Raw genomic sequence first — 56,240 nt, 5'->3', positions numbered from 1 at the left:
GCGGAATTGGTAGACGCACTAGTTTCAGGTACTAGCGAGTAACATCGTGGAGGTTCGAGTCCTCTTCTGGGCACCAAGTTTAAACAGACCTTTACTAGGTCATCCGATTGAAGCCACCGGTCTCCGGTGGCTTTTTTCATGGCCGCTCGAAACTGCATCAAACGGGCGACGCGATCGTCAGATCACGCCCCTTGATGCCGGCCATGCACGCACGATCGCACCCACCCGCCTTCGGCAGGACATCCGCCGCACGAGCGATGTCGCGCAGAAGTTGAAATTTCGACACGCTCAAAAGAGCGCGCCAAATTTGTGTATATAATCGTAGTCTTTGCTGAGAAGCAAAATTAGCCCAGATGGCGGAATTGGTAGACGCACTAGTTTCAGGTACTAGCGAGTAACATCGTGGAGGTTCGAGTCCTCTTCTGGGCACCAAGATTGAACAGACCCTTACCAGGTCTTCTATAAAAAGCCACCGGCCTCCGGTGGCTTTTTTCTTGGCCGCTTGAATCAGGCGCATCAAACGGGCAACGCGATCAGGTCGTGGCCTTCAGCGCCCACGATGCGTGCACGCGTGAACTCGCCGACCTTCATCGTCTTGCTGATCTTCTCGGGCGGCAGGAGGCGAACGGTGCCGTCGATCTCCGGTGCATCGGCGTACGTACGCCCTACCCCACCCTTGCGGCCCAGTGCCGGCGCTGAATCGACCAGCACCTGCATCGTCGAGCCGATGCGCTTTTGCAGCTTGGCGATCGACACGGCCTCGGCCACCTCCATGAAGCGGGCGCGGCGCGCTTCGCGCTCGGCCTCGGGCAGCATGCCCGGAATGTCATTGGCAGTGGCGCCCTCGACCGGGCTGTAGGCAAAGCAGCCCGCACGATCGATCTCGGCTTCGCGGATGAAGTCGAGCAGGTGTTCGAACTCCTGCTCCGTCTCGCCCGGAAAGCCGGCGATGAAGGTGCTGCGGATCACGAGTTCAGGACAGACCTCGCGCCAGCGCGCGATCCGCTCCAGGTTCTTCTCGCCGCTGGCCGGCCGCTTCATGCGCTTGAGCACATCGGGGTGGCTGTGCTGCAGCGGCACGTCGAGGTACGGCAGCACCAGGCCGCTCGCCATCAACGGAATGATTTCGTCGACGCTCGGATACGGGTACACGTAGTGCAGGCGCACCCAGGCGCCATACGGCTCGGCAATTTCGCCCAGCGTGCGCACGAGCTCGAGCATGCGGGTCTTGACCGGCTTGCCATCCCAGAAGCCGGTGCGGTACTTCACGTCGACGCCGTAGGCCGAGGTGTCCTGGCTGATCACCAGCAGCTCCTTCACGCCACCCTCGAACAGGGCCTTGGCTTCGCTGAGCACATCGCCCACCGGACGCGAGACCAGGTCGCCGCGCATCGAGGGAATGATGCAAAAGGTGCAACGGTGATTGCAGCCTTCGCTGATCTTCAGGTAGGCGTAGTGCCGCGGCGTCAGCTTGAGGCCCGCCACGCCAAAGGTGTTCGGCACGAGGTCGATGAACGGATCGTGCGGCTTCGGCAGGTTGGCGTGCACGGCATCCATCACCTCCTGCGTGGCATGCGGGCCAGTGACGGCCAGCACGCTGGGGTGCATCTGGCGCACGAGGTTGCCGCCTTGGTCGCCGGTCTTGGCGCCCAGGCAGCCGGTGACGATCACACGGCCATTCTCGGCGAGCGCTTCGCCGATGGTGTCCAGGCTTTCCTTCACGGCATCGTCGATGAAGCCGCAGGTGTTGACGATCACGAGGTCGGCGCCCTCGAAGGTCTTGGCGGTTTGATAGCCCTCGGCACTCAGCTGGGTCAGGATCAATTCGGAATCGGTCAATGCCTTGGGACAACCAAGGCTGACGAAGCCGACCTTGGGGGCGGTCGGCGTGACGGTACGTTCAGGGGAGGCAACTTCGCTCATAGGCCTCTATTGTCCCAGCTATCGGTGACAGCGGGGCATTCATCGGGCAGTCACCCCATTCGGGCGGGCCGCCGCGCGGCGCTCAGGGGCGCTTGATGCCAAAGGCGCCCAGCACCTGCTCGGTGTTTTTCTGCATCTGTTCCTGCATCTGCAGGAAAACGTTCTTCGATTGCTCGACGTAGTTGCCCATCAGCCCCTGGATCATCGGCGACTGCATGGTCATGAAGCGCGACCACATCTCGGGCGTCAGGCCCTCGGCCTTTTCGGCGAGCTGGGCCTGCATCTCGGTCATGGCCTGGATGTTCTTCTCGAGGTACGGGCCCATGTAGCCCTGCATGGCCTGGCCGTAGAAACGGATGATGTTGGCCAGCACCTGCTCGGTGAACATCGGCGCGCCGCCGGCCTCTTCTTCCAGGATGATCTGCAGCAGGATGCTGCGCGTGAGGTCGTCGCCGGTCTTGGCGTCGCGCACCACGAACTGCGCGTTCTTGATGACCAGCTGTTTGACCTCGGTCAGCGTGATGTACGTGGATGTCTCCGTGTCGTAGAGCCGTCGGTTGGGGTACTTCTTGATCACACGCTGGACCGGCTTCACCCCGGACTTCTTGCTCTGCACTACAGACTCCTTCACATGGACGCCCATGTCATCGGATGATTCTAGGGAGCGGTTTTGCTGCATCGCGACAAGGTTTACCCTGACCGTGATTCTTCTTCAGGCGTCCGGCGCCGTCGCGTACTCGGCACCGCACGCATGACACGCTGCAGTTTCGGGACGCTCCGGGGTCGACAACCTGAAACGCAGCGGGATCTTCTGCCCGTAGACCACCCAGCACCGGGGGCAATGCTCCTGCCCCGCCGTCGGAAGATAGGCACGTGCGCGCTGCTCGGCGCGCTCCTCGGTCACCGGCATGCCCTGTCGTTGTGCACGCGCCACTTCGCGTGCGGCCATGGTGTCGGCGCGGCCGGCGGCAAGGTCATTGATGCCGTAGACCGCGCGCGCGAATTCAAGAGGGGCTTGCTTGAGCAATGCGGCCACGCGGTGGTCGGCGTGCGCCCGATCAACTGGCGTTGATCGCGTATTCATCAGATCGCTTATCAAGGAAATTCGAGGAGGTTGGCAGACCACTCAAGGTAGCACAACCACATGGCGCCAGGGCCTTGCCTGCACCGCGCGAAGGGCTGCCCGCGAAAGGTTTTTTTGCTTGCGCCGATCGCTCATGGCGACCGGGCGAATCCAGAGACAAACACGTCGTCCAAACGACGAACGGGTTGCAGCGAAATCGCTGCAACCCGTGTTTGAATTTGGTAGGCGCGATTGGATTCGAACCAACGACCCCCACCATGTCAAGGTGGTGCTCTAACCAACTGAGCTACGCGCCTAAGAGAAGCATCGAGTATAGCAGGAGAAATGGCCCTTTTCAGCGCCGACGTGCAGATCGCACACCAGTCACTGCAGTCACCACACTCAACACCTGCGTCAAACGCGCGGCATCGGCGATTTCCACAGTGAACGTCATCCACGCCGTGCCCTTGATCGACTGCGTCTGCACGCCGATCACGTTCATCTTCTCGCGCGCAAAGACATCGGAGATATCGCGCAGCAAACCCTGACGATCGGCCGCTTCCACTGCCACGTCGACTGCGTAGACCGGTGCATCGGCGCCCTTCTTCGGCAGGCCCCATTCGACATCGATCACGCGTTCGCCGTCCTTCGCGGCCATCGTGCGGAAGTTGCTGCAATCCGCGCGATGCACGCTGACGCCATGGCCACGCGTGACGAAGCCGCGGATCGCATCCGGCGGCGCCGGCTTGCAGCACTTGGCGAGCTGCGTCATCAGTGACGACACGCCCACCACGAGCACACCGCCCTTGCCCGACTTCTCGCTGCCGCGCGCCTTCTTGATCTGCACGCCGTCGTCAGGATTCAGCGCCGGCTCGGGCGGACGCAGCAGCGTCTCGATGTTGCGCAGCGAAAACTCGTCCTTGCCGACCACCTCGAACAGATGGTCCGCCGACTTGAAGCCAAGCTGCGACGCCAGGTCTTCGAGCCGCATGGCCGTCTTGCCTTCGCGCTGCAGCAGCTTTTCGACGGCTTCACGTCCGCGTGCCACGGTCTCGTGCGTGATCTGCGCGTTGAACCAGGCACGCACCTTGGCGCGTGCGCGGTGGCTCGCCAGATAACCCAGCTCGGCATTCAGCCAGTCGCGCGACGGACCGCCTTCCTTGGCCGCCATGATCTCGACCGTCTGCCCGTTCGACAGCGGCGTGTTCAGCGGCACCATCGCGCCATCGACACGCGCACCGCGGCAGCGATGCCCCAGCGTCGTGTGCACCGTATAGGCGAAGTCGACCGGCGTCGCGCCCTGCGGCAACTCGACGATGGCGGCGTCGGGCGTGAGCACATAGATGCGGTCGTCGAACAGCCCCTGCCCCTGCAGCCCGCCCGACAGGTCGCGCTCCCAGGCCAGCAGCTGGCGCAGCACGGCGATCTTGGCGTCGTACTCGCCGCTGGCCCAGACACCGGCGTAGCCCTTGTGGCCCGCTTCCTTGTAGGCCCAGTGCGCGGCCACCCCATGTTCGGCGTGGTCGTGCATTTCCTCGGTGCGGATCTGGATCTCGATGGGCTTGCCCACCTTGCCGTCGACGATCTCGCGCACCACCGTGTGCAGCGACTGGTAACCGTTGGGCTTGGGCCGCGCGATGTAGTCGTCGAACTCCTCGTCGATGGGCTGGAAGTGCGAGTGCACCCAGGCCAGCGCGGCATAGCAGTCCTTCACGTCCGGCACCACCACGCGCAGCGCGAGGATGTCGAAGACCTGCTCGAAGTCGAGCGACTTGCCGCGCATCTTCTTGACGATGCTGTAGATGTTCTTCGGGCGTCCCTGCACCGTGGCCTTGACGCCTTCGGCCTGCAGTTCGTGCTCCAGCTGCGAGCGCAACTGCTCGACGTGGCCTTCGCGCTCGATGCGCTTCTCGTCGAGCAGCCGGGCGATCAGCTTGTAGGTCTCGGGCTCGAGAAAGCGGAACGAAAGGTCTTCGATCTCCCACTTCACCTGCCAGATGCCCAGCCGGTTCGCGAGCGGCGCAAACACCTGCAGCGACTCGCGCGCCACGCTCTCGGGCGCGGGCTGCTTGCTGGCCGCCGCGTGCCGCAGCGTCTGCAGGCGCGAGGCCAGCCGCAGCATGACCACGCGCAGGTCGCGCGAAAACGCCAGCAGCATCTTGCGCACGTTCTCGGTCTGTGCGCCGGCGCCTTCGGCGTGGTGCCCTTGAGAGGCGGTGCGCGCCTGCTCCTGCACGCGCACGAGCTTGGTGGTCTCGACCGCAAGCGCCGCGAAGTTATCGCCGAAGACCTTGGCGATCACTTCCTGCGGACGGTTCAGGTGCTGGCATGAGTACACGAGGTAGCTCGCGGCCTGCATCGCCTCGGAGCCGCCCATCTTCGCAACGATGGCGGCCACGGCATCGGCGTGCGCCAACGTGTTCTCGCCGGTGTCGAGCTTTTCGTCGGCAATCAGCGGTTCGGCGAACGCACGGGCGCGCGCCAGCATGTTCTCCATGACCGGCGAGCGGTCGGCCGTGGCGGCCGACAGCGGGTAATCGACCATGACGCCGTCGGACAGGGGTGCCGTCTGAAGGTTCGCAGACTCTCGCTTCACGATGCCCTCAATCGAACAGGAAATTCGTGACGACGGCGACCTGTGCGGGATCGACGAAAGTCGGCGCGTGCCCCACGCCCTCGAACTCGACGAGCGTGGCACGCGGCCCGCGCTGCGTCATCGCGGCCGCCGTTTCGGGCGACAGCAGGTCAGACGCCGCGCCGCGCGTGAGCAGCGTGCGCGCCTCGATGGCGTCGTACAGGCTCCACATCACCGCCCCGCCCTGCGCCGCGATCTCGGGCGTGATGGCGCGCAACGGCACGCCGATGGCCGGGTCGTAGTGCAGCACCCAGGCGCCCTCGCCCACCGGGCCGCCACTGGCGGTCTTGGCGGCACCGTCGGCGCTGCGCTCAGAAGCCGGCACCACCATGTGCTGCGACAACGCGCGCCACTGCTCGGGCGTGTGCGGCCCGAAGGTGGTCGACAGGGCCCACATCGCATCGGCCGCGGCCTGCACGCTCGAAAACTGGCCGCTCTTGCCCACATACGCGCCAATGCGCTGGATGGCGGCGGGCTCGACCGTGGGGCCGACATCGTTCGCGACGAAACGGCGAATGGGCCGTGGCAACGGCAGCTCCTTGTGGCCGGCCAGCACGAAGCCGATCAGCCCGCCCATGCTGGTGCCGACGTAGTCGAGCGTGTCGATGGGATGCTCGCCGTGCAGCTGCGCGATCAGCGCCACCATGTCGGCTGCATACACAGGCACTTGATAGAAAGCAGGGTCACGCAGCCAGTCGCTGCGCCCGCGCCCTACCACGTCGGGGCAGACCACGCGCACATCGCCGCCCGCGCGCGCCACGATGGCCTGCGCGAGCACGTCGAAATCGCGCCCCTGCCGGGTCAGCCCGTGCACGCAGATCACGACATGTGCGCTGTGCGCGTCGCCCCATTGCCAATAGGCCATGCGATGACCGCCCTGGGCGTCGTTGCAGGCCACGTCGTGAAGGGTCGGTTCTGTCATGGAAACGGAGGGGTTCGGGTGCGGATAATGGTCTCGTTGCATCCTAATTCATCCGGAGATTGATCTTCATGCTCAAAGGCAAAACCGCGCTTGTCACGGGGTCCACCAGTGGCATTGGCTTCGCCATCGCCAAGGCGCTGGCTCAACAGGGCGCACACATCGTGCTCAACGGCTTCGGCGACGCCGACACCCCCAAGGCCCAGATCGAGGCACTCGGCGTGCGTGCCGAGTACCACGGGGCCGACATGAGCAAGCCCGACCAGATCGAGGACATGATGAAGTTCGCGGCGTCGAAGTTCGGCCGCGTCGACATCCTCGTCAACAACGCCGGCATCCAGCACGTGGCCAAGGTCGAGGACTTCCCGACCGAACGTTGGGACGCGATCCTCGCGATCAACCTCACGAGCGCCTTCCACACGACGCGCCTGGCGATCCCCGCGATGCGCGAGGCCAACTGGGGCCGCATCATCAACGTGGCGTCGGCGCACGGGCTCGTGGCCTCGGCGCAGAAGTCGGCCTATGTCGCGGCCAAGCACGGCATCGTCGGCCTGACCAAGTCGGTGGCGCTCGAAACCGCCACCACCGGCGTCACCTGCAACGCGATCAGCCCGGGCTGGGTGCTCACGGCGCTGGTGCAAAAGCAGATCGACGACCGCGCGGCCCGCGAAGGCATCTCGGCCCTCCAGGCGCAGAACGAATTGCTGGGGGAAAAGCAGCCCTCGCTGCAGTTCACGACGGTCGAGCAACTGGGCGGGCTGGCCGTCTTCCTGAGCTCTCCCGCGGCCGATCAGGTGCGGGGCGTCGCCTGGGCCATGGATGGCGGCTGGACGGCTCAGTAAATAAACAGAGACAACGAAAAAACGCCGGCGGCACTCGCCCGCCAGCGCTGCGCTCTTTGCCTTCTTACTTGAGCTGCACCGAGCCGGAGACGTTCACGACCACGCTGGTCTTGCCCGCTTCCACCGGCACGGCCGAATCGGCGGCCGAGAACGACTTGGCCTGCATGGCCATCACGCGCGGACGGATCGGGCCGCTGTCGTTCGCGTTCACCGACACCTCGCGCAGCGTGTAGCCGCCGAAGCCGAAGCCCTTGGCCAATTCGCCGGCCTTTTGCTTGAAGTTGTCGATGGCGATGTTCTGCGCCTCGGTCTCGGTCTTGGCGCGCTGCTCGCGGCTCAGGCCGAAACCGACGTTGCCCACGCTGAGCGTGCTGATGCGCCCGGCCGTCTGGGTGATGCGCGCGAAGTCACGGCCTTCGAGCACGAGTTCGGTCGAACCCTGCCAGCCGTTGATCTTGCCGTCCTTGGTGTAGCGCGGCGAGAGGCTGAAGTTGCCGGTGCGCACGTCGAGCTGGCCCGGCTGTGCATTCTTCTTGGCCTCGGCCAGCGCGGCGTCCAGCGCGGTCTTGAGCTGGGTCTGCACGGTGCCCGCCTCGGCGGCGTCGCGCGTGGTGACGAGGGTCATGCTCAGCAGGTCTTGCTGAACTTCGACGGTGCCGGAAGCCGACAGCTGGAGCACGTTTTGTGGAGCAGGCATGACGGCATTCTGGGCCAAGGCGGCCCCGGCAAAGGTCAGCGCGGCGCAGGCCGCGATCAATTGAACAGTCTTCAAGACAGATTTCTCCCTGGTGGATGCGAGGAAAAGCCCTCGCCCGCGCCTTCTTCTTCAGTGGCGCAGGCTGCGCGGCGCGGTTTGCGGACTGGCGACGGGCTGCGGTACCGGCACGATGCGCTCGGCAGGCTGTGATTCTGCCGAATTCAGAAGTACACCCGTTCCCGCAGGCACCCACTGCCCCCGGACCTGCTGCCTCAACTCGAAGAGTTCGCCCGCCGTGAGACGGCGCCCCGCCAGCGCTTCGCCTCGGCGCTGCTCTTCCCGCTGGGCCGCCCGGTGCGCGGCCACGGCATCGCGCACTTCACTGCGGCGCCCTTCACTGACCCGCAAAAACCCTTCGGAAGCGACGGACGTCGCACCACAGGCGCATGCGAAAAAAAGCAGAGGCAAGGCAGAAAAAGAAGGTCTCATCGCGCAATCGTCATAAGGCAGCACGGACTGTGCCACCGCCGGGCAAAGCCCGGATGACCAGACGGCGAGCGGCCGCAAGTTGTGTAACTTAGTGTCAACCACTACGGAATTCGGCAGCAATGGGGTCCTAACGCCTTCAGAATCGGCGCTGTTACAAATTCAACGTTGTAGAAATGACTCAAGTTCCCGCTCGCACCGACAAGATCGTGATCGTCGACGACGACGCCCGCATCCGCGACCTGCTGCGCCGCTACCTGACGCAGGAAGGATTCGAAGTGATCGTGGCCGAGGACGGCAAGGCGCTCAACCGCATCCTGTTGCGCGACACGGTCGACCTGATCGTGCTCGACCTGATGATGCCCGGCGAAGACGGCCTCTCCGTGTGCCGCCGTCTGCGTGCCGCCAACGACCGCACGCCGATCATCATGCTCACCGCCAAGGGTGAGGACGTGGACCGCATCGTCGGTCTCGAAGTCGGCGCCGACGACTACCTCGGCAAGCCCTTCAACCCGCGCGAACTGCTGGCCCGCGTGCACGCCGTGCTGCGCCGCCGCCCGCCGCTCGAGGCGCCGGGCGCCCCTTCCACCGAGAACGAGACCGTCACCTTCGGCCCGTTCGCCTTCGACCTCGGCTCGCGCACCCTGAAGAAGGACGGCGAAGAACTCTCGCTGACCACCGGCGAGTTCGCGATGCTGAAGGCGCTGGTGCGCCACCCGCGCCAGCCGCTGTCGCGCGAAAAGCTGGCCCAGCTGGCACGCGGACGCGAATTCGAGCCCTTCGACCGCAGCCTGGACGTGCAGATCTCGCGCCTGCGCAAGCTGGTCGAGTCCGACGCCGCGGCGCCGCGCTACATCCAGACCGTCTGGGGCGTGGGCTACGTGTTCGTGCCGGACGGCACGGCCTGACGATCTGCTGAGAGGTGGCCATCGGCCTCCATTCCGCCCGACCTGACCCGGCCCAGGAGGACGGGGCACAGGTCACGATGCCGAGCCCGCTCGAAGCGAGCGCGCAGCGTGACCGCCGCCCCGGCCTCAAGCTGGGTTTCAGCCTTTTCTGGCGCACCTTCTTTCTGCTCGCACTGCTGCTGATCGGCTGCACGGTCGCCTGGCTGCAGACCTTCCGCTCGCTCGAATACGAGCCGCGCGCCATCCAGACCGGGCACCAGATCGCCTCGCTCGTGAACCTCACACGCGCGGCGCTGGTGTACTCGGACGCGATCACGCGGGTCTCGCTGATCAAGACGCTGGCCGACCAGGAAGGCGTACGCATCCTGCCGCGCGAGCCCAACGACCGCTTCCAGCCTTACACCAGCGGCGCGCTCGACGAGCGCGTCACCGAAGAGCTGATCGCTCAACTTGGCGAAGGCACCACCGTCGCCAGCCGCGTGAACGACGAGCCGGGCCTGTGGATCGGCTTCACCATCGAGAGCGACACCTACTGGCTGCTGCTCGACCCCACGCGCTTCAGCCGCGTGGGCGGGCGCACCTGGCTGGTCTGGCTCAGCACGGCGATGGCGCTGTCGCTCGCGGGCGCGGCGCTGATCACGCGGCTCATCAATCTGCCGCTCAAGCAGCTGTCGCGCGCCACCTTGCAGGTGCGCGAGGGCGAGTACGAGGCGCACCGGCTCGACGAGCGCGCCCGCACCAACGAAATCCGGGCGGTGAACATCGGCTTCAACCGCATGGCGGACCAGCTCGCCAAGATCGAGCAGGACCGCGCCATCATGCTGGCCGGCATCTCGCACGACCTGCGCACCCCACTGGCCCGGCTGCGGCTCGAGACCGAGATGAGCGTGGCCGACGAAGACGCGCGCGACCACATGGCCGCCGACATCGCGCAGCTCGACGCCATCATCGACAAGTTCCTCGACTACGCCCGCCCCGACCACGTCGACCAGCGCCCCGTGCTGCTGCGCGACGTGATCGACGCCTGCACCTACGCCGTGCAGGACTACGAAGAGATGAACATCCACGTCGACGTGCCCGCCGACCTGAAGGTGATGGGCGACGAGGTGGAGCTCACGCGCGTGATCTCCAACCTGGTCGAGAACGCCCGGCGCTACGGCAAGACGCCGTCGACGGGCGTGGCCGACGTCACGATCCAGGCGCAGGCCAACAACGACGCGGTGCTGATCAAGGTGCGCGACCACGGCGCGGGCGTCGAGCCCGCCCTGCTCGTGCAGCTGACCAAACCCTTCTTCCGCGGCGACGCGGCGCGCACCTCGGCGGCCGGCGCCGGCCTGGGGCTGTCGATCGTGGCGAAGAACATCGAGCGCATGGGCGGCACCTTCGCGCTCACCAGCACGCCGGGCCGGGGCCTCGCAGCCCACATCCGGATGCCGCGCGCGATGCCGGCAGGCAGCAGCAAGCCCGGCGAGGTGCCGGGCAAGAAGCAGGTCGCCTGAGGACGCGCGTCAGCGGTGCAGCAGCACCGCGGCGCGGGCTTCCATCGCCCGCCCCTCGCCCACCGGGCCGAGCTTCTCGGCCGTCTTGGCTTTCACATTGACCTGATCGAGCGCAATACCCAACGTGTCGGCAATGCGCTGGCACATGGCCGGGATGTGCGGCGCCAGCTTGGGCGCCTGGGCGATCACGGTGCTGTCGACGTTGCCGATCTCCCAGCCGGCGGCCCGCACGCGGCGCGCCGCCTCGGCCAGCAGCACGGCCGAATCGGCGCCACGGAACTGGGCGTCGGTGTCCGGGAAATGCCGGCCGATGTCACCCAGCCCAGCACCGCCGAGCAGCGCGTCGGTGATGGCGTGCAGCAGCACGTCGGCGTCCGAATGCCCGAGCAGGCCGGTGGTGTGCGGCACCTCGATGCCGCCCAGGATGAGCTTGCGCCCCGCCACCAGCTGGTGGACGTCCCAGCCTTCGCCGACGCGGATGTTGAACGGTGTCGTCGTCATGCCATGGCCTTCTTGCGGCCGAGCAGCACCGCCTCGGCCAGTGCGAAATCTTCGGGGAACGTGACCTTGAAGTTCTGCGCGCTGCCGGGCACCAGCAGCGGCGCCAGGCCGAGGGTCTCGATGGCGCTGGCCTCGTCGGTCACCACGTCGCCCACGCGCTCCAGCGCGTCGAGCAGCATGCCGATGCGGAACATCTGCGGCGTCTGCGCCAGCCACTTGTCGGCGCGCGGCAGGGTCTGGGTCGAACGGCTGTCGGTCGACGAGACCTTCAGCGTGTCGGCCAGCCGCTGTGCCAGCAGGCCGCCGACGGCGTCGTGCTCGCAGGCGGCGATCAGCGCCTCGATCTGGCTGGACGTGACCAGGCAACGCGCCGCGTCGTGCACCAGCACCCAGTCGTGCGGCCCGGCGCCCTTCTGGCGCAGCGCCGCCAGGCCGTTGCGCACCGAGGCGGCGCGCGTCAGGCCGCCCACGCGCAGCAGGTACTCGCCGGTCGTCGGGAAGCGCGGCAGCGCCGTCTGCACCTCGCGGTCGTCGGGCGACACCACCACGGCCACGCCCGCGAAACGCCCGGCCAGCGCGCGGAACGCGTCCACCGTGTGGGCCACCATCGACTGGCCCGCCAGGCGCCGGTACTGCTTGGGCTGCGCGCCGCCGGCGCGGTGGCCGGAACCGGCACAAGGGATCAGCACGTAGAAACGGGAAGAAGACATGGAGGGTGCGGCACGGGCCGATGGCCGACAAGCGGATAAGGGGCCGCCATTCTAGAATTGACATTCGCACACCCCTCGCCGTCCGGCGCGGGGTGTCGTGCATTTTTCGAACCGCTCCATGGACCTCCCCCTTCTCCCGGCGGGCAAGCGTTTCACGCTGCCGCGTCCCCCGTTGTCCGCCGACGCGCTGATGCTGGCCCAGCTCGGCATGCGCGAGAAGGCCGCGGGTCGCGCCACCGCGATGTTCACCGCCGACGCGAACGACGCCCAGCGGCTCATCGACGAAATCGCCTTCTTTGCGCCCGAGCTGCGCTGCGCCCTCTTCCCCGACTGGGAAACGCTGCCCTACGACAGCTTCTCGCCGCACCAGGACCTGATCAGCGAGCGCCTGGCCACGCTGTGGCGCATCAGCCAGAAAGAGGCCGACGTGGTGCTGGTGCCTGCCACCACCGCGCTGTACCGGCTGGCGCCGCCGGCCTTCCTGGCCGGCTACACCTTCCAGTTCAAGGCCAAGCAGAAGCTGCAGGAATCGAAGCTCAAGGCGCAGCTCACGCTGGCCGGCTACAGCCACGTCACGCAGGTGGTGAGCCCGGGCGAGTACGCGGTGCGCGGCGGCCTGATCGACCTGTTCCCGATGGGCTCGCCGGTGCCGTTCCGCGTCGACCTGTTCGACGACGAGATCGACTCCATCCGCACCTTCGACCCGGACACCCAGCGCAGCCTGTACCCCGTGCCCGAGGTGCGCCTGCTGCCGGGCCGCGAGTTCCCGATGGACGACGACGCCCGCGCGCGCTTTCGCAGCCGCTGGCGCGAATTGCTCGAGGGCGACCCGACCAAGAGCCGCATCTACAAGGACATGGGCAACGGCGTGGCCACCGCCGGCATCGAGTACTACCTGCCGCTGTTCTTCGACGAGACGGCCACGGTGTTCGACTACCTCGGCCCCGACGCCACCGTCGTGCTGCACGGCGACCTGGAACCCGCGTTTCAGCACTTCTGGCAGGACACGAACGAGCGCTACCGCCTGGTGCAGGGCGACCCCGAACGCCCCGCGCTGCCGCCCGACGCGCTGTTCCTCAATGCCGAGCAGTTCTACCAGCGCGCCAAGCCGCACGCGCAACTCGCCATCCGCGGCGACATCGCCACCGACGCGCCCTACGCCGAGTTCGACAAGCTGCCGCCCTTTGCCGTGGTGCGCGGCGCCGAAGACCCGCTGGTCGGCCTGAAGGCCCACATCGCCGCCACGCCGCACCGTGTGCTGCTCATCGCCGAGAGCGACGGCCGCCGCGAGAGCCTGCTCGACTTCCTGCGCGCCAGCGGCGTGAACCCGCCGGCCTTCGACTCGCTGGCCGAGTTCGAAGCCTCGGGCGACGAAAAGATCGGCATCGCCACCGCCGCGCTGGCCTCGGGCTTCGCATGGCGCGAACAGGCGATCGACTTCGTCACCGAGACCGAGCTGTTCGCCACCGCGCCCACCACGCGCCGGCGCAACAAGAAGCAGGAACAGGTCAGCGACGTCGAGGCGCTGATCAAGGACCTGTCCGAACTCAACGTGGGCGACCCGGTGGTGCACAGCGCGCACGGCATCGGCCGCTACCGCGGCCTGATCCACATGGACCTGGGCCAGGGCACGGGCGCCGACGGCAAGCCGCTGCTGCAGGAAATGCTGCACCTGGAGTACGCCGACAAGGCCACCCTCTACGTGCCCGTGAGCCAGCTGCACCAGATCAGCCGCTACACCGGCGTGAGCGCCGACGAGGCGCCGCTGCACAAGCTGGGCTCCGGCCAGTGGGAAAAGGCCAAACGCAAGGCCGCCGAGCAGGTGCGCGACTCGGCCGCCGAGCTGCTCAACATCTACGCCCGCCGCGCCGCGCGCGAGGGCCATGCCTTCCGCTACTCGCCGGCCGACTACGAGGTGTTCGCCAACGACTTCGGCTTCCAGGAAACCGCCGACCAGAAGGCCGCGATCCACGCCGTGGTGCAGGACATGATCTCGCCCCAGCCGATGGACCGCCTCGTGTGCGGCGACGTGGGCTTCGGCAAGACCGAGGTGGCGCTGCGCGCCGCCTTCATCGCCGTCACCGGCGGCAAGCAGGTGGCGTTTCTCGCGCCGACCACGCTGCTGGCCGAGCAGCACTACCAGACGCTGGTCGACCGCTTCGCCAAGTGGCCGGTGAAGGTGGCCGAGATGAGCCGCTTCCGCTCGGCCAAGGAAATCACCGCCGCCGCCAAGGGCCTGGCCGAGGGCCAGGTCGACATCGTGGTGGGCACGCACAAGCTGCTCTCGCAGTCGGTCAAGTTCAAGAACCTGGGCCTGCTCATCATCGACGAGGAGCACCGTTTCGGCGTGCGCCACAAGGAGGCGATGAAGGCGATGCGCGCCGAGGTCGACGTGCTCACGCTCACGGCCACGCCGATTCCGCGCACGCTGGGCATGGCGCTCGAAGGCCTGCGCGACCTCAGCGTGATCGCCACCGCGCCGCAACGCCGCCTGGCCATCAAGACCTTCGTGCGCAACGAGGGCACGGGCGTGATCCGCGAAGCCGTGCTGCGCGAGCTCAAGCGCGGCGGGCAGGTCTACTTCCTGCACAACGAGGTCGAGACCATCGAGAACCGGCGCCAGAAGCTCGAAGAAATCCTGCCCGAGGCCCGCATCGCCGTGGCCCACGGCCAGATGCCCGAGCGCGAGCTGGAACGCGTGATGCGCGACTTCGTGGCCCAGCGCTACAACATGCTGCTGTGCTCGACCATCATCGAGACCGGCATCGACGTGCCCACCGCCAACACCATCGTGATGAGCCGCGCCGACAAGTTCGGCCTGGCGCAGCTGCACCAGCTGCGTGGCCGCGTCGGTCGCTCGCACCACCAAGCCTATGCCTACCTCATGGTGCCCGACACCGAAGGCCTGACCAAGCAGGCCTCGCAGCGGCTCGAGGCGATCCAGCAGATGGAAGAACTGGGCTCGGGCTTCTACCTGGCGATGCACGACCTGGAAATTCGCGGCACCGGCGAGGTGCTCGGCGAGAACCAGAGCGGCAACATGATGGAGATCGGCTTCCAGCTCTACAACGAGATGCTCAGCGAAGCCGTGCGCTCGCTGAAGGCAGGGCAGGAACCCGACCTGCTGTCGCCGCTGTCGGTCACGACCGAGATCAACCTGCACGCGCCTGCCCTGCTGCCCGACGACTACTGCGGCGACGTGCACCTGCGGCTGTCGTTCTACAAGAAGCTCGCCACCGCGAAGAATCCCGACCAGATCGACACGCTGCTGGAAGAAATCGTCGACCGCTTCGGCAAGCTGCCGCCGCAGGCGCAGACGTTGATCGACACGCACCGCCTGCGCGTGCTCGCGCGGCCCTACGGCGTGGTCAAGGTCGACGCGGCGCCGGGCATCATCAACATCACCTTCCGCAAGGACGCGCCGGTGGACGGCATGGCCATCATCCAGCTGATCCAGAAGAACAAGCACATCAAGCTCGCCGGCAACGAGAAGCTGCGCATCGAGCGCGAACTCAAGGAGCCGAAGGACCGCGCCCAGATGGTGCGCGACGTGCTGCGCAGCCTCGGACAACCCCTCGTCAAGGAAACCGCCCCCGCATGAGCGCTACGACTGAAATCTCCCCCGGCCTTGTCCTCCAGCGCGTGAAGCCGCCGCTGAAACTCGCCGACTTCAAGCTGATCGCGTTCGACATGGACTCGACGCTGATCAACATCGAGTGCATCGACGAGATCGCCGATGCCGTCGGCAAGAAGGCCGAGGTGGCCGCGATCACCGAAGCCACGATGCGCGGCGAGATCAAGGACTTCAAGGAAAGCCTGCGCCGCCGCGTGGCGCTGCTGCAGGGCGTGCCCGTGGCCGCGCTGCAGCAGGTGTACGACGAGCGCCTGAAGCTCAGCCCGGGCGCCACCGAGCTGGTCGCAGCCTGCAAGAAGGCCGGCCTCAAGGTGCTGCTGGTGTCGGGCGGCTTCACCTTCTTCGCCAACCGCGTGAAGGACCGCCTGGGCATCGACTTCGCACGCTCCAACCTGCTCGACGAAGCCGACGGCCAGCTCACCGGCCAGGTCGTGACGCAAAGCTGGGGCGACATCTGCGACGGTGCCGAAAAGCGCCGCACGCTGCTCGAAGTGGCCTCGCTCATGGGCATCTCGCCGCAGGAGACCATCGCCGTGGGCGACGGCGCCAACGACCTGCCGATGATGGGCGAGGCCGGGCTGTCGGTGGCCTATCACGCCAAGCCGAAGGTGCGCGAGCAGGCCATGGTGGCGATCAACGAAGGCGGGCTCGACCGCGTGCTGGAAATCCTGAAATGACCGACGCCGCCCCGCTGTACCGCGCCGACGCGCTGCGCGACTACGCCAGCGCCCTGCTGCAGAAAGCGGGGCTCGCGGCCTCGATGGCCGACAGCGTCGCGCGCACTTTGGTCGAAGGCGACCTGCTGGGCCACGACACCCACGGCCTTGCGCTGCTGGCCGGCTATGTGAAAGAAATCGAATCGGGCGGCATGACGCGCGACGGCGCGCCCGAGGTGCTGTCCGACCGCCCCGCCGCCGTGCTGTGGGACGGCAAGCGCCTGCCCGGCCCCTGGCTCATGGACCAGGGCGTGGACCTGCTGGTGCCGCGTGCGCGCGAACTGGGCACCGCCTCGCTCGTGATCCGCCGCAGCCACCACATCGCCTGCCTCGCGGTCTACATGCTGCGCGCGCTGCAGGAAGACATGCTGATGCTCTTGGCCTGCTCCGACCCCAACACGGCCAGCGTCGCGCCCTTCGGTGGCACGCAGGCGGTGTTCACGCCGAATCCGCTGGCGATGGGCTTTCCGCTCTCGCAAGGCGGTGTGATGGTCGACATCTCGGCCTCGATCACCACCAACGGCATGAGCAACCGCAAGCGCGCGGCCGGCGAGACCTTCGCCGAGGAATGGCTCATCGACGCCTCCGGCAAGCCGTCGAACAACCCGCAGGTGCTGTTCGACCAACCGCCCGGCACGCTGCTGCCCGTGGGCGGCCTGAGCCACGGCCACAAGGGCTACGGCATGGCGCTGCTGGTCGAGACGCTCACGGCCGGCCTCGCGGGCCACGGCCGCGCCGACCCGCCCGAAGGCTGGGGCGCGACGGTGCACCTCACGCTGCACGACCTGCACGCCTTTGGCGGCAAGGACGCTTTCCTGCGCCAGATGGACCACGTGGCCGAGAAATGCCGCGACAACGCGCCCATCGACCCGGCCAGGCCTGTGCGGCTGCCGGGTGAAGGCGGGTTGAAGCGTCGGGAAGCGCAATCGGCGAACGGGGTGCGACTGCACCCGTCGATTGCGCGTTCGCTGCAGGAAGTGGAGCAGCGGCATGGCCTGCGGCTGGCGCAGGCGCTGATCTGACGGGGCTTATTCCTCGTCGTCGTTCTCGGTGTGCTCGGGCGCGCCCGCGGGCCGCGGTTGGCGCTTGCCGGGCTTGGCCAGGATCTCGATGTAGAACTGCTTGCCGCCCTCTTTCACCACACCGTCGATGAGGCCGGTGATCGCTGTGAGGTGGATGGTTTCGGCGGATTCCTGGGCGCTGCCGAACCGGCAGTCGAAGTCCCAGAAGTCGGCGCCTTCGGGCAGGTCGCGGCGGCGCTCGCGCTTGATGTACTTGCGAATCTCGTGCTTGACGGCTTCGAGGAGACGGTCGGGGTGCTTGCCCTCGACCTGAAGCTGGAAGGTTTTTCTCATGGGTGATGGTAACCCGCTGTGTAAAGTCGGCGGTTCAAATGGAAAGCAGGTGAAGACATGGCACGCGCAAACGACTGGGCAAGCAAGGTGATGGCATTGGTGAACGGCGGCAACGCCCCGGCGGCCATTGCGCAGATCAAGGTCGCGCCCTCGGTCAAGGACCTGAAGGCACTGCAGACCATCATGACGCTCTCCAAAATGAAAGGCCGCTATCCGAACGTGGATGCGGCCATTTCAGACAACCTGGACCTGCTGGCGGCGCCCCGCCTGCACCGGTCCCCCTGAACGTCGGCGTTACAGGGCCTGGCCGAGGCGCTTCACGCCCTCTTCGATCTTCTCGATGTCGGCCGTGGCGAAGCTCAGGCGCAGCGTCGCCACATCGGGCTTCTCGGCGAAGAACGGCGCGCCGGGCACGAAGGCCACCAGCTTCTCGATCGCACGCTTGGCCAACTCGTTGGCATCGGCCAGCTTGCCATTGGCGCCCGTCAGGCGCGCCCAGAAGAACAAACCGCCGTTGGGCTGCGTGAAGCTCACCGCATCGCCCAGTTCGCGCTTCAGCGCAGCGCCCATGGCCTGCGCACGCTGGCCGTAGACCTCGCGCACATGCGCCAGCGTGCCGGGCATGCGGCCGCTCTTGAGGTACTGCGCGGCCGTCGCTTGCGCGAAGGTGCTGGTGTGGGCGTCGCTGAACTGCTTGCACATCGTGGCCTTGGCCAGCAGCTCGGGCGGCGCGATCATCCAGCCGATGCGCAGGCCGGGGCTGAGCACCTTGCTCAGGCTGCCGCAATGCGCGAGCAGCTCGCGGCTGCCGGGCACGTCCTTGCTCAGCGACATGATCGACGGCGGCGGCGCTTCGCCGAAGTACAGGTCGCCGTAGGGGTCGTCCTCGACGATCAGCGTCTGGTACTTCACGGCCAGCTCGAGCACCTTCTTGCGGCGCTCCAGGCTCAGCATGGCGCCGCTGGGGTTGCCGAAGGTGGGGATCAGGTAGACGAACTTCGGCTTGTGCTCGGCGATGAGCTTCTCGAGTTCGTCGGTCTTCACGCCGTTGGCGTCGATGGGCGCGCTGATGAGCTGCGCGCCGTACAGGCGAAAGCACTGGATCGTGGCCAGGAAGGTCGGGCCTTCGACGATCACCTTGTCGCCGGGCGAGATCATGGTCTTGCCCAGCAGGTCCAGCGCCTGCTGGCTGCCGGTGGTGACGATGAGGCCGCTCGGGTCCACGTCGACGCCCTTCGTCTTCATGAAGGAACTGAGCTGGTTGCGCAGCGGCTCGTAGCCTTCGGTGGCGCCATATTGCAAGGCCGCGCCGGGCTCTTCGGCCAGCGCCTTCTGGCTCGCCTCCTTCAGGCCCTCGACGTCGAACATGGCGCTGTCGGGAAAGCCGCCCGCAAAACTGATGATGCCGGGCTTGCCCAGCAGCTTGAAGAGTTCGCGGATGGCGGAGGTTTCGACGTTGTCGAGGCGGGAGGCGAATTGCATGGTCAGTCTCACTTTCTGGGCGTCATTGTCGCGAAAGCCCGGGCAGGAAAGCTGCGTAGGGCCATGGCTTTTCGACGATATATTGCATCCATCGCCGCAAACGCCGGTGCTCGCCCTGCCTTCCACGGCATGCGCCCCGCGAGCCCCCACGCCGTGAACGGTGGCCACCACGACCCATGAAAAAATCCGACATCCCCCTCTTCTTCGCCACCCTGCAGGCCGCCAACCCCGAGCCGCGCACGGAGCTCGAATACACCACGCCCTTCGAGCTGCTGGCCGCGGTGCTGCTGTCGGCGCAGGCCACCGACGTGGGCGTGAACAAGGCGACGCGCCGGCTCTATCCGGTGGCGAACACGCCGCAGGCGATCCTCGACCTCGGGGTGGAAGGGCTGGAGTCGTACATCAAGACGATCGGGCTGTACCGCAGCAAGGCCAAGCACCTGATGGAGGCCTGCCGCATGCTGGTCGAGCTGCATGGCGGCGAGGTGCCGCGCACGCGCGCCGAACTCGAGGCGCTGCCGGGCGTGGGGCGCAAGACGGCCAACGTGGTGCTCAACGTGGCCTTCGGCGAAGAGACCATCGCGGTCGACACGCACATCTTCCGCATCGGCAACCGCACCGGGCTTGCGCCCGGCAAGACGCCGCTGGACGTGGAACTCAAGCTCGAAAAGCGCATCCCACCCGAATTCCGCCTGCACGCGCACCACTGGCTGATCCTGCACGGGCGCTATGTCTGCGTGGCGCGCAAGCCGCGCTGCTGGGAATGCGCGGTCTCCACCTTCTGCTCGTTCAAGCCCAAGACACCGGCCCCCAAGACCGCCTGAGCGGCACACACCACCTCGCACATGACGACGACAACGATTTTCAAGAAGACGCCTTCCGCCGCCCTCCTCTTTCTCGCAGCGCTGTGCAGCGCGGGCGCCGCCTGGTCGCGCGACGGCGTGCTGCCGCCGGAGACGATGGCGCTCTACGGCGGACGCTGGTCCGCCAACTGCGCCGACGCAGCGGCACCGACGTTGCAGGTGCGCGAAGACATGCTGATCGCCGAGCGCGGCAAGCGCCGGGTCGTCGGCCGCCAGCCGGACACGGCGCACAGCTTCTTCGGCAACCAGCCGCCGCCGCCGAACTTCGACGTGGCGCTGATGAGCCGCGTGGGCAAGGGCGACAACGCGATGATGAATTTCCTGGTCTTTCGCGATGCGCGCGGCCAGTCGATCACGCTGAAGGCCGACAAGCCGGTCATGGGCCAGCTGGGGCCGGAGCTGATGAAGCCACGCTACTGGCGCTGCGACGGTCCGGCGCGCGCCGCGGCGCCGCCCGCCGAACCCGCGACCGCCGCCCCCAAGCCGCCGGCCCCCGCCACGGGCAGCCCGGCCGCCCTCGCCCGGGGCCCCGCGATGGACAAGGCCTGGCGCGCCGCGCTGGGCACGCGCGAAACCGAACGCTGGCTGGTGCGCCGCGAAGGCCCGGCGCCCGAGCCGCAATGGGTGACGGTGGACGGCACGCGCTACCTGCTGCACGCCTTCTGCAAGCCGCACGACTGCTACGACCACAATGCCATCGCGCTCTACGACCAGGGCTCAGGCCGGCTCTATGGCCTGGTGCAGCGCAACGGGCAGAACCAGCTCCTGGGTGGCCCGTCGCCACAGTTCGCGGGGCAGCTCGACCGGCTCTGGCGCGAGCAGTGGCGCGCCAAGAACTGACGAGATCCTTTCAGGTCGGCGCCGCGACCACGCGCCAGTCGCCGAAAGCCGCCGCGTCGTTGGGCCATTGATCGGCCCGCTCCGGGCACGACACGCCCTGCGACAGCAGCTGCACCGCCCGCAGCACGCCGGCATGCGTGACCCACAGCGCATCGGCGCCGGTCGCCAGCCAGTCGGCATGCGCCAAAGCCACGCGCTGCATGAAGGCGCGCACGCTCTCGCCGTCGCCTCCGGCTGGGGCGTCGGCGAAACGATTCGTCCAGGCCTCGAATTCCTCACGGGCCACGGCCGACCACAGGCGCCCTTCCCAGGCGCCGAAACTCATCTCGGCCAGCCGCGCATCGCGCCGCACCGACAGATCGGGTCGCAGCGCGACGATGGCGTCCGCCAGCATCGCGCAGCGCCGCAGCGGCGAACTCCACAGCGCGATGCCGGCCGGCAACACCGCCGCGATGCGCGCGGCAGCGGCCTGCGTGCCGTCCGCGTGCGCATCGAGGTCGGTCGCGCCGTAGCACAGGCCCGACGGCGCGATCACCGGCGCGTGGCGCTGCAGCCAGAGCTGGGCGGTCGCGGTGCTCATGCCTTCCACGCCAGCGCGAGGTAGATCGCCAGCTCGCACACCTGCTGCGTCGCGCCGAGCCCGTCGCCCGTGAAGCCCTGCAGCCGACGCACGAAGAGCCGCGCCATCCAGCCGCCCGCGAGCACCAGCGCCACGAGCGCCGCGCCCACGTGCACCGCGTCGTGCGCGCACAGCAGCAGCGCCACGGCGGGCGCGGCCCAGAGCACAGCGACGATCAGTGCGCCGCCGCTGATCGCATCGGCCAGCGGCTTGGCCTTGCTGCCGCTGCTGTCGCCCACGTAGGGCAGCCAGCGGATCAGGAACAGCGGCGCCAGCCGCGACAACACATGCGCGCCGACGATGGACACCGCCGCCACGTCCAGCCCACGCGCGGCCAGCGCGGCCAGCAGGCCGAACTTCAGGCCCAGCGCCAGCACCAGCGCGACCGCACCGAAGGCGCCGATGCGCGAGTCCTTCATGATCTCCAGCGCGCGCTCGCGGCTGGCCGAACCACCGAGGCCGTCGGCCACGTCGGCCAGGCCGTCTTCGTGGAAGGCGCCTGTGAGCATCACGGTGGCGACGGTGCTCAGCACGGCCGCGACAAGCGCCCCTGCCACGCCTGGCAGACCCGCCCCCACAGCCACGAACACCGCAGCCGCCACCCCACCCGCGATCCAGCCGATGGCCGGCAGGTGCGCCGCGGCGGCGCGCAGCATCTGCGGGCTGAAGCCGACCCAGTCGGCGAGTTTTCCCGTCACCGGCACGCGGGTGAAGAACTGGACCGCCAGCAGGAAATGGCGCACGCCGTTCATTGCTGGCGCGACACGCCCGCCGATTCGAAGCTCGCCATCTCGCGCAGGATGCGGCAGGCCGATTCGAGCAGCGGCCACGCCAGCGCACCGCCCGAGCCCTCGCCCAGTCGCAGGTCGAGGTTCAGCAAGGGCTCGAGCCCGAGGTGTTTCAGCAGCAGCGTGTGCCCGGGCTCCGCCGAGCTGTGCGCCGCCACGCAGCGCTGCGTCACCTGCGGGCGGATCGCTTGCGCGACCAGCACGGCGGCGCTGGCGATGAAGCCGTCGACCACGATCACGCGCCGTTCCTGCGCCGCCTGCAGCACCGCGCCGACCAGCGTTGCCACCTCGAAGCCGCCGAACGCGGCCAGCGCCTCGAGCGGCGCGGTTGCGCCCGCGTGCAGCGCGAGCACCTCGCGCAGCACCTCGCGCTTGCGTGCCAGGCCGTCGGCATCGAGCCCCGTGCCTGCGCCGGTGCACAGGCCGATGTCCAGCCCGGTCAGGCGCGACAGCAGCAGCGCGGCGGACGAGCTGTTGCCGATGCCCATTTCGCCCAGCAGCAGCGCGTTGCCCGGCAGCGCGCGCACCACCTCGCGGCCGTTGGCGATGGCCTGGGCGCACTGTTCGGGCGTCATGGCGGGGCCGGCCGAGGCGTCGGCCGTGCCGGCGCCGATGCGCCGCGACACCAGGCCGGGGCGCGGCTGGAAGTCGCGCCGCACGCCGCAATCGACCACGGTGAGCGCCAGGCCGTGCTGGCGCGCCAGCACGCTGACGGCCGCGCCGCCGGCCAGGAAGTTCTCGACCATCTGCCAGGTCACGTCGCTCGGGTAGGCCGACACGCCGCGCGCCGCCAGCCCGTGGTCGCCCGCGCACACCAGCATCTGCGGCGCGTCGAGCACCGGCTGCTCGGTGCCGAGGATGGTGCCGATGCGCAGCGCCAGCGCTTCGAGGCGGCCCAGCGCGCCGACGGGCTTGGTCTTGTTGTCGAGCGCGGCCTGCAGGCGCGTCACGAGCGCGGCGTCGGCAATGTCTGGAATGGCGGGGATCAAATCGGTGTCGGTCATGCGATCAGGCCGGCGAGCACGCCGGCGTCGAAGTGGGTGTCGATGAAGTCGGCCAGGCCGTCGAAGGTGGCGTCCAGCGTGGGCGCCGTGGTGCCGAACAGCGCCTGCAGCGCGGCCGGGTCTTCGAACAGGCCGTGCAAATAGAGGCCCAGCACGTTGCCGCGCGCGTTCTGCCAGGCCAGGCCCTCGGGCATCACGGCGCGGCCGTCGTGGGCCAGTTGCGGGTGGGCCGCGGTCTGGCCGTGGTGGATTTCGTAGCCGGCGATGCGCACGCCCGCCAGCGCGGCCCAGGGGCCGGCCACGAGGTCTGCCGAGAAGGTCGCCTCGCGGTGCCGCACCGTCTTCTCGCGCTCGAACACGGTCACCAGCGGCAGCAGCCCGAGCCCGGGCGCGTTGCCGTCGATGCCGTGCGGATCGACCAGCGCCTCGCCCAGCATCTGCAGCCCGCCGCACACGCCCAGCACCGCACCGCCGCGCCCCGCATGCTCGGCTACTGCGCAGTCCAGCCCCTGCGCGCGCAGCCAGGCGAGGTCGCCGCTCGTGTGCTTGGAGCCCGGCAGCACGATCCAGTCGGCGCCGGCCACGTCGGCCGGCGTGCGGGCCCAGACCAGGCGCACGCCGGGCACGTTCTTCAAGGCCTGGAACTCGTCGAGGTTGCTCAGGCGCGGGTACGCAACCACAGCCACGGTGCGCGTGACCACGCCGCTGGCGCGGCTGCGGTCGTCGAACACGCCGTCTTCCTCGGGCAGGCCGTGCTGCCACCACATGGGCAGCGTGGCCACGGTGGGCACGCCGGTCAGTTCTTGCAGCTGCTGTGGCGCGGGGGCCAGCAGCGACGCGTCGCCCCGGAACTTGTTGAGCACGAAGCCATGGATGAGCGCCCGGTCGGCCTCGGGCAGCAGCGCCCAGGTGCCGTACAGGTGGGCGAAGGCGCCGCCGCGGTCGATATCGGTCGCCAGCAGGCAGCGCGCCTGGGCGTGGCGGGCGACGCGCAGGTTGACGATGTCGCTGGCCATGAGGTTGATCTCGGCCGGCGAACCGGCGCCCTCGATGACGACCACGTCGTTCTCGGCGCGCAGTTCGTCGAAGGCCTGCGCGATCTGCGGCCAGACGCGCTCGCTGCGCCCGCGCCACGGCAGGGTCGACAGCGCCTCGCTCACCTGCCCCATCAGCACCACCTGGCTGTGGGTGTCGCGCTCGGGCTTGAGCAGCAGCGGGTTCATGCGCACGTCGGGCACGGCGTTGGCGGCCAGGGCCTGGAAGTACTGGGCACTGCCGATCTCGCCGCCCTCGACCACGCGGGCGTTGTTGCTCATGTTCTGCGCCTTGAAAGGCGCCACCCGCAGCCCCTGGCGGGCATACCACCGGCACAGCGCGGTGGCCAGCCAGCTCTTGCCGGCGCCGCTGGTGGTGCCCAGGACCATGACGCAGCGCGCCGGCCCGCTTGTCGCTCTAGAACTCATCCGGGGATTGTCGTTGAGCGCTGAACCGAATCCGGAAAGCCGAATCGGACGTACCAAGGGGTACGGCCCGCTGCGGGCCGCATCCGCCAAGCCATGTCCGCCCTCAACGATCTGGCGCTGACGGTCGAGGAACGCGAGCCGGGCCGGTTCTACTGGCTCCTGCTCGAAGCCGTCCACGACACCGGCAGCACCTCCGACACGCTCGGCTACCGGCCGCTGCGGGTGGCTGCGCGCCCGCAGGCCACCTATTCGAGTGCGCTCGCGCTGGGTGCGGTGGCGCTGAAACAGGCCGCCGCCACGGCGACGCATCCGGGCCCGGGCGATCGCGCCTGAGCCCGGATCGACCCGATCAGCGGGTCGCCACCTTCTCCGTGGCCGGCACTTCCCAGCCGCCGCCGATGGCGCGGATCAGCCCCACCGTCGCCTGGTACTGGGCCGACTTCACCTGCAGCGCCTGGCGCCGGTTGCGCAGCTCGCTGCGGCGCGCGTCGAGCAGGTCGAGCTGGCTCACGTAGCCGTTGCGGTAGCGCGTGTCCGACAGGCTGGTGGCGCGTTGCGCCGAAGTCACGGCCTGCGCCTGTACCACGGACTGTTCCTGCAGGATGCGGATGGCGGCCAGCTGGTCTTCGACCTCCTGGAACGCCACCAGCACCTGCGAGCGGTAGCTGGCCAGTGCGCCGTCGAGCTGGGCGTTGGCGCCCTGCACGCCGGCCTCGCGGCGCCCGCCGTCGAAGATCGGCAGCGACAGCAGCGCGCCCACGCCCCACGAACGGGCCGACCACTTGAAGAGGTCGCCGATCTCGGGCGAGGCGTAGCCGGCCGCGCCGGTCAGCGAGATGTTTGGGAACCACGCGGTCTGCGCCACGCCCACACGGGCCTGCGCCGCCATGACGGCGCTCTGCGCGGCCGACACGTCGGGCCGGCGCGTGAGCACGGTGGACGGCACGCCCGGCGGGATCACCGGCAGCGCGGTGGCCCAGTCGTCGGGCCGCATGCCGAAGCTGGAGGCCGAATCGCCCACCAGCACGGCCAGCGCGTGTTCCACCTGCGCGCGCTGGCGGTCGAGCGCGAGCGCGTCCGACTCGGTGGACGACACCTCGGTCTGCACGCGCGCCACGTCGAGCTCGGCGATGTCGCCGGCCTGCTGGCGGCGCTGCGTGAGGCGCAGCGTGTCGCGGTAGGCAGCGACCGATTCACGCACCAGCACGCGCTCGGCGTCGAGCGCGCGCAGCTGCAGGTAGGTCTGCGCCACCTCGGCCTGCACCGCGAGCCGGGTGCTTTGCAGCAGCGCCTCGCGGCCGGCCGCGTCGAGCTTGGCCGCATCGGCCGCGCCCGAGAGGCGGCCGAACAGGTCGACCTCGTACGAGAACGTGGCGCCGATGTTGGTCATGGTGCCCGGCCGGGTGCTGGCCGTGGCCTTGTCCAGGCCCGCACCTCGGTTGGCGCCGGCGCCCAGGCCGATCTGCGGCAGGCGGTCGGCCTGGGCGCTGCGCGCCAGCGCGCGGGCTTCGGCCAGCCGCGCGGCGGCGGCCTGGATGTTGGTGTTGTCGACCTCGGCGCGCTGGATCAGCGTGTTGAGCACCGGATCGTTGAACGCCAGCCACCACTCGCCGCGCGGTTGCGCCTCGGCGGGCGTGGCCCGGGTGAAGCCGGCCGGGGCCGTGGCACCCGGCTGTTCCTTGAACTGCGCCGCGGTCGGCACCGAAGGCATGCCCGAAGGCACGCTGGCGCAACCGGCCAGCACCAGGGCCGCCACCAGCGGCAGCACGGCGGCGCGCAAGGGGCGCATCAGGGTTGGGATTGCGAATGTCATGGACAACCTTCTTTCTTCTTGTCGATCAGTCATGCGCGCCATGCGAGGGGCGCGGCGAGGCCGGCACCGGGTGCAGACCGCCACCGCCGCCACCGTGCGAAGGCGCCACCGGATGGTCGGCCGACACGAAGTCATCGCCGTGCGGCACTTCGCCATGCAGCTTGAGCGGCCGGTTGCCCGCCAGGCGGCGCATCAGCACGTAGAACACCGGCGTCAGGAACAGGCCGAAGGCCGTCACGCCGATCATCCCGGCGAACACCGCCACGCCCATCGCCTTGCGCATCTCCGAGCCCGCGCCGGTCGAGAGCACCAGGGGCAGCACACCCATGACGAAGGCCAGCGAGGTCATCAGGATCGGGCGCAGGCGCAGGCGGCTGGCTTCGATCGCGGCCTGGATCGGCGTGCGTCCGGCGAACTCCAGCTCCCGTGCGAACTCCACGATCAGGATCGCGTTCTTCGCACTCAGCCCCACCAACACGATCAACCCGATCTGCGTGAAGACGTTGTTGTCGCCTCCCGAGATCCACACGCCCGCCATCGCGGCCATGATGCCCATCGGCACGATCAGGATGATCGCGATCGGCAGCGTCAGGCTTTCGTACTGCGCAGCCAGCACCAGGAACACCAGCAGGATCGCCAGCGGGAACACCAGGAAGGCGGAGTTGCCGGCCAGGATTTCCTGGTACGTCAGCTCGGTCCACTCGAAGCTCACGCCCTTGGGCAGCGTCTCGGCCGCGATCTTCGTGATCACGTCCTGCGCCTGGCCCGACGAATAGCCGGGGGCCGGGCCGCCGTTGATGTCAGCGGCCAGGTAGCCGTTGTAGCGCATGGCGCGTTCCGGGCCGAAGGTCGAGTTGACCTTCATCAGCGCGGCCAGCGGCACCATCTCGCCCGAGGTCGAGCGCACCTTCAGCATGCCGACGTCTTCGGCACGGGCGCGGTACGGCGCATCGGCCTGGACGCGCACGGAGTACGTGCGGCCGAACTTGTTGAAGTCGTTGGCGTACAGGCTACCGAGGTAGATCTGCATCGTGTCGAAGATGTCCGTCACCGGCACGCCGAGCTGGCGCGCCTTGGTGCGGTCGATGTCGGCATACAGCTGCGGCACGTTGACCTGCCAGCTCGTGAACATGCCCGTCAGCTCGGGCGCTGCATACGCCTTGGCCATGAAGGCCTTCACCGCGACGTCCATCTGGTCGTAGCCGACCGAGGCGCGGTCTTCGATCTGCAGCTTGAAGCCGCCGGTCGTGCCCAGGCCTGCCACCGGCGGCGGCGGGAACATCACGATGAACGCGTCCTGGATGCTCGAGAACGCGCCGTTGAGCTGGCCCGCCACCGCACCGCCGCTCTGGTCGGCGCGCTTGCGCTGGTCGAAGGGCTTGAGCGTGGCGAACACGATGCCCGAGTTGGAGCTGTTGGTGAAGCCGTTGATCGACAGGCCCGGGAAGGCAATGGCGTCTTCCACGTTCGGGTTCTTCTTCATGATCTCGCCCATGCGGGTGATCACCTCTTCCGTGCGGTCGAGCGTGGCACCGTCGGGCAGCTGGGCAAAACCGATGAGGTACTGCTTGTCCTGCGCCGGCACGAAGCCGCTGGGCACGGCCTTGAAGAGGCCGAAGGTCACGCCGACCAGCGCGAGGTAGATCACCAGCATCAGCGTCTTGCGCGAGATCACGCGCTTGACGCCGCCGCTGTAGGCCTCGGAGCCGCGATGGAAGAACTTGTTGAAGCCGCGGAACAGCCAGCCGAAGGCCTTGTCCATGCCGCGCGTCAGGGCGTCCTTCGGCTGGTCGTGGCCGCGCAGCAGCAGTGCTGCCAGGGCCGGCGACAGCGTCAGCGAGTTGATGGCCGAGATCACCGTCGAGATCGCGATGGTCACCGCGAACTGCTTGTAGAACTGGCCCGTGAGACCGCTGATGAAGGCCAGCGGCACGAACACGGCCACGAGCACCAGAGCGATGGCGATGATGGGGCCCGACACTTCGCGCATGGCGCGGTACGTGGCCTCACGCGGCGTGAGCCCCGCCTCGATGTTGCGCTCGACGTTCTCCACCACCACGATGGCGTCGTCCACCACGATGCCGATCGCCAGCACCAGCCCGAAAAGGCTCAGCGCGTTGATCGAGAAACCGAGGATGTGCAGCACCGCGAAGGTACCGATCACCGACACCGGCACGGCCAGCAGCGGAATGATCGACGCGCGCCACGTTTGCAGGAACAGGATCACCACCAGCACCACCAGCGCGATGGCTTCGAGCAGCGTGTGGATCACCGACTCGATCGACGCACGCACGAACTGCGTCGGGTCGTAGGCGATGCGGTATTCCAGGCCTTCCGGCATGTTCTTGTTCAGCTCTTCCATCGTCTTGCGAACGTTGGACGAGATGTCGAGCGCATTGGAGCCCGGTGCCTGGAACACGCCCATGCCGACGGCCGGGTCGTTGTTCAGCAGCGAACGCAGCGAGTAGTCGGCGGCGCCCATTTCGAGGCGGCCGATGTCGCGCAGACGCGTGACGGCGCCGTCGGTGCCGCTCTTGACGATGATGTCGCCGAACTCTTCTTCGCTCTGCAGGCGCCCTTGCGCATTGATCGACAGCTGCATGTCCACGCCCGACAGGCCCGGCGATGCGCCGACCACACCGGCCGCGGCCTGCACGTTCTGGCCACGGATCGCAGCCACCACGTCGGAAGCCGACAGGCCGCGCTGCGCGACCTTCTGCGGGTCGAGCCAGACGCGCATCGAGTAGTCGCCGCCGCCGAAGATCTGGACCTGGCCCACGCCTTCGATGCGCGCGAGCGGGTCCTTCACGTTCAGCACCGCGTAGTTGCGCAGGTAGTTGATGTCGTAGCGGTTGTTCGGCGAGACGAGGTGGACCACCATCGTCAGGTCGGGTGCGCTCTTGACGGTCGTGATACCGAGGCGCCGCACTTCTTCGGGCAGGCGCGGCTCGGCTTGCGAGACGCGGTTCTGCACGAGCTGCTGGGCCTTGTCGGGATCGGTGCCGAGGCGGAAGGTGACCGTGAGCGTCATCACGCCGTCGGTCGTCGCCTGGCTGCCCATGTAGAGCATGCCTTCGACGCCGTTGATCTGCTCTTCGAGCGGCGTGGCCACCGTTTCAGCGATCACCTTGGGGTTGGCGCCCGGGTAGGTTGCGCGCACCACCACCGAAGGCGGCGCGACTTCGGGGTACTCCGAAATCGGCAGCCCGCGCAGCGCAATCAGGCCGGCGATCAGCATCAGTAGCGACAGCACGCCGGCAAAGATCGGCCTGTCGATGAAGAATTTTGAGAGATTCATGTTGGTTCTCCGGCGGGCGCCAGGGCGCCCTCCTCCGAAATCAGGACTTCGCGGCCTCGGCCACGCGTTCCGGTTGTTGTTGCTTCGTATCGAGCTTGGCGTCCATGGTCACGGTCTGCGGCACCACCAGCGCACCCGGGCGGATGTGCTGCAGGCCGTTCACCACCACGCGGTCGCCGGCCTTCAGGCCCTTGCTCACCACGCGCAGGCCGTTGATGGGCGCGCCCAGCGTCACCTCGCGGTACATCGCCTTGTTGTCGTCGCCCACGACCATCACGAACTTCTTGTTCTGGTCGGTGCCGATGGCACGCTCGCTCACCAGCAGCGCGGTGTCGTTGCGGGCCTGGCCCATGCGGATGCGGGCGAACTGGCCGGGAATGAGCGCGCCGTCCTTGTTGTCGAACGAAGCACGCACACGCACGGTGCCGCTGCGGGCGTCGACCTGGTTGTCGATCAGCTGCAGCTTGCCGGTGAAGGGCGTGCCCTCGAGGCCGGCGGTGCCCATCTGCACGGGGATCGTGTCGATCTGGCCGCGGGCGCCGGCGTTGGCCGGCAGGTCCTTCAACGCGCGGGTGATGACCTGCTCGTCAGCGTCGAAGCTCGCGTAGATCGGGCTCACCGACACCAGCGTGGTCAGCACGGGCGCGCCGGGGCCGGCGGCCACCAGGTTGCCCACGGTCACTTCGAGCTTGCCGATGCGGCCCGACACCGGTGCGCGCACCTGGGTGTAGCCCAGGCTCAGGCGTGCGGTCTGCAGCGAGGCTTGCGCGGCGCGCAGGTTGGCTTCGGCTTCGCGGCCGGCGTTCACGCGCTCGTCGAGTTCACGCTGCGCGATGGCCTGTTCGTCCCACAGGCGGCGGGCACGTTCCTGCTCGCTGCGGCTGAAGGCCTGGCGGGCCTGCGCCGACGCCACCTGCGCTTCGGCGCGCTCCACCTCGGCAGCGTACGGCGCCGGATCGATGGTGATGAGCAGGTCGCCCTGCTTCACCAGCGCGCCTTCGCGGAAGTGCACCGCCTGCACGGCGCCTGCCACGCGGGAGCGCACGTCGACGCGTTGCACGGCTTCGAGCCGGCCCGAGAACTCGTCCCAGGCGTTGATCTCGCTCGACGCCACGGTGGCGACCGACACCGGCGTGCCCTGTTGCGCGGCGACCGGGGCGGTGGCCTCGGCCTTGAAGCTGTACATGCCCACCACCGCGGCGGCCACGGCCAGCACCGCGGTGAGGCCGGTCACGGCGGGCCACAGCCCCTTACGGGTGATGGAAGACAGCGATTGTTCGTTCTTGTTCGACATGATGGTTCGTCCTTCTCGATGACTTTTTCGGGATGCAACAGGCCATCCCGGCGCCGGCGGCGTCAGGAGGCGGAATTCAGAGAACAGAAAGCCCTGCCACCCGCCTCGGTGGAGGCGGCGGCTTGGTTCAAGGGGCGGAGCGGACCCTCGCGGGCCTAGCTGGGCTCAGGGACCGCCGGGGGCGGTGTGGTGGCGCTGAAGAACTCGCGGAAGTGCTGCTGCACGCTGGCTTCGCAGGATGCGCATCCCACGGCCTCGGTGTCGTACAGCGCCTTGGGCCAGTTGTCGGCGCCGGTCAGCACGCTGCTCGTGACCTCGATGCCGGCCGAGCGCAGGCGGCCCGCGAAGGTCATGGCCTCGTCGCGCATCGCGTCGTCGGGCCCCACCAGCACCAGCGCCGGTGCCAGGGCGGCCAGCCGCAGCGATCCGCTGGGCACCGCGTACGGGTGCGTGGCGTTCGAGGGACAGCTCAGGTACTTGGCCCAGCCCGTGGCCCAGCGGCATTCGGCCGCGTCGTTCGTAGCATTGCGCAGCGAGGCGGTGCCGGCGCACGGGTCGAGCATCGGCGACAGCAGGATCTGCCCCGCCAGCGGCGGATGGGCGCGGTCGCGCGCCACCAGGGCCACGCTGGCCGCCAGGTTGCCGCCAGCCTCTTCGCCGCCCAGGTACACCTGCGCGCCCTTGCCGCCGAGCTTCACGCGCTGCTTGTAGAGCCATTCGAGCGCCGCATAACCCACCTCGACCGGCTCCGGGAACGGGGCCGCCGGGGCCAGCGGGTAGTCGAGCGACACCACCACCGCGCCCGCGCCGGCCAGCAGCCGGGCCACGTTGCGGCCGTTGTCGAGGTTGCCGCAGATGAAGGTGCCGCCATGGAAATGCAGCACCAGCGGCACGGTCTCGCCCCGCGGACGCTGACCGTAGACACGGGCAGCCACGGGCTCGCGGCCGGGCAGCTCGATCGACAGATCGGACTCCACGCCTTGCGCCGCGGCAAGCGCAGCAGCTTCAGCGGACCGGGACGATGGACGGGGTGACATGGGCGACCTCAGGGGGATGGGCGATGGTTGAAATATAAGGCGCTACAAGCGCGTTGAAACAGGAAACACAGCCCTACTCTGTTTCCAAACGGAGAACAATCGGGCATACCGTAGGGGCGCATTCCTTGTGTGAGAATCCGCCTCCTTCCGGCATACGCCGGTCTCCCTGAACAGGCATTCGATGGATCAAATCCAGGCAATGCGGATCTTTGTCCGCGTGGTCGAAGCCGGCACCTTCACCCGTGCCGCCGACTCTCTGGCCCTGCCCAAGGGCACCGTCACCAAGCAGATCCAGGCGCTGGAATCGCGCCTGCGCGTGAAGCTGCTCAACCGCACGACCCGGCGCGTCACCGTCACGCCCGACGGCGCCGCCTACTTCGAGCGCGCCGCGCGGCTGCTGAACGACTTCGACGACATGGAAGCCAGCATGACGAATGCGCAGGCCAACCCCACGGGGCGGCTGCGCATCGACGTGGGCACCTCGGTGGCGCAGCAGATCATCCTGCCCAACCTGGCCAGCTTCTGCGACCGCTACCCCGACATCCAGGTCGACCTGGGCGTGAGCGACCGCACCGTCGACCTGATCAGCGACAACGTCGACTGCGTGATCCGCGCCGGCGAGCTCAGCGACCAGTCGCTGGTGGCGCGCCGCATCGGCACCCTGCACTTCGTCACCGTGGCCTCGCCGGCCTACATCAAGCGCTATGGTGCACCGCAGCATCCGAACGACATCGAGAAGCGCCACCACGTCGTGAGCTACTTCTCGGGCACCACCCGGCGCGTGTACCCGCACGAGTTCAAGAAGGGCGACGAGTACATCGAGCTCAACGGCCCCTACCGCGTGTCGGTCAACGAAAGCAACGCGCACATGACGGCTGTGCTCGCGGGCTTCGGTTTGTCGCAGTGCATCACCTTCACCGCCGAGCCGCTGCTGGAAAGCGGCGAACTCGTCGAGGTGCTGGCCGACTGGCAGCGCGACCCGCTGCCGATCCACGTGGTGTACCCGCCGAACCGGCACCTGAGCGCGAAGGTGCGGGCGTTCGTGGACTGGGCGGCGGATCTGTTTGCGAAGAATCCGCGGTTGCAGCGGCGCTGAGGGGCGCCTTTCCCGGCCTCCTCTCAGGGCTGGATCAGCGCTGCCAGCGCACGTGCCGGCAGCGATTCTTCCCGGGATAGATGCTCGACCAGGCTGCGCCGGTCGGCCTCGGTGCGCTGCTGCGAGAGAAAGCGCTTGCCGCTCAGCGCGAGGATGTCGACCTCGAACCCGACCAGCCGCTGCAACGCGTCGTCGACGAACCCGGGCGATGCATCGGCGAGCGACCAAGGCTCGTCGCGCCCCGCTTCCTGCGACCGCGTCAGCGCTTCGAGGTGCGAGCGCAGCCAGGCGGCGTCTTCGATGAACCGCAAGCGGCCCGTCGCCTGCACCGCGATGTAGTTCCAGCTCGGCGCCAATCGCCCGCTGCGCTGGCCGTTGACGTACCAGCGCGGGGAGATGAACGCGTTCGGGCTCTGGAAGACGACGGTGACGTCACAACCATGTCGCGCTTCGCTGCTCCACAGCGCATGGCTGCGGGCCACATGACCTGCCAACACACCGTGGGCCCCGCGATCGATCACCTCCAGCGGCAGCAGGTTGGCATCGACCGCCCCGCCCGCAACCGTGAAGAGCGTGGCCAGCGGGTAGGCGCGCATGAGCCGGTGAAGCTCGTCGCGCGCCTCGATGGCGAAGAGGGGCTGGATGTGCACGGGGGAGGCCTTTCGGGGGATCGATGCGCGTCGAGTATTGCGCCGCGTCAGGCTTTCCTCCGTCGCCTGGGCGATTCGTGTTGCCGGCGAGGTGGTCTCAAGGCTTCACGAAGAAGGTCGACGGCCGCCCGCCAACAGTTGCAGCACGGAACGGATGATCGGCCGCTCTACTTGCTCACCGGGCTCGACCGGGCCGTGTCCGGGAACGAGACCGTCGTACCGCTCTCGTCTTCGATCCATCCACGCCACGTGCCGCGGCCCCACGATGTCTTGACTTCATACTGGATCACGTAGGCCTTCCCAGCGTGCGCGACGAACTTCATGGGGATGGTGCTCGCCTGGAATTGCGGGTGCGTCCTGAGCCCGACCACCACGGCGTGCTCGCCGGGCACTATTTCCCAGCGGTCCACGGGCAGAAGCACATGGGGCACTCTTTCTCCATCGATCGAGTGAAAGTAGGACGCTCCGCGCGGCCCAGACTTGACGACGGCAAGGCTGGAAAGCGGAGCCGTCTCGGTGCCAGGCGCGCGGTACGGCGCTGCGGCGCAGCCAGCGAGCATCACTGCGGCGGCCGATGCGAAAGCCGCAAGGGCTTTGAAATTTCCATGCATGCTGATCTCGCTGTCTTGCATCACTGTGGGCTTGGGGTCCATAGGCGGATCGGTGATCAAGCTCTGTCAAAAGCTCGCGTTGAGATTGAACCCGAGCGTGACCTTCGCCGTGCGATAGCCCTCGGGCTTGGCAACAGGAGCGCCAACGAAGAAGTCGTAGCTCAACTTGCTCCATTGGCCACGAACGCCGATGACAGCCCCCGCCAGATGACGGCCCAGCAGATCGGCCGTGGAGCGACCGCCGACATGGCCGTAGTCCAGGCCTGTATAGAGCTCCGCCCCACTCTGCCCCATAGCCCAGCCGACGTCGTTGCGGATCAAGACGCCGCGCTCGCCCATCAGGCTGGTTTCGCCGTCGAAGCCACGCACGGTGTAGCGCCCGCCGATGGCGAAGCGATCTTGCGGCGTCAGCGGCGTGCGGTTCCACTGCGCGCGGACCAGGCCCGAGTAGCGCAGCTTCTGTTCGCCGAGCTTGAACGGTGCGTTGAGGCTGATCTCGGCCGTGTAGAGCTTCAGTCGCGAAGTGCCTTCCCCGAACTCTTCTTCAGGCACCGCACGCGAACCAAAGCCTCCCGTGCCGCGCTTGTAGGCCAGCGTGCCTTCGAGGGTGGCCTCGCCAATGAACTCCTTGTGGTTCAGGCTCAACTCCCAACCGCCCACCACGCGATGCTGCACGTCGACCTCGGTGTCATCGACGAAATTGCGCGACTCACGCCGCCAGCCCTTGATCGCCATCGTCGTCTTGCGGCTCTGGTCACGGTAGAGCAAGCGCGAGAGTTTGACCTCGGCGTTGTTGGACTTGCCCGCGTAGATGTAGTCCTGGCTCAGGCCGGCGATGCTCTGGTGGTACTGGCTGTTGGAGGCCGTGAAGCCCAGCAGCCAGTGGCCGTACGGCAACGAGTAATGCAGCGTCTGGCCTTCGGTGCCGTAGCTGGGCTCGGACAGGAAATGGCTGTTGATGCTGTGGTTGGCGCTGACGTAGAACAGGTCATTCAGGCCCAGAGGGCTGTCCACCGACACCGTGACACCGGCCTGGTTGCGCCCCGTGGCCTTGGTGCCGCTGTCGTCCAGGCTCAGCGCGACGCGCCATTTCTTGGACTGCGCGTACTTGACGACGAGATCGCTGTCGCCGGGCTTTGCATTGGGCGCGGTGGAGGGCTCAATCTGGATGTCGGCTTCTGCGGTCGGAGCGCGCTTGAGGTTTTCGAGGCCCTGCTCGATGTCGCGCAGGTTCAGCAGATCGCCGGGGCGTGCTGGGATGGCTGAGGTCAGTAGCGCTGAACTTCCGAGCAACGCGGGCGACGAGTCCGGCGTCAATCGAATGGCGGCGATGCGGCCGGGCACGAGCGACAAGGTCAAAGTGCCCGTCGAGAGATCCTGCGGTGCGGCCAGCACCCGGGTGGTCACGTAACCGCGCGCGATGACTGCCTGCTGGGCGCGTGCGAGGACGGCGTTGACACCGGCGGTACCAAGGCAGCGGCCGATGGGGGAATCGTTGTGCTCGGGGCCAGACAGGTCGGCTACGGCCCATTGGAAGGACTCGGACTGCTCGCCGATCAGCAGTACGCGGTCGATGCGAAAGCACGGGGACTCGGATTCGGGGATGCGCTGGGTTGGTGCCGGAGGTGCGGCTTGCGGGCGCTGGTCGACGGTGCGTTCGTTCTGCTCGCGCAAAGCACGCTCGCGTTCTTGCTGCCGCTGCTGCTCCACAAAGGGCTGCGGGGTCGTCGGCGTCTGCTGGGCTAGCGCCAACAAAGGACTGCTCAGCAGTACACCGGCCAGCATGGCACGCGAGTTCGTTTTCAATTTTTCTCCCTTAACTGATTCTTGATTTTTTAGAAAGCACCGAGAACGCAAAATAATCAAAAATTATTTCAATTCGACTTGAAAGGCTAGATTTCAAATCAAATTGAGAACTTCGAGGTCATGCATAAACAAATCAAGCTCCTCATCCGCCATTTTTTTAATCAACTCTTCCACGTCATTTTTTTCTTTCCACTCTTCAATTTTCGCCCTGCAATACACCTCGATATCTTTATTCCACCCACCCGAAAGAATTAACTCTACCACCAGAAACATCAACTCCTCAGCGGGATCCCCAAAGGTCCCATCAAAGTGATAATCCAATTGCGCCAATACTTGGGCGTGAGATGGATTTTCTCCGCCCACCTGATCTCGAGAAAAGCTGTAGTACGCCTCCAAGGCTTGGTTTTTCAGAAGCTGATAGGTGTATCTGTCGTTTTTTTTCATGACTTACCCTCTAATTCACGGGGACAAATTTTCCTGAATTATCATAGACATTGATTTTTATGTTTGGATAGTTCGTTTGAAACTTTTTAATCACTTCAGAGCAACTAAGGCATGGCGGACGTTCAGTAAAAAGATTTATCACCCCCTTGGCTGACGTATTTTCACCCAATTGAAGTGCGACATTGTTTAGTATCTTTGCTTCAGAGTCTACTGCGCGATTTAGTAAAAATGGACGCGAACTATTTGTAGGAACAACTGAGCTAGCAAACGTTTCGGAAACTTCCCCAACGAAGCCCGCCGCCTTTTGGGTGGAAGTTGGGCTTTTGAGGCCACTAAAGGCGGCCATTTGCGACTGAACACCTGGAAGGTCGATCGTAGCAACACCCATATTGCCACGACCTTGAAGATTGGTAGGGAGTAATGCCCGCGCACTCGCCGCCTGCTGGATTAATGTAATCGACTCATTTTCGGCTTGAATCGCAGCGTAAATAATTCGTGCTTCGCGAATGTATGCGCCAAGAGCACCGCCAATTACGTAACCTGTTGCTTGTGGCACGGCAAACTCTGCAAAACTATCAAGCAGAGTTTGGGAAGCCAGATTTGGGTCATTGCCGATTGCGAGATTTTGATCTCGCTCTGCTGTGATTGCTGCATTCGCAGCAGCACTCAAGCCAGCATCTGTCATAGAATTTGCGCCAGATGAATAACTAGCAATTGCCGCGTTCAGCCCTCGCCGCGCTGCATTACATACGTCGCCTTCTGTCTTACATGCATCCCGTAGAGCCAAGTCTCTTGCAATATCCAAGACTTCAATCCCATTCAATTGAGTCTGCTCAGCCTCAGTGAGAGGTTGACCACGCCGCTGCTTGTCTTTCAAGCGCTCGCGCAGAGTCGCTTCGGTATGGCTCAGGTAGTTGTTCGCGGCTGCGTTGGCTCCAGCTTGACTACCAAGATTGATTTGTGCGACATCACCCCCTGTCACGGCAACAGCAACGCCTGCAATTAGGGCGGCGAACTGCGTCGTATTGGCTTGTCTGCCATAGGCCTCCGCTGCCAGCTCGCCGATAGCCGCTCCCAAGGCTCCCGCACCGCATCCAGAGGCACTGTCCGCCCGCACAACGCCGACCATACAGCCGGCAATCGCGTGTGCTACCTTGTTGGTGAAGTCATTGAGAACCCGTTCGTTCTTGGTCAGGTCCCCAATTGCATATGCTGCTTGTGCAGCAACGGTGTCGAGAATGGCGTTCTTCAGGCTGTCCTTCAGGTTCTGCTCAAAACTACCCCCATTGATCGCCGTTCCAACAACGGCCCGCGCCGCACCTGCGGTCAGGTTTTGCCGTAGTTGATCCATAAACGGCTGTGCTCCACCACTGAGTGTGGGGGCACCCGTGGGATTGAGGTCCATCGCCCCGAGCACACCGCCCGTGACGATTGCCGTTAGAAGATTCTTCACATTGGCGCTGCTGCCCAGATCGCGCAGTGCAGCAGCGAGATCGCCCTGGTTGTTGATGACAGCTACAGCAGCCTGGCTGGCCAACGCTGTGATGCCAGCTGTGACAGCGCCACTCACCACGGAGGAAATGGTTGCTCCCCCGGCCGCTATGAATCCCCCTTCACCCAGGGCGGCAACACCACCAGTCGCCGCTGAACCCGCAGCTTCGCCAGCAACAGCACCAATCTCCGAAGCTGCGCCTGCGGTGAAGTACGCAACCACAATCGTCACGATGGCTGCCCCCTCCGGCGTCAGCCCTTGCTGGTCATAGTTCCAGTTCTTGTGGGCCTCTTCGACCCGTTGCCACTCAATCTTGTCCTTGAGCTTGGGATCGTTCGTCAGTTGGTCCACCCAACCCATTCCCGGCTGCTTAGCCAACTGCTCAACACTGTCTCTGGCTCCCAGGCCCGCTTGAATGTGGTTCGCGGTGACCACCAGCTTGCCTGTATTGAACTGGTTGTAGTTGGTGGTTTGGTCGCTTTGTCCCTTGTCCTTGTTCTTTTGATATGCCAAGTCGCGACCTTGACTGGTGGTTTGCTCGCTGTGCTCGGTGGTCTGGGTTCCCAGAATGAGCTGATCGGCTTTCAGCGCCAGCGTGCCGGGCGTGTTCACTGTCGCACCAGCCATTGCCAGCGTATCCACGGCCTCGATGGACACGTTCGCCCCGTTGAGGGTCGTGCGCGTCAGATTGCTGTCTTCGACTTTCGTCTCGGTCGTCTTGCGGGCGTTGATGCCTGTGCTTGGATCGTGCCAAAGAATCTGGCCAGGCTCGATGCCCTTGGTGCGAGAACTGTTCGATCCCGTGACCGAACTGCTATTGGTCGCAGCCTGAATTACGACATTGCCACCCTTGATATTGATGTCCTTGGCTGCGTCGACTTGCACCCCTTGGAGGAAGACATTTCCGCCCTGAAGCAATACGCCTCCCTGGCTGCTGGTGATCGTGCTTGCCGACGCCATGTCTGTCTCGATGCCAGCGGTTTTGGTGCTGGCTTTGCCATAAGGTAGCGACGGAATGGTCGGCGTGCCCATGAGCAAGCCTGTCAAGCCGCCGATGCCCTTCTTATTGCTCTGCAAGTCGGCACTGACGCTCCCGGTGTTGCGTCCCTCGACGATGGCGAGGTTTCGGCCGGCACTGATCGCTACACCTTGTGTGCCACTGATGTGCGAGCCTTCGATGCTGATATCTCTCCCAGCATCCATGGACACGACACCACCCGAAAAACGGCTGCCTACGCTGGTGCTGAAGCTGTATTCGCCAGTAAGCGTGTTGTCGGTTCGACTGAAGGTTCCCTTTTCTTTCCACTTCTGGGTAAAGCCGCCGGACACATCGGACTGCCCCGATGCGATGTTGATGTCGCGATCGGCGTGCATGCTCAACAAACCGCCGCCTGCATCCACCGTGGCCTGCCGGGCATTGATGTCCTGCTTGGCATTGAACAGCGTGGTTCCGTTCGTGGTGACTGTCGTACCAAGTTCCTGCGTCGTCGTGGTGTGGCCGTTCACCTTATCGCCCAAAGCCACGACGGTCGACGACGTGGTGACCGTGCCAAGATTGATGTCGTTCTTTGCCTTGAAAGACGTCAAGCCGCCAGCGCCTTGATTGGAAACGATGGCGCCGATCAGATTGATGTCTCGTCCCGCGCTGGCCACGAGTGTGCCGCCCGGGTTGGTCACGTACAGGCCCGCGACGCGATCGATGCCTGTGTTCCCCAAGGCCGTGCCCGTGGTCGTGCGCACATTGATGTCTCGCCCAGCATCCAGTGTGAGCTGGTCCCGGGCGTCGATCGTGCCGCCGATGTTGTTGATGTCGAGTTGCGCCTTCAGACCCACCTGCCCGCCGCTGATGCGACCGCCCAGGTTGTCAATGGTGTTCGCATTGATACTGACCAACTGGCGCCCGGCGATAGTGCCCGTATTGACCAGATTGTTGTCCTTGCCATCGATCTTGATCTGGTTGCCTGCCAGCAGCGCGCCTGATCCGTCAATGTCGCCGGGTCGCACGCGCACGTAGACCTGCGGCACCAGAACGCGCTGTGTCGTGCCATCGGGCAACGTCACCGTCTGCTCAACCAGCCAGACGATGTCACTGGTGAGCTGCGCCATCTGGGCTGGAGTCAACGCAATGCCTGGGCGCAGCCCGTACTGCTTCGCGAAGGTCACTCCCGCATTCATCAACGCCGTGTACTGGTCGTCGTCGTTGCTGAAGCCGTCCAGGTAGCGGTAGCCCGTCAATTGCGCGACCTGTTCCCGGATGAGCTTTTGCTCATAGAACCCGTCGCCCAGGCGCTTGAGAATGTTGTTCGGATCGAGCCCGAGGTTGTTCAGCAGATAGTCGCTGCTGAGCCAGTTGCGGTAGTTCGCGAACCGCGGATCGGTCTCGATGAGGTAGCTGCCCGGTCCCGAGTGAACGTTGAAGAGGCTGGCGTTGGGAACACGCACGTTGGGCGTGCTGGTGCGAACGACCATCGGGATGGTCTGGGTAGCGCCGCCCTGAGCTGACGAGGCCGCTCCATTTTCCGATCCATTGGCGCTCACGGTCGCCGGACCTCCCCCCAACGGCGCGCCGATCTGGGCACCAGTGCCGCCAGCGGTTCCGGCCAGATTGCCCGCGCTCTGGCCGTCGGTCTTGACCACAGCACCTACATTGGCGGGCACCTCGACGATAACGGTTTGCGCCTGTCCGCCACCCACACTACCGGCATTGCCCGCGCCGCCTGTCGAACCGCCGACAGGCGCCACGCCTGCGTCGTAGCCAGCGGTCCCATTGGTGTTCTGCTGGTATTTGTAGCTGCCAAGTGAGAACGTCTGAGGCGGTGCAATGAGCGGCACGTTCACGGCCTGGACTTGGCCCTTGTTATTGACCACGGAAGCGAAGCCCGTCATCGTTCGAGTGCCTTGCAGCTCGGAAGACTCATAGCTCGTGGCGGTGATCGTCCCTCCAGCCAGTACCTGGCTGTTTTCGTTGTACAGCCGCCCCTGGACATTCATGTTTCCGCCAGCTACCAGACGAGCGGGGTCGGCATTGATAGCCGTGTCTTCGGTGGTGGTGACAAAGTTGGTCCAGATGCCATAGCCACCAATGCCCACCAGTTCTCCGGTGTCCTTTCGATAGACGAACCCGTTAGCAGGATCGACATTGACTTCGTCCAGGGAAAACATCGTGGTCATGCCAACGCCGCTACCGACAGGCGTCACCGGCGCGATGCCGACCAGCACGCTCGGAGTCACTGTCGGTGCGCCCTTCTGGATGTGAGCATCCCGGTTGTTGACCTGCCCCATCGAGATGGACATGTTGCCCAGTGACTCGATGTCCGCACTCAGGTTGTTGAGTTCTGCCCCCTGTCCCGCTGCATAGCGATTCGCGTCCAGCGAGCCACCGATGTGCATATCACCGGCGCTGAAGATCAGCGCGTGCTCTCGGTTGTTGATCGTGCTGGCGCCGATGTCCAAGTCGGCCCGCGCCGCGATGGTCGCGGCCTTGGTCACACCATTGGCCGTCTCTGCATCGTTGTTGAGCGTGCCCACCGCAATGGAAACGGCGTCGCCGTAGACTCGCCCGGTGCCGATATTGTTGAGCGTGCTCGCATTGATCTGCGTCGCCCCCCTGCTGTCAATCAGGCCACGGTTGGTCAGTGTCCCGGCCGCATTGACGATGGTGTCGGTCCCCGACATCTCCGCGTTGGCGGTGTTCTCGACGTTGTTGCCGCCCACCGTCAGGGTTTGGCCCGCCAGCAGCTTGCCGTTGTTGGTGAAGTTGCCGGTCGTGGTGTAGCTGAGGTTGCCGTTGGCGGCCACCTCACCGTTGTTGACGATGTCCTGGCGCAGCGCAATGCTCAGGTCCTGGCCCGACACCGCCTTGCCATCCCCACTGAAGATCGCCGCATCGATCTTCAAGCTCTTGTCAGCCACCAGCGTGCCGTTGGTGTTGACGAGGTTCAGGCTCTTGGCCCCGGGGTTCGCGCGATTCGGGTCGAGGATGCTCAGCGCGTTGCCCGCGGAGATCAGACCGCCGGTGTTATCGACCGTGCCGCCGCTGGTGATGGTGGCATCGACGTCGGCACGAATGGCTCCGTTCGTATTGCTCAGGTTGCCGGCGTCAATGACGACGTTCTTGCCTTCGATCCCCTGGTCCGTTCCCTGTGTGCCGTCGTTTCCGATGTTGACGGCGCGAATCGTGGTCGTCGCTCCGGAGCGGATCAAGCCCTGGGTATTTCCGAGGCCGATGGCGCCGATCTCGAGGTCGCCCATTGCGAGCGTTTTGCCACCGCTGTTGTCGTAACTCCCGAGAGCCGTGTTGATCGCGACTGTGGATTGCCCAAGAACCATGCCACCGCTTGAGTTCAGGAAATCACCTGTCTTGGCAGTCAGCGCATTCTTCGCGCCGATGAAGCCGGCTGTGTTGTCGACGCCACCGCTCTTGATGTCGAGCGTATCCGCACTCGTGATGCCGCCCTGCTTGTTGTCGTAGCCGGCGGCGTTGGTGTTGCGCAGCGTCTGGCCGTTCGTGTCGATGACCATCGCACCACCGGACTGGATCAAGCCGGCATCGTTTGTGAGCGGGCCCGAACCGATGGTGACCGTGGTGGTTGCGGCCAATGTTCCGAGCGCGTTGTTCAGCGTGCTCTTTTGCGTATCGATGGTCAAACTCGCGCCGAAGACCTTGCCGCCGACGTTGCTCAGGCCTGCGTTCGTCAACGTGGCATTCGCACCCGCTTGCAGCGTGCCCTTGTCGTTGATGGTTGCGCCCGTGGTGGTTATGGCCAGATCGCCTTCCACCGCCGCCACGGTGCCACGGGTGTTGTCCAAAGTGCCGGCCGCGACCGTAGTGCTTCCATTCGCGGCCAGCGTGCCGCCGATGTTGGTGGCGGCGCCGCCGACGGCAGCATGAAGATCGCCGACGGCTGTCGCTCTGCCGCTGTCATTGTTCAGGCCGCCAGCAGTGATCGTCATATCGCTGCCCGCACCGATCACGCCCTTGTTGCCGTTGTCGAGCAAGCCACTCGTCGTCAAGCTGAGGCTCGAATCTTCCGCCGCGCGGATCGTTCCGCCTTGGTTCGTGAGGCTGCCCGCGGAAATGGTGGTGTTGCCATTGCTGGCGAGAACACCGCCATTGCTGTTGTCGACCGCCCCCTTCACCGTGATGCGGGTGGCTTCAGTGCCGGTCTGGACGATCTGGCCACCTCTGTTGCTCAAGGAGCCCGCATCGATGGTGATCTGCTTCGCGCTGGTGACGCCGCCATCCTGATTGAACGCGCTCGAAAGAGCGACCGCCAGTGCGCCATTGGTCGTGATCTGGCCGTTGGCGCCGTCGAAGCGACCACCGCCGATGGTCAGCGTACCGGGGCCCGCATGTTCGATCTTCCCTCCGGCGTTTCCGATCTTCGCGGCTTGCAGCGTCAGGTCTTGCCCGTTGCTGGCAATGCGTCCGCCGTCGTTGTTCAGCGTTCCGCTCATCGCGATGGTGGTCGGGCCTGTGCCGACCTGCACGATCTCACCGCCCTGCGTGTTCGTGAGATTCGAGAGCTTCAAGTCCAATTGGTTCGCGTTGATCTTGCCGGCCTCGTTGACCAAGGTCTGCGCGACGTTGCTGTTGGCGGCAATGGCGAGCGTTCCGGGTGTGACGACGGTGGCCTTGCTGGTGGTCACGTTGCCCTGCGTGGCCGTGATCGCGATATTGGCCGCACTGGTTTGGCTAGCCGACACGTCAACGCTCGCGCCCTGCAGCGCGGCGTCACCGGCCGCCAAGTTGGTGCCATTCGCAACCAGTGCGCCCGAGGTCGTGACCCTCAACTCGCCCACATCGCCGAGCTTGCCGTCGTTCTGAATGCCGGCACCGAGCACGCCGGTGCTGCCACTTCGCAAGCTTCCTGCCGTGATCGTGGCGTCCTGCCCCGCCGTGATGCTGCCGTCGCTTGCCAACTGGCCGCTCACGGCGATCGTGGTGTCGTGGCTGCCGCGCAAACTGCCACTCGCACCATTTGTCAGGCTGCCAGCGTGGATGTCCAGATCAGTAGCAGCGCCGATGTTGCCTTGAGCATTCGTCAGGGCCCCGCTCACATTCAGTGAGGCCGCAGCTTCAGTGGATTGGATCGAGCCCTTGTCATTGTTCAAAGCGGCGGCATTGAGCAAGACCGCCTGTTTTGCAACCAGCGTACCGCCAGTGTTGTCGGCCATCCCTTGGACGTTGACCGTCAACTGCTGGAGTCCGGAGACGGCGCCACCGTTGTTGTTCAGGCTTCCAGCGTTCAGGGTGGTATCGCCGTTCGCAGCAATCGTGCCACTCTGATTGCTGGTGGCGCCGCTCGTGGTGCTCGATACATCGCCTGCTGCGGTGATGCGGCCGCCATCGTTGTCGAGGCTGCCGGCATTCAGGGTCGTGGTGCCACCCGCGCTCATCTCGCCCTGGCGGTTGTCCACCAGGCCTGCCACCGTGACCGTCAGGTCCGATGTCTGGGCTGCGCGCAAGGTGCCGCCCTTGTTGTTCAGGCTGGCAGCGGTGAAGGCCAAACTGCCGTTGCTTGCCAGCGTGCCGCCGCTGTTATCGATGGCTCCGGAGGTCACGATGTGGGTGGCGCCAGTGCCAGTCTGCACGATCTCACCGCCCTGGGTGTTCGCGATGTTCGAGACCTTCAGGTCCAACTGGTTTGCGTTGAGCTTGCCGCCTTCGTTGACCAGGGTCTGGCCAGGCTGCTCATTGGCCGTCACGCTCAGGGTGCCCGGTGTGACGACGGTGGCCTTGCTCGTGGTCACATTGCCCTGCGTCGCGGTGATGGCGATGTTGGCCGCGCTGGTCTGACTGGCCGACACATCGACGCTCGCACCTTGCAGCATGGCATCGCCCGCCGCGAGGTTGGTCCCAGTTGCGACCAGCGCCCCGGAAGTCGTGACATGCAGGTCGCCCACACCGCCGAGCTTGCCGTCGCTCTGGACGCCTGCTCCGAGGACACCTGTCGTTCCACCTTGCACACTGCCTGCCGCGACCGTCGTATGGCGACCTGCCGTGATGCTGCCGTCGTTCGCCAGCTGGCCGTCAACCACGACGCTGGCATCGTTCTCGCCCCGCAGGCTGCCGCTGTTGGCGATCGACCCCGCCTTGACATTCAGATCGGTCGCCGCGCCAAGCGAGCCACCGCTGCCATTGACCAGCGCATTGACCACGTTGACCTGCACACCGGCCTGCGCCGACTGGATGCTGCCCTTGGTGTTGTCGAGGCTGCCAGCACCCAGCACCACCGCCTGATTGGCAATCAGGGTGCCGGCGTTGTTGTTCATGGCCCCCACCACGTGCGCCGTCAAACTGCCGGTGGCCGAGATCGTGCCTCGCGTGTTGTCCGCCTTGCCGCCGACCGTGAGGCTGGCATCGCTGCCGCTGGCGAGCGAGCCATCGACGTTGATCAGATCGCCGCTCGTGACGATGTTCAGAGAACCTGCATTGAGCTTGCCGCCGGTGTTGTCGAACTGGCCGACGTTGGCGCTGAAGCCGTTGCTGACGTTGAGCGTGCCGCCGTGGTTGTCGAAGGTCGGCTGGTTGACGGTCATGCTGGCGAGGCTCAGGGTCCCGCCGTTGTTGTTGATGTTCGCGCTCTGCAGCGTGATCGGGCCGCCTGCGTAGATCTTTCCGCCATCGTTCAGGATGGCGCCCGCCGCCTGGATGACACCGGGCGAAAGAGGCACATAGGGCGCCGGTGTGATTGTTTCGCCTGCGCCGGAGCCTGTGCCTGATCCGGAATTGCCGCCTTCCGCAGGCGCACCAGGGTTGGCGCCACCGCCGGCGCCGGAACCCGTGCCGCCACCGGGTTGCGACGGCGTTTCCGAAACGGGCTCCAACCCGATCACGCCACCGCCTGTGTTGCTCAATGCCGGCGCGGAGATCGACAGCGGCGCACTGCTGGTCTGGCGGATCGTGCCGCCATTGCGGTTGTCGATGTTGCCTGCGGCACTGCTCAACTCGACGCGCGCCCCCTCCAACGTACCGCCCTTGCCGTCGATCGAATTGGCCAGCGTGTCTTGCGCGGCAATCTTCAGATTGCCGCCGCTGCTGATGCGGCCACTGTTGGCCAGGCTCGATACGGCCAGGTTCGCGTCGGCTGTGGCCTGCAGGGTTCCGATGTTCTCGAGGCGGCCGGCGGTCGTCACGACGAGCTGGCCGGCACCGCCCAGTACAGGCGTTCCCGGAGCGGCCTGGATGGTTCCTGCGTTGCGCACGCCCAGGCCCGCTTCAGTGCCGATCAATGTGATCTTGCCGGCGTACATGCCGCCCAGCGCCGCCACGTCGAGTGCAAAGGTGGGCGCGGCGCCGGTGCCGGCGGTGGGCGCAACCTGGCTGTGATCGGCCGAGACCTGGTTGGCCCCGGTCACCACTTTCAACTCGCTGGCCCAGATGCCCGCATTGGCTTGTACGGCGCGGGCCAGGATGGCTGCGTAGTCGGTCTTGCTGGCGTCCAGGCCTGCACCGTCGATGGTGACCGTGCCGCCGCGCACAAGAAAACTGTCGAGCCCGCCCATCGCGTTGAACTGGGGCGTGCCGGTGGTGAGCGTGGCGCGGCTCGCGTTGATGAAGCCGCCGCCGTCGACGCTGATGCCGGCCGGGTTGGCGATGATCACTTCGGCCCTCGCCCCACCGACTTCGATGTAGCCGCGCAACTGGCTCGGGTTGCCGCCGTTGACCTCGTTCAGGATGATCCGCGCGGGCCCCGTCGCGAGGAACGGATTGCCCTGGACGATGCCGCCGAGTTGCGTCTGCACGTTGGTGCGGCTGTTGTTCAGGATCGCCCCGTTGGGGCCGACGTTGAACTGGTTGTAGATGTTGCGCGAAACGCCCGCGGTCGACGGCGTCTGGATGTTGATCAACGGCACGCCGTTGGGAGCCACCAGCACGGTCGGCCGCTGGGCCCCGGGAACGTTGAACGCCCCCGTCATCTGCGCACTCGCCGGCCCCGCACCCAGCAAGCCCGCGAGCGCTGCACCGACCACCATGGGACTCAACGCTGCCGCGCCGGCCGCCGCCACTGTCGTGGCCCTGGAGGTGCCCTTGCCGGTACTGTTCGCGGTCTCCTGAACCACCATGCGCATGCCTCTGGCGGCGTTGAAGACGATGCGATGCAGATGACGGTTCATTTTTTTGGTGCTCCCCTGATAGTTGGTATCTCGCGACGCCGTCTGTGACAAGACGCAGCAGTCGCGGCCGATTATGGGAAGGGGGAACACCACGCACACGGCACTTCGTCACGGTTTGACGAAGCTTGCAGCGGCGTTTTTCAGAAGTAATTCGAAGGCACTACAACACTTGTTTGCAACCGCAAACAAAGCGTGAAATTGACCGGCGTCAGGGCAAGAAGACCGGCTCGCACCGCACCTCGGTCTTCACCGAATTTGCAATGAAACACTCCTCATGCGCCCGATGGTGCATGCGCTCGATCTGCTCACGCGTGGGCAGGTTGTCACCCGAAAAACTCACCTGCGGGCGCAGCGTGACCACCGTCATCGCCATCTTTCCTTCGGCGTTCTTCTCCATCACGCCCGTGGCCGCGTCGACATAGCGGTCGACCACGAACTTGCGCTTCACTGCCATGGTGAGGAACCACAGCATGTGGCAGCTGGACAGCGAGGCCACGAACATCTCTTCCGGATCGACCGCCGACGCGTCGGAGAACGGCAGCGGCACCACGTGCGGCGACGAAGAGCCCGGCACCTGCGCGCCGCCGTCGAAGCGCAGCACGTGATGGCGGCTGTAGGTGTTGGCCAGGAAGTCCTGGTCGCCCCGCTCCCAGACGATCTCGGCGGTGTACTCGGACATGGGTCGTGCTCCTCGATGGATGGAATGAATGAATGGATGTCAGACGGTCATCAGCTTCACGATCAGCGGCACCAGCAGCGCGGTCGCGATGCCGTTCAGCCCCATCGCCAGCGCAGAGAACGCGCCCGCGGTCTCGTTCACCTGGATGGCACGCGCGGTGCCGATGCCGTGTGCCGCCATGCCGACGGCAAAGCCGCGCACCGCGGGTTCCTTGATGCGCAGCAGATTCAGCAAGCCCGTGGCCATGATCGCGCCCGAGATGCCGGCGATGGCCGCGGCCACGGCGGCCAGCGACGGCAGGCCGCCGATCTTTTCGGCCACGCCCATCGCGATCGGCATGGTGGCCGACTTGGGCGCGAGCGACATCAGGAGCTCGCGCGAACCGCCGAGCACCCAGCCGATGCCGATGGCCGACACGATGGCAGCCACCGAGCCCACCAGCAGCGCCACGCCGATCGGCAGCCACAGGCGCCGCAGCCGGCCGACCTGGCTGTACAGCGGCACGGCCAGCGCCACGGTGGCTGGGCCGATGAGGAAGTGGACGAACTTGGCGCCCTCGAAGTAGGTGTCGTAAGGCGTGCGCGTGAGCAGCAACACGCCCACGATGACGATCACCGACACCAGCACCGGGTTGACCATCGGGTTGCGCCCGCTGCGCGCGTGCAGCCACAGCGCGCCCAGGTAGGCCAGCAGCGTGAGCGACAGCCACAGCAGCGGCGACTGGGCCAGGAAGACCCAAATCTCGGAGAGCTTCGCGGGCGCGTTCATTCGGCGTCCTTGCCGGTGATGCGGATCATCCAGCGCAGCGTGAGCGCGGTCACCGCCATGGTGAAGGCGCCGCCCACGACACCGGCCGCAAGGAACGGCAGCCACTCGCGCCCCACCCGCTCGAAATGCAGCATGACGCCGGTCACCGCCGGGATGAACAGCAGCATCAGGTTGCGCAGCAGATGGCCCGAGGTGTCGGTCAGCGCTTCCGGCACGCCGCCGCGCACGAGCAGGCCGACGAAGAGCAGCAGCATGCCGATCAGCGGACCGGGGATCGGCAGCGACAGCCACTGCACGAGCAGTTCGCCCGCGAGCTGGCACAGAAAGAGCGTGGTGATGGCGTAGAGCATGGGCCTGTCTGTTTTCCTTTTTTACGACAGCCCTATTGTGGTGCGAGGTGCGTTCAGCCGCTGTGTCGTGCGGCGCGTATCCAGGCGGCCTTCAATGCCTGCTGGCTGGCCGGCGGCAACACGCCCAGGCGCAGGTGCCCCGGCAGGCCGAAGGAGGCGCAGTCGCGCAGCTTGATGCCCTCGGCGCGCAGCGCGGCGGCGCGGGGCGGGTATGGCACGTCGGGCTGCGCACCGAAGAAGTTGGCATCGCCGGGCAGCACCTGCCAGCCCAGCGATTCGCACACGGCGCGCTGCCGCGCCTTCCAGTCGCGCAGGATGTCGAGGCTGCGCGCCAGCCAGCCTTGCGCTTCGTCGTTGGTCCAGGTCGTGAGCAGCGCCACGCCGTGTGTGCCCAGCGGCCACGACGGCGCAAGGCGCGCGAGCCGCTCCAGCAGCGGGCCCGCCACGTCGGCGTTCGCAGGCGCGATGGCGTAGGCGGCGCGGATGCCCGTGAGGCCCATCGCCTTGTTCGGTGTCCACAGCTGCCAGAGGCGGTCGCGCTGCGTGGCGTCGTGCGAGGGCTGGCCTTCGAGGCGCAGCGGCTCGTAGGCCATGTCGAGCACGCAGACGGCATCGCTCGCGGCATGCTGCGCGATGTCGGGTTGCGGTTGGCCGAACGGGCTCGACGGTTCGCAGCACCAGCGCAGCGCGGCGCCGTCGGCCTCCTCGGGTGCGCGCCGCACGCCGAGGCCCCAGGCCTGGGCCGAGCGTTCGTAGTCGCCGTAGCTGTGCGTGGGCAGCCAGACCTCTCCGCCGCCTGCTTGCGCCACAGCGGCGCTGATGCGGTGGATGAATTCGCTCGCGCTCGCGGCGATCGCGATGCGTTCTTCGGACACACCGTGGAAATCGGCGAGCGCGGAACGCAGCGCGGTGTAGCGCGGATCGGGATAGTGCGCCGCGTCGGCTTCGCGCAGCGCAGCCAGCACCGCGGGACACGAGCCGACCGCGTTGCCGTTGGTCGAGAAGTCGTGCGGCGCGGCGCCCGTCTCGTCGGGGCCGCCATGCACCATGGTTGGATTCGTCATGCCCACCTCGCCAGCAACGGCGACAGCATCGCGAGCGAAGCGATCACCGCCAGCCCCCACGCCGCCCGTTCACCGAGTTGCGCGGTGCGCGCGGTGTCGGCCGATGTGGCGGCGCGCCCTTCCCCGTTCAGCGCATACACACCCGGCTTCGCAAGCCGCACACCCAGCAGCAGCGCCATCGCGCCCATCGGCCAGCCGCTGTTGGGCGACGGCGTGCGGCGCGCCTCGCGGGCCACGCCGCGCGGCCAGCGGCCGGCCGCGAGCGCCAGCAGCAGCACGGTGAGGCGCGCGGGCAGCCACGAGAGCACGTCGTCGGCGCGCGCGGCCCACTTGCCGAACCAGGTCCAGTCGCGCCCGCCGCGTTCACCGCGGTAGCCCCACATGGCATCGGCGGTGTTGGCGAAACGATAGAGCGCCGCGCCCGGCAGGCCGAACAGCACGAACCAGAACACGGGCGCCACCAGCGAGTCGTTGAGGTTCTCTGCCAGCGATTCGATGGCGCTCTCGCGCACCTCGCGCTCGCTCAGCACCGAGACATCGCGGCTCACGAGGCGCGCGAGCCGTGCGCGGCCCGCGTCGAGCGATTCGCCCAACGCGGTCTCGACCGCCAGCACCTCGTCGCGCAGCATGCGCCACGCGAAGAGCGGCTTGAACGCAAGCCCGAGCACCACGGCCATGGCCCACACCGGCAGCCACTGCATCGCCAGGCTCTGCACCGCCGACGCGACGGCGAACGCGGCCATCGCGCCCACGCACCAGCCGAGCGCCCCCATCGCGAAGCCCGGCAAGTCACGCGACTTCGCATCGGCAGCGCGCGGTGCGAGGCGGCTGCCGATCCAGTCCAGGTAGCGGCCCATCCACACGACCGGATGCAACGCGGCGGGCGGCTCGCCGAGCCAGCGGTCGACGGCCAGTGCCAGCCACAAGGCGGCGACCAGCGCGAGGGCGAAGACGGCGAAAGGATCGAGCGCGGGCATAGCAGACATTCTCGTGAATCAGGCGACGGGCACGGACCGGCCGCGCCGCCATTGCACCAGCGCGCCGACGGCCAGCAGCAAGGCAGCGCCGAAAGCGGCGAGCAGGCGCGGCAGCACGGCGGACGGCGGCGGGGTGTCGGCGACGGGCTTCAGCTGGAGGCCGGCCACCGGTTGCGCGAGGTCCGGTGCGGCGGGCGATTCGGGTGCGGGCTGGGTCGCTTCGACGGGTGCGACGGCGGGTGCTGCGACGACCGGTGCAGGGGCAGTGACAGGCGACGGCGCCAAGGCAGCCTGCGCAAACCGCTGCACCGCCTCGTTCCGCTCCCGCAACCCCGTGGCACGCACCGCCTCCGTGTAGGCCTGCGCCAGCTCGCGCCGCGTCGTGGCATCGGGCGTCCAGTAGTTCAGTCGCACGGCGTCGAGCATGCGCTCCAGCGTCTGTGCGAAGGCGGCGCGGTTCTCGCGCTCCAGCCACTGCCGCGTGCCGAGCTTGTAGGTGTCGCGCACATAGACCTCGTGCAGCGACTGCCAGTGGTCCGCGCGCACCGCGGCGGGCGCGGTCGCCTGCCAGCCCCAGAGGAACTGCGCGGTCTTGAGCACCTGCAGCGCGCCGCTGTAGCCCTCGGCTTTCTGCGCTTCGATCCATTGCGGGTGCAGGTAGCGCGTCTGCATCTCGCGTGCGATGGCGCCGGCGGCGGTGTCGGTGCGCACAGCCGCACCGTCGCGCAGGTTCTGCACGTACAGCGCCGGGTCCTTTCCCGTGAGATGGCGCACGGCCAGCGCGATGCCGCCCAGGTACTGAAACGGGTCGTCGTTGGTCAGCACGCCATACAGGTTGGAGGTGCGCGCCATCAGCGCCGCATCGACCTGCGCGAGGTTGCCCGCGAAGGCGCCCGGGCGCGTCGCGCCGTCGAGGCCGCGCCCGTAGGCGTGGCCCATGCGGTCCATGTAGAGCCCGGCCATCTGCGCGTCGCCGCCGCCGCGCTGCTGGCCCTTCCAGAGCTCGGTGGCAAGCACCGCTTCCTCGAGCCCGGCGCCGTAGCTGCCCTGCTCGTTCGAGAACACGCGCGCGGTCGACCAGCGCCGCGCTTCGGTCGCCGTCGCGCCCCCGGCGCGCAGCGTGCGCGCCATCGCCTCGCTGTGCTGCGCGACGGCGTTGCCGGGCTCGTCGAGCGCGGCCACCTGCTGCACGGCCTCGTCGAGCCAGCGCATCACGTGCGGGAACTGGTCGCGGTACGAACCGGTGACGCTGATCAGCACGTCCATGCGCGGCCGCTTCAGCACCGCGGCCGGCACGACCTCGATGCCGACCATGCGCCCGGCCTCGTCCCAGCGCGGCTTCACGCCGAGTGCGTGGAAGGCCTGGCTCTCGGTCACGCCCTGGTGGCGCGAGGCCTCGCCGGCCCAGAGCGTGAAGGCGATCTTCCGCGGCGCACGGCCGCCGTGGGTGCGAACGTGCGCGGCGATCCAGTCGTCCATCGCGGCGACGCCGGTGTCCCAGGCGGCGCGCGTGGGCACACGGCTGGGGTCGAAGCCGTAGAGGTTGCGCCCGGTCGGCAGGCTGTCGGGGTCGCGCACCGGGTCGCCGCCGTAGCGCGATGTCAGGTAGCGGCCGTCGAGCGCGGTGAGCAGGCCTTCGATTTCCTCGTTGTGGGCCAGCACCGCGTCGAGGGCGCGGGCCCGGGCGGCGAGCGAACGCAAGGGTTCGGCGTCGGTAGCGGTGTCGTTGCCCGCCAGCACGGCCTCCAGCCAGCGCGCAGGCTTCGAGGCCGCAATGCCCTGCGCATCGGTGAGGAACATCTCGTCGAGGTCTTCGCCCAGCGCCTGCGCCACGGGCTTGCCGAGGATCTGCAGGATCGTCTGGCGCCGCCGCTGCGCATCGGGCGCCTCGCCGAAGGTGGCCAGGCCCAGCGGCTGCGCGGTCTGTGCGAGCTCGTCGAGGTACGGGTGCAGCACGGCGATGAAGCCGGCGAAATCGGCGCGGATGCGCGCGGGCGTCCATTGCAGGTCGCGGTCGTAGTGCTGCGCGACGAAGTCGGTGGTGAGGCGCCGTTCCAGTGCGGTCTTCACCGCGCCGGGCGACAGCGTTTCCCAGTCGTGCAGGCGGTCGTGCATTTCGCGCACGCCGGGGCGGAAGCCCGCGGGCGTGAACATGGGCGTCGAATGGCTCACCATGGTCGCGCGGCCGCGGCGCTTGGCGGTGGTCGCCTCGCCGAGGTTGTCCATGATGTACGGGTAGACGTTGGGCACGTCGCCCAGCGCGAGCAGCGGATCGTCCTGCACCGAAAGCCCGCGCTCCTTGCCCGCCGACCACTCGACCGTGCCGTGCGTGCCCACGTGCACGAGTGCATCGGCACCGAAGCGGCTGCGCAGCCAGAGGTAGGTCGCGAGGTAGCCGTGGCTCAGCGGCACGGCCGCGCGGTGGTACACCTGCTGCGCCTTGTCGGCCACCTGCGTGCCGGGCTCGAAGCGCGGCGGCTGGCGCAGCACGACCACCTGGCCGAACTGCACGCGCGGCACCACGAAGGCCGGTGCGCCGGCCACGGGCCGCAGCAGCGTCGACGCCTCGGGCGGGCCCCAGTAGGCTTCGATTCGGCGTTGCGTGTCGGTGGGCAGCGCGCGGAACCACACGAGGTACTGCGACAGCGGCAGCGTGTCGGCCAGACCCTGGTCGAGCAACGGCTGCAGCGCATCACCGCCCTGCGCGGTCGGGTAGTAGGCCTTCATCGTGGCCTGCACCTGCGCAATGACGGCGTCCGCGCCCGGCGCCTCGGTGCGGTAGCCGGCCGCCTGCATCGCGGAGAGCATCCGGTCGACGCTGCGCGGCACGTTGAGGAACGACGCACCGAAGTTCGCCTCGCCCGGCGGGTAGTTGTAGACCAGCATCGCCACGCGGCGTTCGGCGGCGGGCGTGCGCCGCAGGCGCAGCAGCGCGGCGGCCTTGTCGGCCACGGCGTCGATCTGCGCGGGCAGCGGCTGCAGGCTGCCGCTGGCGGCGTCGCGCGCGGTGACGAGCATCGGGTCGGTCATGCCCGCGAGTTCGCTCGGGCTGTAGTAGGCCGCGATGTCGGTCTGCGCGAGGCCGTCCTTGCTGCGCGCCCATTGCGCCGCGTCCATGGCGAGCGAGGGCAGCGTCTGCAGCACCGGCACGCCGATGCGTTCGAGTTCGGCCTTGCGCTCGTTGGGGCTGAACACCAGCGCGGCGTTGACGAGGAGATCGGCCACACGCCGGTCGCGCTCGCCTTCGCCGGCGTGCGTCATGCGAAAGAACAGGTCCTTCTGCTGGCGCGGGCCGTAGAAGGCATAGGCGCGCAGGCCGCGCTGTGCGAGCGTGCCGATCAGGCCGTCGAGCCAGCCGGTGTCGTCGCTGGTGAGCGTGGCGCTGTTGACGGCGATGGCGACGGTGCCTTGACCGCCCGGCAGTGCCTCGACCGCGGCGATGCTGCTTTCGACGCGCGGCCAGTCGGGGTGATAGAAGCCCGCGAGCGGCAGCGGCACGGGGTCGGGCAGCCCAGGCGTGTCGCCGACCCGCGCCATCGCCTGCACCGAGCCCTTCAGGTTCGCTTCGCCCGGAAAGCGCCAGTAGGCGCGCAGCCGCTGCGCCCAGGCCGCATCGACGCCGCGCTCGGCCGCGAGTGGCGGCACCTCAGGCGGTTTCTGGCCTTTTGCCACGAGCGCGAATTCACCGATCTGCACATAGGGAACGGAGGTTCGCGCAATGACATCGCCGAAGCGCGCCGCCGCCGACTGGGCGACGCTGAGGTGCGGCGCATCGATGACCAGCAGGCGCGCGCCATCGAGCGCGGTAGCCAGTGCCTCGGGCGCGTCCTGCGCAGCCGACACCACCTGCAGCGGCACGCCAGCTTCACGCGCCGCCGCTTGCAGCCGCACCACGCGTGCAGGCGACACCAGCGCCGTGCTCAGCACCACCACGCGCGACTCGGCCGCCACCGCAGGCTGCGCCATCAGGCACAGGAGCCCAAGCCAGAAGACGAAAAGCCGCGTCACTTCCTGCCCGACGCCGGCACCGCGTCCGCCGGCACGTAGATCATCGTGCCGTCCTTCAGGCGCCAGGCGGTGCCGGCCTTTTCGCCGTCGCCCTGCCCCGTCGCGCCGCTGGCCTTGAAGCGCGTGACCTTCCGGCCTTCGCGCGTGATGATCTCCATGTCGGGCTGGCCCTCGTGGCGGATGACCGTCACCTTGTCCTGCGAGAACGGGTTCACCGGGTTGTTGATGACCGCGATCATCAGCATGCCGATGACGACCATGAAGACGTCGATCAAGTTGATGGTCGAGAGCACCGGGTCGTCGTCATCGCTGTCCAGACTGCTCAAAATGGAGAACTGCCTGCGGCTCATGACAGCCGGTCCCGCGCGTCGAGCAGCATCACCAGCTCGCGCATGAGCCAGCGGCGGCGCACCGTGTAGACCACGAAGGTGATCGAGGCCGAGGCCAGCGCCACGATCACGGCCGCGAACGCGGGCGCCAGGCTCTGCGCCACGCCCTGTGATTCGCCCGAGGCCACGGCCACGAGCGCCGGGCCCATGGGGATCATGGTGGCGATCAGCCCCAGCATCGGCGCCACGCGGCTGCACAGGCGCACGCCTTCGAGCTGCTTGAGCACGACCAATTCCATCTGCTCCTGGCTGGCTTGCGCGTGAGGCTGCAGCACCAGCGCACGCGACGGGTCGCGGCGGCGCTGCCACCCCTCGATGCCGAAGGCGCCGAGGCAGTACACCGCATAGACGAAAGACAGCAGCACGCCGAGCGTCACGGGCCAGAGGAACAGCCGCG

Annotated in this window: 43 protein-coding genes and 2 tRNA genes (1 of these 45 running past the window's edge); 12 read left to right on the top strand and 33 right to left on the bottom strand. The window is 67.0% G+C overall.

Annotated elements, in window-relative coordinates; all coding sequences use genetic code 11:
- Positions 1-347 precede the first annotated feature (347 nt).
- Positions 348-432, top strand: a tRNA-Leu gene (locus AC1RGU_RS08840).
- Between the two features lie 84 nt (positions 433-516).
- Here the strand turns inward: AC1RGU_RS08840 and rimO are convergent.
- The 6 genes from rimO to AC1RGU_RS08810 form a co-directional block, all read right to left on the bottom strand.
- Entirely contained in the window at positions 517-1,923 is a 1,407-nt protein-coding gene (gene rimO / locus AC1RGU_RS08835; protein ID WP_139704634.1) for a 30S ribosomal protein S12 methylthiotransferase RimO, read from the bottom strand.
- A gap of 82 nt (positions 1,924-2,005) precedes the next feature.
- A complete protein-coding gene (gene phaR, locus AC1RGU_RS08830) occupies positions 2,006-2,566 on the bottom strand; it encodes a polyhydroxyalkanoate synthesis repressor PhaR (RefSeq protein WP_062480702.1) in 561 nt (186 codons plus the stop codon).
- A 69-nt stretch (positions 2,567-2,635) separates the two neighbouring features.
- Positions 2,636-2,959 carry a hypothetical protein gene (locus AC1RGU_RS08825; protein ID WP_223301311.1) on the bottom strand — a complete coding sequence of 108 codons (324 nt, stop codon included), beginning with the start codon at positions 2,957-2,959 and terminating at the stop codon, positions 2,636-2,638.
- A 267-nt stretch (positions 2,960-3,226) separates the two neighbouring features.
- Positions 3,227-3,303, bottom strand: a tRNA-Val gene (locus AC1RGU_RS08820).
- A 38-nt stretch (positions 3,304-3,341) separates the two neighbouring features.
- On the bottom strand, positions 3,342-5,531 hold the full coding sequence (locus AC1RGU_RS08815) for a RelA/SpoT family protein (RefSeq protein ID WP_062480706.1): 2,190 nt from the start codon (positions 5,529-5,531) through the stop codon (positions 3,342-3,344).
- A 58-nt stretch (positions 5,532-5,589) separates the two neighbouring features.
- A complete protein-coding gene (locus AC1RGU_RS08810; protein WP_492696021.1) occupies positions 5,590-6,543 on the bottom strand; it encodes an alpha/beta fold hydrolase in 954 nt (317 codons plus the stop codon).
- A 68-nt stretch (positions 6,544-6,611) separates the two neighbouring features.
- On the opposite strand from AC1RGU_RS08810, the gene AC1RGU_RS08805 reads away from it, so the two are divergent.
- Positions 6,612-7,382 carry a 3-hydroxybutyrate dehydrogenase gene (locus AC1RGU_RS08805; protein ID WP_095947875.1) on the top strand — a complete coding sequence of 257 codons (771 nt, stop codon included), beginning with the start codon at positions 6,612-6,614 and terminating at the stop codon, positions 7,380-7,382.
- 64 nt (positions 7,383-7,446) lie between these two features.
- On the opposite strand, the gene AC1RGU_RS08800 is transcribed toward AC1RGU_RS08805, so the two are convergent.
- Both AC1RGU_RS08800 and AC1RGU_RS08795 read right to left on the bottom strand, forming a co-directional pair.
- The gene (locus AC1RGU_RS08800) at positions 7,447-8,154 is read right to left on the bottom strand and encodes an SIMPL domain-containing protein (RefSeq protein WP_062480709.1); all 708 of its coding nucleotides are present in this window, start codon (positions 8,152-8,154) and stop codon (positions 7,447-7,449) included.
- A 54-nt stretch (positions 8,155-8,208) separates the two neighbouring features.
- On the bottom strand, positions 8,209-8,646 hold the full coding sequence (locus AC1RGU_RS08795) for a hypothetical protein (RefSeq protein ID WP_223301309.1): 438 nt from the start codon (positions 8,644-8,646) through the stop codon (positions 8,209-8,211).
- Between the two features lie 95 nt (positions 8,647-8,741).
- Here AC1RGU_RS08795 and ompR point away from each other — a divergent pair, with 95 nt between their 5' ends.
- Entirely contained in the window at positions 8,742-9,473 is a 732-nt protein-coding gene (gene ompR, locus AC1RGU_RS08790) for an osmolarity response regulator transcription factor OmpR (protein WP_007837017.1), read from the top strand.
- Positions 9,474-9,550: 77 nt separating this feature from the next.
- Positions 9,551-10,972: a sensor histidine kinase gene (locus AC1RGU_RS08785; protein ID WP_062480711.1), complete on the top strand. Its 1,422-nt coding sequence runs from the start codon at positions 9,551-9,553 to the stop codon at positions 10,970-10,972.
- Positions 10,973-10,981: 9 nt separating this feature from the next.
- Here the strand turns inward: AC1RGU_RS08785 and ispF are convergent, their stop codons facing one another.
- Positions 10,982-11,473 carry a 2-C-methyl-D-erythritol 2,4-cyclodiphosphate synthase gene (ispF, locus tag AC1RGU_RS08780; RefSeq protein WP_159277108.1) on the bottom strand — a complete coding sequence of 164 codons (492 nt, stop codon included), beginning with the start codon at positions 11,471-11,473 and terminating at the stop codon, positions 10,982-10,984.
- Positions 11,470-12,183, bottom strand: a complete 714-nt coding sequence (ispD, locus tag AC1RGU_RS08775; protein WP_354343578.1) for a 2-C-methyl-D-erythritol 4-phosphate cytidylyltransferase — start codon at positions 12,181-12,183, stop codon at positions 11,470-11,472. The genes ispF and ispD overlap by 4 nt, the downstream gene beginning before the upstream one ends.
- 118 nt (positions 12,184-12,301) lie before the next feature.
- On the opposite strand from ispD, the gene mfd reads away from it, so the two are divergent.
- The 3 genes from mfd to AC1RGU_RS08760 are packed head-to-tail and all read left to right on the top strand — an operon-like array spanning position 12,302 to position 17,555.
- Positions 12,302-15,784, top strand: coding sequence for a transcription-repair coupling factor (gene mfd, locus AC1RGU_RS08770; RefSeq protein ID WP_369647194.1), 3,483 nt, complete (start codon positions 12,302-12,304; stop codon positions 15,782-15,784).
- Positions 15,781-16,494, top strand: a complete 714-nt coding sequence (gene serB / locus AC1RGU_RS08765) for a phosphoserine phosphatase SerB (RefSeq protein WP_492696017.1) — start codon at positions 15,781-15,783, stop codon at positions 16,492-16,494. The genes mfd and serB overlap by 4 nt, the downstream gene beginning before the upstream one ends.
- Positions 16,491-17,555 (top strand): Ldh family oxidoreductase, encoded by a 1,065-nt coding sequence (locus AC1RGU_RS08760; RefSeq protein ID WP_492696015.1) that lies wholly within the window; start codon positions 16,491-16,493, stop codon positions 17,553-17,555. The genes serB and AC1RGU_RS08760 overlap by 4 nt, the downstream gene beginning before the upstream one ends.
- Before the next feature lie 6 nt (positions 17,556-17,561).
- On the opposite strand, the gene AC1RGU_RS08755 is transcribed toward AC1RGU_RS08760, so the two are convergent.
- Positions 17,562-17,888 (bottom strand): DUF6172 family protein, encoded by a 327-nt coding sequence (locus AC1RGU_RS08755; protein WP_492696013.1) that lies wholly within the window; start codon positions 17,886-17,888, stop codon positions 17,562-17,564.
- 57 nt (positions 17,889-17,945) lie between these two features.
- Here AC1RGU_RS08755 and AC1RGU_RS08750 point away from each other — a divergent pair, with 57 nt between their 5' ends.
- The gene (locus tag AC1RGU_RS08750) at positions 17,946-18,173 is read left to right on the top strand and encodes a hypothetical protein (RefSeq protein ID WP_013541760.1); all 228 of its coding nucleotides are present in this window, start codon (positions 17,946-17,948) and stop codon (positions 18,171-18,173) included.
- Between the two features lie 9 nt (positions 18,174-18,182).
- On the opposite strand, the gene AC1RGU_RS08745 is transcribed toward AC1RGU_RS08750, so the two are convergent.
- Entirely contained in the window at positions 18,183-19,370 is a 1,188-nt protein-coding gene (locus AC1RGU_RS08745) for an aminotransferase-like domain-containing protein (protein WP_369647197.1), read from the bottom strand.
- Positions 19,371-19,546: 176 nt separating this feature from the next.
- Between AC1RGU_RS08745 and nth the strand changes: the two genes are divergently transcribed.
- Positions 19,547-20,194, top strand: coding sequence for an endonuclease III (gene nth / locus AC1RGU_RS08740; protein WP_062480730.1), 648 nt, complete (start codon positions 19,547-19,549; stop codon positions 20,192-20,194).
- A gap of 21 nt (positions 20,195-20,215) precedes the next feature.
- Positions 20,216-21,073 (top strand): Ivy family c-type lysozyme inhibitor, encoded by an 858-nt coding sequence (locus AC1RGU_RS08735; protein WP_492696011.1) that lies wholly within the window; start codon positions 20,216-20,218, stop codon positions 21,071-21,073.
- Positions 21,074-21,083: 10 nt separating this feature from the next.
- Here the strand turns inward: AC1RGU_RS08735 and AC1RGU_RS08730 are convergent, their stop codons facing one another.
- Genes AC1RGU_RS08730 through AC1RGU_RS08715 form a run of 4 tightly spaced genes read right to left on the bottom strand, consistent with a single transcriptional unit; the run spans position 21,084 to position 24,947 of the window.
- Positions 21,084-21,653 carry a histidine phosphatase family protein gene (locus tag AC1RGU_RS08730; RefSeq protein WP_492696009.1) on the bottom strand — a complete coding sequence of 190 codons (570 nt, stop codon included), beginning with the start codon at positions 21,651-21,653 and terminating at the stop codon, positions 21,084-21,086.
- Positions 21,650-22,444, bottom strand: a complete 795-nt coding sequence (locus AC1RGU_RS08725; protein ID WP_492696007.1) for an adenosylcobinamide-GDP ribazoletransferase — start codon at positions 22,442-22,444, stop codon at positions 21,650-21,652. Before AC1RGU_RS08725 ends, AC1RGU_RS08730 begins: the two co-directional genes overlap by 4 nt.
- The gene (gene cobT / locus AC1RGU_RS08720) at positions 22,441-23,484 is read right to left on the bottom strand and encodes a nicotinate-nucleotide--dimethylbenzimidazole phosphoribosyltransferase (RefSeq protein ID WP_492696005.1); all 1,044 of its coding nucleotides are present in this window, start codon (positions 23,482-23,484) and stop codon (positions 22,441-22,443) included. Before cobT ends, AC1RGU_RS08725 begins: the two co-directional genes overlap by 4 nt.
- Complete coding sequence (locus AC1RGU_RS08715; protein WP_492696003.1) at positions 23,481-24,947, bottom strand: cobyric acid synthase; 1,467 nt, start codon at positions 24,945-24,947, stop codon at positions 23,481-23,483. Before AC1RGU_RS08715 ends, cobT begins: the two co-directional genes overlap by 4 nt.
- A gap of 93 nt (positions 24,948-25,040) precedes the next feature.
- Between AC1RGU_RS08715 and AC1RGU_RS08710 the strand changes: the two genes are divergently transcribed.
- On the top strand, positions 25,041-25,280 hold the full coding sequence (locus tag AC1RGU_RS08710; protein WP_492696001.1) for a hypothetical protein: 240 nt from the start codon (positions 25,041-25,043) through the stop codon (positions 25,278-25,280).
- Between the two features lie 16 nt (positions 25,281-25,296).
- Here the strand turns inward: AC1RGU_RS08710 and AC1RGU_RS08705 are convergent, their stop codons facing one another.
- The 4 genes from AC1RGU_RS08705 to AC1RGU_RS08690 form a co-directional block, all read right to left on the bottom strand.
- The gene (locus AC1RGU_RS08705; RefSeq protein ID WP_492695999.1) at positions 25,297-26,760 is read right to left on the bottom strand and encodes an efflux transporter outer membrane subunit; all 1,464 of its coding nucleotides are present in this window, start codon (positions 26,758-26,760) and stop codon (positions 25,297-25,299) included.
- A gap of 25 nt (positions 26,761-26,785) precedes the next feature.
- Positions 26,786-30,058, bottom strand: a complete 3,273-nt coding sequence (locus tag AC1RGU_RS08700; RefSeq protein WP_070060506.1) for an efflux RND transporter permease subunit — start codon at positions 30,056-30,058, stop codon at positions 26,786-26,788.
- Between the two features lie 40 nt (positions 30,059-30,098).
- The gene (locus AC1RGU_RS08695) at positions 30,099-31,352 is read right to left on the bottom strand and encodes an efflux RND transporter periplasmic adaptor subunit (RefSeq protein WP_062479898.1); all 1,254 of its coding nucleotides are present in this window, start codon (positions 31,350-31,352) and stop codon (positions 30,099-30,101) included.
- A gap of 155 nt (positions 31,353-31,507) precedes the next feature.
- Complete coding sequence (locus AC1RGU_RS08690; protein WP_492695997.1) at positions 31,508-32,389, bottom strand: alpha/beta hydrolase fold domain-containing protein; 882 nt, start codon at positions 32,387-32,389, stop codon at positions 31,508-31,510.
- 181 nt (positions 32,390-32,570) lie between these two features.
- Between AC1RGU_RS08690 and AC1RGU_RS08685 the strand changes: the two genes are divergently transcribed.
- Positions 32,571-33,485, top strand: coding sequence for a LysR family transcriptional regulator (locus AC1RGU_RS08685; RefSeq protein WP_070060504.1), 915 nt, complete (start codon positions 32,571-32,573; stop codon positions 33,483-33,485).
- A gap of 23 nt (positions 33,486-33,508) precedes the next feature.
- Here the strand turns inward: AC1RGU_RS08685 and AC1RGU_RS08680 are convergent, their stop codons facing one another.
- The 13 genes from AC1RGU_RS08680 to AC1RGU_RS08620 all read right to left on the bottom strand — a co-directional run.
- Positions 33,509-34,135 carry an FMN-binding negative transcriptional regulator gene (locus AC1RGU_RS08680; protein WP_492695995.1) on the bottom strand — a complete coding sequence of 209 codons (627 nt, stop codon included), beginning with the start codon at positions 34,133-34,135 and terminating at the stop codon, positions 33,509-33,511.
- A gap of 167 nt (positions 34,136-34,302) precedes the next feature.
- Positions 34,303-34,788, bottom strand: a complete 486-nt coding sequence (locus AC1RGU_RS08675) for a hypothetical protein (protein ID WP_492695993.1) — start codon at positions 34,786-34,788, stop codon at positions 34,303-34,305.
- A gap of 24 nt (positions 34,789-34,812) precedes the next feature.
- Positions 34,813-36,531: a ShlB/FhaC/HecB family hemolysin secretion/activation protein gene (locus tag AC1RGU_RS08670; RefSeq protein ID WP_492696453.1), complete on the bottom strand. Its 1,719-nt coding sequence runs from the start codon at positions 36,529-36,531 to the stop codon at positions 34,813-34,815.
- Between the two features lie 114 nt (positions 36,532-36,645).
- Positions 36,646-36,996, bottom strand: coding sequence for a hypothetical protein (locus AC1RGU_RS08665; RefSeq protein ID WP_492695992.1), 351 nt, complete (start codon positions 36,994-36,996; stop codon positions 36,646-36,648).
- A gap of 10 nt (positions 36,997-37,006) precedes the next feature.
- On the bottom strand, positions 37,007-47,608 hold the full coding sequence (locus tag AC1RGU_RS08660) for a two-partner secretion domain-containing protein (protein ID WP_492695990.1): 10,602 nt from the start codon (positions 47,606-47,608) through the stop codon (positions 37,007-37,009).
- A gap of 208 nt (positions 47,609-47,816) precedes the next feature.
- Entirely contained in the window at positions 47,817-48,287 is a 471-nt protein-coding gene (locus tag AC1RGU_RS08655; protein ID WP_492695988.1) for an OsmC family protein, read from the bottom strand.
- A 39-nt stretch (positions 48,288-48,326) separates the two neighbouring features.
- Positions 48,327-49,055 carry an LrgB family protein gene (locus tag AC1RGU_RS08650; RefSeq protein ID WP_095947756.1) on the bottom strand — a complete coding sequence of 243 codons (729 nt, stop codon included), beginning with the start codon at positions 49,053-49,055 and terminating at the stop codon, positions 48,327-48,329.
- Positions 49,052-49,405 (bottom strand): CidA/LrgA family protein, encoded by a 354-nt coding sequence (locus tag AC1RGU_RS08645; RefSeq protein ID WP_099796764.1) that lies wholly within the window; start codon positions 49,403-49,405, stop codon positions 49,052-49,054. Before AC1RGU_RS08645 ends, AC1RGU_RS08650 begins: the two co-directional genes overlap by 4 nt.
- Before the next feature lie 53 nt (positions 49,406-49,458).
- Positions 49,459-50,469, bottom strand: coding sequence for an aminotransferase class I/II-fold pyridoxal phosphate-dependent enzyme (locus AC1RGU_RS08640; protein WP_492695985.1), 1,011 nt, complete (start codon positions 50,467-50,469; stop codon positions 49,459-49,461).
- Positions 50,466-51,446 carry an adenosylcobinamide-phosphate synthase CbiB gene (gene cbiB / locus AC1RGU_RS08635; RefSeq protein WP_492696452.1) on the bottom strand — a complete coding sequence of 327 codons (981 nt, stop codon included), beginning with the start codon at positions 51,444-51,446 and terminating at the stop codon, positions 50,466-50,468. The genes AC1RGU_RS08640 and cbiB overlap by 4 nt, the downstream gene beginning before the upstream one ends.
- Positions 51,447-51,464: 18 nt before the next feature.
- Positions 51,465-55,454 carry a cobaltochelatase subunit CobN gene (cobN, locus tag AC1RGU_RS08630; protein ID WP_492695983.1) on the bottom strand — a complete coding sequence of 1,330 codons (3,990 nt, stop codon included), beginning with the start codon at positions 55,452-55,454 and terminating at the stop codon, positions 51,465-51,467.
- Complete coding sequence (locus tag AC1RGU_RS08625) at positions 55,451-55,804, bottom strand: DUF2149 domain-containing protein (protein ID WP_492695981.1); 354 nt, start codon at positions 55,802-55,804, stop codon at positions 55,451-55,453. Before AC1RGU_RS08625 ends, cobN begins: the two co-directional genes overlap by 4 nt.
- On the bottom strand, positions 55,801-56,240 hold the 3' portion of the coding sequence (locus AC1RGU_RS08620) for a MotA/TolQ/ExbB proton channel family protein (RefSeq protein ID WP_492695980.1). The gene runs 34 nt beyond the window's last position; the window shows 440 of its 474 coding nt (coding positions 35-474); the start codon falls outside the window, past its right edge — the gene reads right to left on this strand; its stop codon occupies positions 55,801-55,803. Before AC1RGU_RS08620 ends, AC1RGU_RS08625 begins: the two co-directional genes overlap by 4 nt.

This window comes from Variovorax sp. GW823-FHT02B07, assembly GCF_058797695.1.
This window is presented reverse-complemented; position numbering and strand designations above follow the sequence as displayed.

Coding starts and splice junctions, on each gene's coding strand:
- AC1RGU_RS08655 (WP_492695988.1), bottom strand. CDS start 48,287: ATGTCCGAGTACACCGCCGAGATCGTCTGGGAGCGGGGCGACCAGGAC.
- AC1RGU_RS08665 (WP_492695992.1), bottom strand. CDS start 36,996: ATGAAAAAAAACGACAGATACACCTATCAGCTTCTGAAAAACCAAGCC.
- AC1RGU_RS08785 (WP_062480711.1), top strand. CDS start 9,551: ATGCCGAGCCCGCTCGAAGCGAGCGCGCAGCGTGACCGCCGCCCCGGC.
- AC1RGU_RS08735 (WP_492696011.1), top strand. CDS start 20,216: ATGACGACGACAACGATTTTCAAGAAGACGCCTTCCGCCGCCCTCCTC.
- AC1RGU_RS08810 (WP_492696021.1), bottom strand. CDS start 6,543: ATGACAGAACCGACCCTTCACGACGTGGCCTGCAACGACGCCCAGGGC.
- AC1RGU_RS08670 (WP_492696453.1), bottom strand. CDS start 36,531: ATGCTGGCCGGTGTACTGCTGAGCAGTCCTTTGTTGGCGCTAGCCCAG.
- nth (WP_062480730.1), top strand. CDS start 19,547: ATGAAAAAATCCGACATCCCCCTCTTCTTCGCCACCCTGCAGGCCGCC.
- serB (WP_492696017.1), top strand. CDS start 15,781: ATGAGCGCTACGACTGAAATCTCCCCCGGCCTTGTCCTCCAGCGCGTG.
- ispD (WP_354343578.1), bottom strand. CDS start 12,183: ATGTCTTCTTCCCGTTTCTACGTGCTGATCCCTTGTGCCGGTTCCGGC.
- AC1RGU_RS08755 (WP_492696013.1), bottom strand. CDS start 17,888: ATGAGAAAAACCTTCCAGCTTCAGGTCGAGGGCAAGCACCCCGACCGT.
- AC1RGU_RS08660 (WP_492695990.1), bottom strand. CDS start 47,608: ATGAACCGTCATCTGCATCGCATCGTCTTCAACGCCGCCAGAGGCATG.
- AC1RGU_RS08640 (WP_492695985.1), bottom strand. CDS start 50,469: ATGACGAATCCAACCATGGTGCATGGCGGCCCCGACGAGACGGGCGCC.
- AC1RGU_RS08715 (WP_492696003.1), bottom strand. CDS start 24,947: ATGAGTTCTAGAGCGACAAGCGGGCCGGCGCGCTGCGTCATGGTCCTG.
- AC1RGU_RS08725 (WP_492696007.1), bottom strand. CDS start 22,444: ATGAACGGCGTGCGCCATTTCCTGCTGGCGGTCCAGTTCTTCACCCGC.
- AC1RGU_RS08805 (WP_095947875.1), top strand. CDS start 6,612: ATGCTCAAAGGCAAAACCGCGCTTGTCACGGGGTCCACCAGTGGCATT.
- AC1RGU_RS08730 (WP_492696009.1), bottom strand. CDS start 21,653: ATGAGCACCGCGACCGCCCAGCTCTGGCTGCAGCGCCACGCGCCGGTG.
- AC1RGU_RS08705 (WP_492695999.1), bottom strand. CDS start 26,760: ATGACATTCGCAATCCCAACCCTGATGCGCCCCTTGCGCGCCGCCGTG.
- phaR (WP_062480702.1), bottom strand. CDS start 2,566: ATGGGCGTCCATGTGAAGGAGTCTGTAGTGCAGAGCAAGAAGTCCGGG.
- mfd (WP_369647194.1), top strand. CDS start 12,302: ATGGACCTCCCCCTTCTCCCGGCGGGCAAGCGTTTCACGCTGCCGCGT.
- AC1RGU_RS08700 (WP_070060506.1), bottom strand. CDS start 30,058: ATGAATCTCTCAAAATTCTTCATCGACAGGCCGATCTTTGCCGGCGTG.
- cobT (WP_492696005.1), bottom strand. CDS start 23,484: ATGACCGACACCGATTTGATCCCCGCCATTCCAGACATTGCCGACGCC.
- rimO (WP_139704634.1), bottom strand. CDS start 1,923: ATGAGCGAAGTTGCCTCCCCTGAACGTACCGTCACGCCGACCGCCCCC.
- ispF (WP_159277108.1), bottom strand. CDS start 11,473: ATGACGACGACACCGTTCAACATCCGCGTCGGCGAAGGCTGGGACGTC.
- AC1RGU_RS08625 (WP_492695981.1), bottom strand. CDS start 55,804: ATGAGCCGCAGGCAGTTCTCCATTTTGAGCAGTCTGGACAGCGATGAC.
- AC1RGU_RS08750 (WP_013541760.1), top strand. CDS start 17,946: ATGGCACGCGCAAACGACTGGGCAAGCAAGGTGATGGCATTGGTGAAC.
- AC1RGU_RS08695 (WP_062479898.1), bottom strand. CDS start 31,352: ATGTCGAACAAGAACGAACAATCGCTGTCTTCCATCACCCGTAAGGGG.
- AC1RGU_RS08650 (WP_095947756.1), bottom strand. CDS start 49,055: ATGAACGCGCCCGCGAAGCTCTCCGAGATTTGGGTCTTCCTGGCCCAG.
- cbiB (WP_492696452.1), bottom strand. CDS start 51,446: ATGCCCGCGCTCGATCCTTTCGCCGTCTTCGCCCTCGCGCTGGTCGCC.
- AC1RGU_RS08690 (WP_492695997.1), bottom strand. CDS start 32,389: ATGTCACCCCGTCCATCGTCCCGGTCCGCTGAAGCTGCTGCGCTTGCC.
- AC1RGU_RS08685 (WP_070060504.1), top strand. CDS start 32,571: ATGGATCAAATCCAGGCAATGCGGATCTTTGTCCGCGTGGTCGAAGCC.
- AC1RGU_RS08710 (WP_492696001.1), top strand. CDS start 25,041: ATGTCCGCCCTCAACGATCTGGCGCTGACGGTCGAGGAACGCGAGCCG.
- AC1RGU_RS08760 (WP_492696015.1), top strand. CDS start 16,491: ATGACCGACGCCGCCCCGCTGTACCGCGCCGACGCGCTGCGCGACTAC.
- AC1RGU_RS08745 (WP_369647197.1), bottom strand. CDS start 19,370: ATGCAATTCGCCTCCCGCCTCGACAACGTCGAAACCTCCGCCATCCGC.
- ompR (WP_007837017.1), top strand. CDS start 8,742: ATGACTCAAGTTCCCGCTCGCACCGACAAGATCGTGATCGTCGACGAC.
- AC1RGU_RS08815 (WP_062480706.1), bottom strand. CDS start 5,531: ATGGTCGATTACCCGCTGTCGGCCGCCACGGCCGACCGCTCGCCGGTC.
- AC1RGU_RS08675 (WP_492695993.1), bottom strand. CDS start 34,788: ATGGACCCCAAGCCCACAGTGATGCAAGACAGCGAGATCAGCATGCAT.
- AC1RGU_RS08645 (WP_099796764.1), bottom strand. CDS start 49,405: ATGCTCTACGCCATCACCACGCTCTTTCTGTGCCAGCTCGCGGGCGAA.